The organism is Pseudomonas brassicacearum (assembly GCF_918698105.1).
GTDB lineage: Bacteria > Pseudomonadota > Gammaproteobacteria > Pseudomonadales > Pseudomonadaceae > Aquipseudomonas > Aquipseudomonas brassicacearum_F.
Window position 1 is genome coordinate 1 of sequence record NZ_CAKKMI010000043.1, and the last position, 55,561, is coordinate 55,561.

Genomic DNA, 55,561 nt, shown 5'->3' on the forward strand with positions numbered 1-55,561 from the left:
GATTTAAGTCGTGCGGGGGCGTCGGTGAAGTTTAAGTTTTCGGATACCGTTCTGTCCTATGGCGAGTTGATGCCAAGCTGGCCCGTACTTAACTATGACGATGGTCGTCTTTTACCCGAAAGCTATACTGGCACAATGCTCGTTTCCAAGGAAATTCAAGGATTGGAAGTGAATGCCGGGCATTTCACTGCACAAGCTCGCAAGAGCGCCGAGGGACGGGATAGTGGTGGGCTAAAACAAATTGATGTGCTAGGGGCAAACTACAGTTTTAGCGACAGTCTTAGCGGCTCCATTTACGTTTCCGATGTCGAGGATCGTCTGAAGAAGCAGTACCTCGGGGCGACTTATCTGATCCCGTTGGAGAGTAACCGGTCACTGAAACTTGACTTCAATGGTTACCATTCCCAACTTGATCGCGCCTATGCCGACGAGTTGGCCACTGGACGAGAAAACACCATTTGGAGCTTGGCGGCTACCTATGCTCTCGGACCACATTCGTTCACGATCGCGCACCAGCGCAGCAGCGGCGATACCGGCTACCAGTATGGGCGCAACCAGAATGCTGGCGGCGTGGGTGATGGGGGCGGCAGCATTTTTCTGAGCAACTCTTACTGGTCGGATTTCAACGCGGAAGACGAGCGATCCTGGCAGTTGGCTTATGGAGTGGATTTTGCAACTTATGGTATGCCGGGATTGACATATCGAATCGCTTACGTGAAAGGAGACAACATTCGCACCAACGATGGCGAGGGTAAAGAGCACGAGTTGTTCAATCAGGTGCAGTACGTTGTCCAAACCGGGCCAGCCAAGGATCTGAAGTTACGTCTGCGCGGGTCCTGGCTTCGAGTATCAGATAATGCCAGCGACTATAACGTCAGCGGCAACGAGGTTCGAGCGTTCATAGAGTATCCCATAAGCATCTTTTAAATACTGAAGTCGACGTTGGTGGGGCAGTGATTTGAATCCCACCACCGTCACATCATGCGGCGATTTTTTATTTGGCATTTAGGGGCCGACTTCGTATTGGAAGTCGCTTCCTGGATGTCGATGAGCAATGAGTAACGGCAGTATTTTGTTTTGCGCAACAAGCGCTTCGCATAGACAGGTTTATAGGTTCCGGCGGTATACCCCGTGCAACCTATGGCTTTTAAGCACCCGAAACTGAAGGATTACAGATGCACATCATTGTTGTAGGCGCTGGCATCAGTGGCACTGTGACTGCGCTGACGCTGATGCGTGATGGCCATAGTGTCGAAATTATTGAAGGGGCTCACGCGCCTGCCACAGGTGCAAGCTTTGCCAATGCCGGACTTATCTCCCCGGGTCACTGTTTCAGCTGGGCCGAGCCAGGCATTGTTGGTATTGCAGTTAAATCTATGTTGGGCTTGGGTGACGGCATCGGGATCCACGGTCCCTGGACACCAGCGCTGGCCCGGTGGGCCACTTTGTTTGCTCGGGAGGCAACGCGAGAACGGTGGCTGGCGAACTCAAAAGCTGCTTTAGCGCTCTCGTGCTACTCGCGTGATCTGCAGTTCGGTCATTGCGACATACCCAATGCCGACTATGGTGGGCGTCTTAGTGGGATCTTGTATCTGTATGAAGAGGGGCAGACGCCCGGTCCGTATGACGCAACGTTATTAAGAGAGGCGGGAGAGCCATTCGAAGAACTCGATTCAGCTTCCTTGCTGGAGCAAGAACCTCCATTGCTGGCGGCCCGAGTAAAGTTCGCGAAGGGTATCTACTGTTCTCAAGACGGCACCGGAGACGCCGCTCTTTACGCCAGCGCCGCAATGAACAGGGCCATTGAACTTGGTGCGACGGTGCGGTTCGACGAGCGAGTGCTCGGTTTTGATGTTCAGGACGGTGTCGCTAAAGGGCTGCACACCGACAAAAGTTATCGTCAGGGTGACGCTGTCGTAGTGGCAGCTGGGCTTGCATCGCGGCAACTTATGAGATCGATCGGGCACAACCTGCCGATCCATCCAGTCACAGGCTATTCGATTTCATACCCAGCTCCCCCAGGTCGAAGATCCAGTGTTGGTGCTGTGTCGATCCGGCATAAAGTGGCGTGGGCTTCGTTCGGTGAAACACTGCGATTCACGGGCTTTGCTGATGTGGGGATTCCCGATGGTCCGGTCATGCAGACGCAGTTTGCGGCACTAAAAAACTTTGCGGAAAAAGTCTGTCCTGACATTCAAGACGTCACTCCACTTCAATGGGTGGGACAACGTCCAATGACCCCGGACAACCTTCCGTTTCTAGGGGCGAGCCATATACCCAACATATTTCTCAACTGTGGTCACGGCGCGATGGGATGGACGATGGCCTGTGGTTCGGCCCGCATTGTGAGTGATCTGATTGCCGACCGTAGACCCGTGATTGATCTGGCACCCTACAAGTGGGACCGCTACGGTCTTATAGGGCGTCGCTCGGTCAAGCCCACAAGTTCTTGCTTTACATCTTAATTACGGGATCCTTGCCATGACTCAACATGCATTTTTTTATCCAGCGGCACCGCAGTTGCCTTTCTCATCCGCCGTCCGCGCAGGTGGTTTCTTGTTTCTTTCTGGCCAGATTCCTTTTGATTCGAACCTGAAGCCCCATACCGGTCCTATCGAAGAACAGAGTCATGCTGTTCTGAAAAGCATTGGTAGAGCGTTGGAAGATTTAGGAAGTTCTCTGGATTACATCGTGAAAGTTACGGTGTGGCTGAGCGACCTCAACGACTTTGCAGCCTTCAATGAAGTGTATCGCGGCTACTTCAACTCTCAACGCTTGCCTGTGCGTAGCCTTGTGCAGGCGCAGCTCGCGTTTGGTGTTGGCGTTGAGATTGAAGTTCAGGCAGTCGACGTTAACGCTTGAACGACGGCCCGTGATCAATCAGGCAGTTTTCCACGCTGATTCCTCATCGTTGGATTTGTTCAATTAGCTTAGTTCCGCACTGCGGTAATGATTTGGTTTTTGCACGCCGAACAAACGAGTGATGGTTAACTCGGCCCGTTAACGCTGTGCAAAGTTTAATGCTGTTTGGAGCATTCATGAGCGTCGATTTGCAATATCAATCAGGTTTTGGGAATGAGTTCAGCAGCGAGTCGCTCGCCGGCGCGTTGCCCAAGGGACAGAATTCACCGCAAAAATTGCCATATGGGTTATATGCCGAATTGTTTTCGGGGACAGCGTTCACCATGCCTCGAGCAGAGCTTCGTCGCACGTGGATGTACAGAATTCAGCCTTCAGCCAAACATCCGAAGTTCGCTCGGCTGACGCGTCAGTTGGCCGGGGGTGGGTTGGGAACTGCCACCCCAAATAGACTTCGCTGGAATCCGCTTCCGTCCCCTGAGCACCCAGTCGACTTTATCGACGGCCTGGTCTGCATGGTTGCCAATTCGACGCCTGAGAAACCGGTAGGCACTACCGTCTACAGTTATTTTGCCAACCGTTCGATGGAGCGTGTGTTCTTCAATGCCGATGGCGAACTGTTGGTGGTGCCGCAATCTGGACGACTGACGATTTCAACCGAGCTTGGGGCACTTCAGGTAGAACCTCAGGAAATTGTCGTTTTGCCGAGAGGGCTCAAGTTCCGTGTTGAGCTGTTGGACGGCTACGCGCGAGGCTATGTAGCAGAGAACCATGGCGCGCCTCTGCGCATTCCGGATCTCGGGCCTATTGGCAGTAATGGATTGGCGAATCCACGAGATTTCCTGACGCCAGTCGCTGCTTATGAGCAGGTGGGTCCTGTGTCGTTGGTGCAAAAGTTTTCGGGCGAGTTATGGGGATGCATTTTGGATCATTCGCCGCTCGATGTTGTGGCCTGGCATGGCAACAATGTGCCCTATAAATACGACCTGCGTCGGTTCAACACCCTGGGGACGGTGAGTTTTGACCACCCGGATCCCTCAATTTTTACTGTTCTGACCTCGCCTACCAGTGTCCATGGGATGGCCAACCTCGACTTTGTGATTTTTCCGCCCCGCTGGATGGTGGCGGAGAACACGTTCCGTCCCCCCTGGTTCCACCGAAACTTCATGAATGAATACATGGGGTTGATTACTGGCGAGTACGACGCCAAAGCCGATGGTTTCCTTGCCGGTGGCTCTTCGCTCCACAGTTGCATGAGTGCTCACGGTCCTGATGGTCCGACTTGCACTCAAGCCGTTGCTGCACAGCTTCAACCCGTCAAGATCACCGACACGATGGCATTCATGTTCGAAACCAGCCAAGTCCTTCGGCCGAGCCGCTACGCGCTTGAAACCTCTCAGTTGCAAGCCGATTACGACGGTTGCTGGGCCAGCATCCCTAAAACTTTTGACCCGGAGCTTCGCTAAGCAATGTCTGTTCAGCTCATCCAACGAAGCTGGGTCGAATCGGCGAACGGCCATTCCGATTTTCCGATCCAGAATCTCCCGCTTGGCATTTTTAGTCATGGGAATAGCCGCAAAAAGGCCGGTGTCGCCATAGGCGATTCAGTATTGGATCTCCAGGCGCTGAAATCTACCGGGTTGGTCCAAGGGGCCGCGTTACGGGCGATTGAAGCGACTGACACAGGTCGTCTGAACGAACTGTTTGAGTTGGGTAGCGGCCCGCGTATCGCTTTGCGGGGTGTGCTGTTGTCACTGCTTGACGAGCAGTCCAGGCACCAGGATCTGGTCGGGGCGTGCCTGTTGCCTGCCGCCGATTGTGTGATGGGCTTGCCTGCGCATATCAGTGATTACACCGACTTCTATGTCGGCATTGAGCATGCCAGGAATGTGGGCAAGCTGTTTCGGCCCGAAAATCCGCTGCTGGCGAACTACAAGTACGTCCCGATCGGATATCACGGTCGTGCTTCTACCATTCGCCCGTCAGGGACGGACGTTCGACGGCCCCATGGACAGACCCTGCCGGCAGGTGAAGTTCAGCCCATCCTTGGGCCGTGTACCCGTCTTGATTATGAGCTGGAAATTGGCGTCTGGGTTGGGAAGGGTAACCAGATGGGTGAGGCTGTACCGATTGCCGGTGCAGCAGATCACATCGCGGGTTTATGCCTGCTGAACGACTGGTCCGCACGTGATGTTCAGGCCTGGGAGTACCAGCCGCTTGGTCCGTTCCTGTCCAAGAGTTTTATAACCACCATCTCCCCATGGGTCGTCACCATGGAGGCTTTGGAGCCGTTTCGTCATGCGCAACCTGGGCGCCCTGACGGAGATCCTCGACCCCTGACTTACCTGCTGGACGAAGCAGACCAGGCTTGCGGGGCGTTTGCCATCGAACTGGAGGTGCTGATTCAGTCTGAACTGATGCGCCAGAAGGGGCTGGCTCCCCAACGCCTGACGTTGAGCAACACCCTGAATATGTATTGGACGGTTGCTCAGATGCTGACGCACCACACCGTCAACGGGTGTCAACTTCAGGCGGGCGACCTCTTTGGCTCAGGGACTCTTTCCGGTGCAGAACCAGGCCAGTTCGGCAGCCTTTTGGAAATCACGGAAGGTGGCAAACGATCAATCGCCCTGAGCTCAGGAGAGCAGCGATGTTTCCTTGAAGATGGCGATGAAATTTTCCTGCGCGCGCGGTGTGTGCGACCAGGTTTTGCATCAATCGGTTTCGGCGAATGCCGAGGCAAAATTATTAATGCGCGATGAGATAAGGGGCACGAGCATGGCAGATTTATTTGAAAATCCGATGGGGCTCATGGGCTTTGAGTTCATTGAACTAGCCTCCCCGCAATCCGGCATTGTCGAGCCTGTACTGGAAGGGATGGGATTCACCCACGTGGCAAACCATCGCTCCAAGAAGGTGGCTCTGTATCGCCAGGGTGAGATCAATGCGATCGTGAACAATGAGCAGACCGGCCAAGCCGCATTCTTTGCGGCCGAACACGGTCCGTCGGTGTGCGGCATGGCGTTTCGCGTCAAGGATTCGCAACTGGCCTACAAGCGCGCCCTGGAACTTGGTGCCCAGCCGATCCACATCGAAACCGGCCCGATGGAGCTGAACCTGCCGGCGATCAAGGGCATCGGCGGCGCGCCGTTGTACTTGATCGACCGTTTTGGCGAGGGCAACTCGATCTATGACATCGACTTCGTGTTCCTCGAAGGTGTAGACCGTAACCCGGTGGGCGCGGGCCTGAAGATCATCGACCACCTGACCCACAACGTCTACCGCGGACGCATGGCCTACTGGGCTAACTTCTACGAGAAGCTGTTCAACTTCCGTGAGATCCGCTACTTCGATATCAAGGGCGAATACACCGGCCTGACCTCCAAGGCCATGACCGCACCGGACGGCATGATCCGTATTCCACTCAACGAAGAGTCGTCCAAGGGCGCCGGGCAGATCGAAGAGTTCCTGATGCAGTTCAACGGCGAAGGCATCCAGCACGTGGCATTCCTCACTGACGATCTGCTGCGGACGTGGGATGCCCTCAAGGCCAGCGGTACCCAGTTCATGACCGCTCCACCGCAAACGTATTTTGAGATGTTGGAAGGCCGAATTCCAGGACACGGCGAGCCTACTGAGGAACTTCGCAAGCGCGGCATTCTTCTTGATGGCGTGTCGGAGGACGGTGAACGGCGCTTGTTGCTACAGATATTTTCAGAGACTGCCCTGGGCCCGGTGTTCTTCGAGTTCATTCAACGTAAGGGGGACAGTGGTTTCGGCGAGGGTAATTTTAAAGCGCTGTTCGAGTCCATCGAGCGTGATCAAGTTCGTCGGGGGGTTATTGAAACCGGCTGATTCAACGTGCGTAACGCCCTGAAGCATTCCTTCCTCGCTATATGCCGCTGGTCGTCCAGAGGACTACGTACTGAATGAACATAAAACAAAAACTGACGCTCGCTTTTGCCGCTATTGCCTCCCTCCCGGCAGTGCTCGTGGCCGTATTCATTATCTTCAACGTAAGGGGCGAAGCCCGTAGCAGTTTCATTGACAGCAGCACACGCGAAATCCGTCAGGTCGATAACGCCATGCAGCTGTTTTTCCAAGCCATCAGCCAGAACGTGGATTACCTTGCCGCCCATCCGCTGCTGAACGATGTTGATGGCTCGATCAAACAATACATGTCCAGCGATGCCCCGAAAATGCCATTGGGGGCCAAGGACCAGCGGTTGTTCGGTCTGTTCGAAGGTCTGGCTAAGAGCCATGCGGCATACGCCTCCATCGCCATGGGCACTATGGACGGTGGCGGTGTCTTTTGGCCGGGCGATGCCAACATGCACAGCTACGATCCGCGTATTCGTCCCTGGTACAAGGCTGCCCAGGCCCGGCCGGGCGAAACCATTCGCACCGAGGCCTACTACTGGGCGCCCGACGATGCCGTCCTGGTGTCTACCGTGCGTACATTTGCCAACCAGTTGGGCGCCAGCGGTGGTGTGGTGGGTATTGACGTGACGCTCAAGCAGCTCACCGAGTTGGTCAAACAGATCAAGCTGGGCGGTAGCGGCTATTTGATGCTGATGGAAGGCAACAACACCGTACTGGTCGATCCTAGCAAGCCGGAGCACAACTTCAAGCGCCTCGGGGATCTGGGAGACGGCTACGCGAAGCTCGCTCAGGCTGGAAAAGGTTTGGTCGAAGTCGAACTGGACGGCGAGCGCTACATGGCCAACGTCGCGCCATCCGATACGCTGGGCTGGAAACTCGTCGGCTTGATCAAGGAAAGCGAAGTGATGGCCGGTGTATCGCGCCTGACCTGGATCATCGCGTTGATAACAGCAGCCTGTGCTGTCCTGTTCGCTGTGCTGGGCGCGGCATTCGCCGGGCTGATCGTCAAGCCTATACGGGGTGTCGCCAGCGGTCTGGAAGGCATTGCCCAAGGCGAAAGTGACCTCACCGCTCGCCTGGATGTACGGGGTCAGGACGAAACGGCGCAGTTGGCCGGCTGGTTCAATCAGTTCCTGGAGGCGATACGGACTCTGATCAAGCGCATTGGCTTGGCTGCGGGGCAAATCCACGGCAGTTCCAGTAACTGCACCGAGGTGTCGCAGCAGATGTCGCAAGTCGCCAGTCGTCAGCGTGATGCGGTAGACATGGTTTCCACTGCGTTTCATGAGATGGTTTCTACGTCCAACGAAGTAGCGCGTTCCTGCAGTCAGGCCGCTGATTCAGCGGAAAACGGTCAGCGTCAGGCCCACACCGGGCAGAAGCAGATCGACGATGCGGTAAGCAATGTCGACCGCCTGAGCCAGGAAGTCGGCCAGGCGGCCGAGGCCATGGTGGAACTGGAGCAGGACAGCAACGATATCCAGTCGATCCTCGGTACCATTCGCTCTATTGCAGAGCAGACTAATCTGCTGGCATTGAATGCCGCCATCGAAGCAGCCAGGGCAGGAGAGCAAGGGCGCGGTTTCGCGGTGGTTGCCGACGAAGTACGGGCGCTGGCCAAGCGTACCGCGGATTCCACTGGGGAAATCGACGCATTGCTGGGTAACCTGGCACGCCGTACCCACCTGATGGGCAGGCGGATGCATGCGAGCCTGGAGGTGTCCCAGGAGGCGGTGGTTTCGATTAACGAGGCGCGTGTGAGTTTCGAGCAGATCCGCGAGTCGGTGGACGTGATTCGTGACATGAACACCCAGATCGCTACCGCAGCGGAAGAGCAGCATCAGGTGGCCGAGGATATCAACCGTCACATTAGCCAGATCCATGGCGACGCGCAGCAGGTGGCGTCTTTAGCCGAGGCGACCCGGGAGGACGCGCAGAATCTGGCGCAACTTTCCCAAACGCTGAACCATCTGGTCAGCCGCTTTAACACTTGACCCGGTCAGCGCCAGGCTTGAGTAGCTGTCAGGGAACCCAGGCATCGGTTTCTACTGGTCCTCCCTGATCATGTTGAGCGCTGCTTTCACCACGGCTGGTCGCCTGACCCAGGTTTTTGAAATACCGAGGCGACCAGCATCCCGCGCTTTTTTGTCGCCATGTCCGCAGGCAAGCCGTCAATCCGGCTTGCGAGACAAGGCCGTGACCCACTGCTTCGGACCTACTTGATGTGCAGCTCCCGCAGAGACAAACTCATCGCCTCCTGATTGCTGAGATAATCACGTCTGATCATCCTTTCCAGCAATTTAGTGCGGTCAAATACAAAGTCTCTGAGTTTGGCCAGGGGGTAAGGCAGATAGTGGAAGAGACTGCCCAGCTTGCGGGCGAATTCCACATGGTGATTGACGTAATCAACACGCTCTGCTTCGAATGCCGCAATGCCTTCAGCGAGGGCTTTTCCGTCGCTCAAATTCCGCTTGCCCAGTGTGCTGCCCAGGAAATACCCATCTTCAATGGCCATGCCCATGCCATAAGCGGCGTAAGGAGACACCGGATGCACGGCGTCGCCCAGGCATACGACCCGGCCACGACTCCACCGCTTGAGTGACGGGCGGTTGTAAATATCCCAGCAGAAAATCTGAGTATTGAAGTCGGTCGCGTCGGGGAAGCGGGGAAGGGGATCTGCCCAGTTTTCCAGTTTCTTCTGGATATAGGCTTTTACGTTTTCTGGCTGCGCCGCGTTCTCCTTCACAGGCTCGACAATCCACCATTCATAGCCCGGTTTGCCGTCGTGCAGCATTGGGAAGAAACTTGCCTGGTGATTGTTGGAATGGGTGATCGCCGCGGAGTTGGGGGGAATGCCGTCGATACCCGCCGCGTCACACCAGGCCAGCCAAACCCGCAGGCCGACATGAAACAGTTCCGGTTCGCCAAAGGCCTGCCGGGCCACCCCGGAGCGGATACCATCCGCCCCGACCAAAACATCGGCTTCTATACGGGTGCCGTTGGTGAATGAGAGTTCGATATCGTCCTCGCCCTCGCGGTATGACTGGAAGGTGTGATTGGCCATGAGGAGGCCTTCGGGCAGGCACTCCATCATGCGGGCGAAGGCATTGGAACGTAGCATGCCGTAGTGCCAGCCTTTTAGCCCAAAGGACTGTTCAACCAGCGGATTGGAAGGCACGAGGGTGCGCACACGACCTCGCTTGTTGCGAAATTCAGTGTGGGTGAAGGAGCCGAAGTTCTTCAGGTCAATACCATAATCGCGCAGTATCGCCAGCACCGGCACACTCAGCAAAACGCCTCCTCCGAGTGGTTTGGGCTCGGGGCTTTTCTCGTAGAGACGAACATCGTAGCCCTGGCGATGCAGCGCCAGCGCCGCAGAAACCCCACCTGGGCCCGCGCCGATAATGGCCACCCGCTTGCCCTTGCGCCAAGGTAATGTTGTGGTTGATCTCATAGCGCACCTTGTCAGTTTTGAGTAGTTCATCTCCTGACCCGGTTGGCTGTCTAGCCCACCGGGGAGAGGTAAATTGTTCCGCTGTCAGAAACTGGCGGCCACGCGAATGGACAAGTTGTACCCCTCGGGACGGTTGCGCGCATCGAACTCCTTGTAGGCGTGAATCCAGACCGGTGGAAGACCCGGGCTGAAGAATTTCAGCGCCGGCCCCAGGGCCATGACTCGAGCACGGTTGCCGTCTCCAGAGCCGGGTCCCCGATCATCGGTCAATTGGTCGTAATAGTAGCCGCCCACCCCGAGAGTCCAATCCCCGATATTCTGGCCAACGGCGAATTCGTTACGATATTCAATGCCGTTGCGATAGCCGGTGGCCTTGTTTTTCGTGCTCACGTCCAGTTGGGACGTGGACGAAATCTCAAATCCGGAGTCTGTGACATAAGTTGCGCCGACGATGGGGGAGAACGCCCAATGATTCAGCCCGGGGGTGACCAGCCGACCCTCGTCATAATCACCCGTAGGCACCAGCACCTGGAATTGCCCCATTACCGAAAGGTTTTTCGACGGTTGCCACTGCAGCATCAAAGGTTGAACCAGAATGTCAGCCGAGCGGAAAAGTTTTGTATGATCCTGGAATACCGGAAAATCGTCGGCAAAGATTTCGAGTTTGGCGTCCATGTCGAAGAACGGCGCGGCGATCCCGAATCCGTACTGGCCACCCAAGAGGGTTTTGTTCGTCATGTGGATGTAGGCCAGTGTTATAGCCTTCACGTTCAATGAAAAGTTCAGGTCCTCCTTATTCCCATGACTGTCCATGAGGCGGTTAGCGGTGTAGTCGGCGTACCGCACACCGACGGAGCCGTATTCGGTGGCCGGCGGCAGAATACCCGCGCCAAACCCATAGAGGCCCATCACAGTTGTTGGCGCGCCGCCCTCGGTGGCATTGGTCGGCAGGGAACTTCCCCACACGCCGAATAGAATCAGAACTCCCGGAACCACTTTTTTTATAGTCATTGCAATCCCAACCTATGTTGTTTTTTTTGTTTTGTGTTGTTTATTGCTTGTTATCGGGAGATCAAGGATCCCGAACCGGTCATAAATCAATCTCGACGATTTCAGCCAACAGGGTTGTTGACTTCCATACCATGCGCGGGCAGCTCAAATGGGTTGCGCCAAGGCAATGGTGGAGTTGCGCATGAGGTTGGCGTGTTCGACTTTATCGCCGCCTTGAATTTCGATTTCACCCAAGCGCGCCGAGTTATCAACCACCATGCGGCAACGTTCCCAGCGACGATTCTGGAAAGCCTCAAAAGCCGATTCCACCGTCTCGTGGCTGCCCAGGACCTCGGCCAGAACGATGGCATCTTCGATGCCGATGCAGGCCCCTGAAGCCAGGTGTGGGGTGGTGGCGTGCACGGTATCCCCGATCAGCACGACCCGGCCGCGATACCAGGGACGTGGCAGCAACAGGGAGTCCAGCGGACGGTACATCACGCGAGAGTCCTCTGTGATTTGCGCTGCTAGCTCCTGCACCATGGGAGCGGTGAAGTGATCCATTAACAAGCTTCTTAACCTGATGGCCTGCTCGCCTTCGTCGATGTGTTGGCGTTGCTCGCTGTGTTCGGTCAGAAACAGGTAGGCTTGATCCTTGGATACCGGATTCAGACCCGCCTTCAGGTGTGGTCCGACCCACATCTTTATGGTGCGCGCCTCGGCAGGGCGTGGTACCACGGCCCGCCACACGCCCTGGCCGGTATACGTTGGCTTTGGCGCGTCGGGGAACAGCCATTGCCGCACTTTGGAGTAGAGCCCATCGGCCCCGATCACCAGATCGAAACGGTCACGGCTGCCGTCGCTGAAGGTTACGGTGACACCGTCCGCATCGGGCTCGATGGAGTCGTAGGTCTGCCCCAGACGTACTCGTGTGCCACATTCCACTACCTTTTCGGATAGGATGCGGGCCAGCACCGGGCGCATAATGGCGCCGCTACCCGGGATGTCTGGCCCAGCGACGCGGGCGACGGGAATGGTTTCTATCAGGTGGCCGTTGGGCGCGGTAATTTCCAGCCCATCGTGAGCGCTGCCCCGTTCCAGAAATAGCTCCAGTATTCCCAACGTCCTGAACGCGCGTAGCGTAGCACCGCCAAGGGTGATACCCGCTCCGTCGGCCCCCCAGGAAGGGTCAATCTCCAGCAAATGGGTTTCGATATTTTGTTTGCGCAATTGGATACGCGCATCCGAACCCTGCTGGGCTCTTGCGTGTCGCTGGTGGCGTGGCATCCGACATTGCTGATCGGCGGCATGTGCCACTTCATGCTGCCGACCCGCCCCCAGCGGTCTTCGACTGGACTGGATGGACGTTATGGCGACGAAGCCATTGAACTGATGCTCCGCCAAACCCGTCTCCACGGGGTTTCGGCCGCGGAGTTTCGTATTCAACTGTTTGGTGGCGGTGACATGTTCCCGGCAATGGGCAAGCGAAAGACTCACTATGTGGGCAAGAAAAATGTCGATGCGGCCAGACAGCTGCTCCAGGCCCATGGCCTGGCCTGCCAAGGCGCCCACGTCGAGGGAAATGGCCATCGCAACCTGATCTTCGACATCTGGAACGGACAGGTTTCGATCAAGCACATTCCATCTGCCGTGGGCGTGGACCAGGGGCGTGTTGCATGAGGCCAATCAAAGTCATGATCGTCGACGACTCGGCGGTGGTTCGCCAGGTCCTGTCGGCCTCGCTCGCCGGGCATCCAGGGATCGAAGTGATCGGGGTTGCCGTCGACCCGCTGTTCGCCCTGGAAAAAATGCAGCGCCAGTGGCCGGACGTGTTGGTACTGGATGTGGAAATGCCGCGCATGGACGGCATCACCTTCTTGAAAAAGCTCATGGCTGAACGACCCACTCCGGTGGTGATTTGCTCCACGCTGACCGCAACCGGTGCCCAAACCACCCTGCAGGCGCTGGCGGAAGGGGCGGTTTGCGTCATTGGCAAGCCCAAACTGGGGCTCAAGCAGTTCCTCCATGATGCCTCCGACGAACTGGTCCAGGCGATCCAGAGCGCCGCGCGGGCCAACCTGCGCCGCCTGGTGCCTGCGAAGACCACCAAGCTGTCCGCAGACGTTATCCTGCCGGCCCCCAGCCAGGCCATGACGCTCACCACCGAGACATTGGTCGCTATCGGCACTTCCACCGGCGGCACTCAGGCGCTGGAGGCGATTCTGACGCGCCTGCCACGGATTTGCCCCGGCCTGCTGATTGTCCAGCACATGCCGGAGCGCTTTACCGCAGCCTTCGCCGCACGGCTGAATCAGTTAAGCCAGATCGAGGTGCTCGAAGCGCGCAACGGCGACCGGGTCATGCCTGGGCGGGCGCTCATTGCGCCGGGTGGGCGACATATGTTGCTTACGCGCAGTGGCGCCCAGTACCAGGTGGAAATTCGTGATGGCCCGCCGGTCAGCCGGCATCGTCCATCAGTCGATGTGTTATTCCGCTCTACCGCCCGGGTGGCCGGTGGCAATGCCTTGGGCATCATCATGACCGGCATGGGCGACGATGGTGCGCGGGGCCTGAAGGAAATGCGCGAGGCGGGTGCACGGACCCTGGCCCAGGACGAAGACAGCTGTGTGGTTTTCGGCATGCCCAAGGAAGCGCTCAAACTGGGTGGGGTGGAACGCGTATTACCTCTCTGTGAAATCCCTGCGGCGATCCTCGCCAGCACAACCGGAAGGGCTTGAGCCATGCCCCTTTCCGTATGCCTGTTATGCCCCCATGAGTCTTGGCGCCCCCATCAAGTGGCGCGCTGCGCAAAAAGGACGACACGCAATGACTCACTCACCGATTTGACAGGGTGACGAGTATGAATAAAAAAGCACCTCCTCAAGGCTTGCTAGACCAGACATCCTGCGCTGGGCGGGAGCCTCGGCATTGCGAAAACGGTTCCGACAGCCTGGCGTTTCGTACGCTGGCTGAGAACACGCCGGATACCATCGCCCGTTATGATCGCCAGGGCCAGCGTACCTACGCCAACCCGGCCTTTGCCCGCATGGTCGGTGTCCCCGCGCAATTGCTGCTCGGCAAAAGACCGAGCGACAGTTGCGCTGCCCCTCAGTTGCTTGCCTACGAGGCTGTATTACAGGAAGTGGTGCGCAGCGGTCAGCCTGACGAACACGAATTATCCTGGACGGGAGGCAATGGCGATCTGATCACCAGTCATATTCGTCTTGTCCCAGAACGAGGGAGCGATGGCGAGGTCATCAGCGTGCTGGCTGTGGGGCGCGATATTACTCAGCTGCGGCGCGCCGAGCAGGAGCTTCGGGTCAGGGAGCAAGAGTTTCGTACCCTCGTGGAAAACTCGCCGGATGTCATTATTCGCTATGACCGGGACGGTCGGCGCGCCTATATCAACCCCGCCTACGAGCGGCTCTATGGTATTGCGATCAGTGAGGTGATCGGCACCCCGATCACCTACAAAAGCCCTTTGCCGGCCGTGGTCGCGACGCGCTATCACCAGGGCATCCTGGACATTTTGCAAAATGGTCGGCCCGACGCGGCGGAAGCCACGTGGATCAAGTCCTCGGGTGAGCAAATTGTCCAGCATGTTCAGGCAGTACCGGAGTTCGACCAGCACGGAAAGGTCACCAGCGTGCTCACCATTGCCCGCGACATCTCGGCGCTCAAGGCAACAGAGCGGCGCCTGGAGCAGTCCGAGGCCATGGCTCGGCTCGGCCACTGGCAGTTGGATTATCGCCTTGGCACCTTACGACTGTCGGCGGAGCTGTGTCGCATGCTTGACCAACCACGCGGTTGGTCGCCGATCCTGAAGGAGGTGCTTGATCTTTTGGTGCCTGAGGATCGTGGGCAAGTTCTGGCAAGCATCCGCCAGGCCTTTTGCGAGCTCAGCACGTCCCTGACGCTGGAGTACTGCATCGCGGTAGGGCATCAGCGCCTGCATCTGCACTCGTGCCTGAATATCGAATACTGCCCCGACGGCAAGCCGGTGCAAATGCTGGGTACCGCCCAGGACATCAGTGAGCTCAAGGCCTATCAACAGCGGCTGCATACACTGGCTTTCTATGACGCCCTGACTGGACTGCCCAACCGCGAGTTGTTCAAGGAGCGTCTGCAGCACGCCTTGCATGAGAGCGAACGGGGCGGTCGACAGGTGGCCGTGGCGATATTGGACCTCGACAACTTCAAAGTGATTAACGACACGCTGGGCCATGGGGCGGGTGATGAACTATTACGCCAAGTCGCCCGCCGTTTACAGGATTTTGCGCGTGGCAAGGACACGGTAGCTCGCTTGGGTGGTGATGAGTTCGCCCTGTTCCTCAAGCGTCTTGCCCCACCCATTGACCTTGACAGCCTGGGTAGACAAATCCTGCAGAGCATAACGGGGATCTATCAGGTCGAGGGCAGGGAAGTCTTCGTCTCCGGAAATTTAGGTATTGCCCATGGCCCCATGGACGCCGATAACGTCTACCAGCTCTTGCAGTACGCCGATTCGGCCATGTATCACGCCAAATCCAAGGGGCGGAACAACGTGCAGCGCTACTCGCCGCACCTGATCCAGCAGGCCTCGGAGCGTTTGGCCTTGGCGACCAGCTTGCGTCATGCGCAACACAACGGCGAACTGGCGCTGCACTATCAACCGCAGATTGATCTGGTCAGCGGAAGCCTGATCGGCGCCGAGGCGTTGTTGCGCTGGAATCATCCGCAACACGGACAGGTGCCACCGGACAAATTCATCCCGATCGCCGAGGAAACCGGGCTGATCGTGGGCATCGGCGAATGGGTTCTGAAGCAGGCTTGTCGATTCGCCGCCGCCCGGAACCGTGGTAGGCGCGGTACGCCGCTGAAAATAGCGGTCAACCTGTCGCCGCGGCAATTCCAGATGAACGACCTGCTCGCGTCAATCAAAACCATCCTCCAGGACACCGGGTGCGAACCGGGTTGGCTGGAACTGGAAATCACCGAAGGGTTGCTGCTGGACAACAACACCGCCGTGCGCGAAACCCTTGAACACCTGAGCGACATGGGCCTTTCGATTGCCATTGACGATTTCGGCACCGGTTATTCGGCGCTTGGTTATCTGAGTCGCTTTCCCATCACAACCCTGAAGATAGACCGCTCCTTCATTCACAACATCGAACATGATCGCGACAGCGCCGAGCTGGTCAAGGCGATCATCGCCATGGGCAACAGCCTGCGTTTGACATTGGTGGCCGAAGGCGTCGAAGAGCCCTCTCAGCAAGCGTTTTTGCAGAGTTATGGCTGCCATAGCGCCCAGGGCTGGCTGTATGGCAGGGCCATGGCGCCGCAAGATTTCGAAAAGTTGCCGGACCAATGGCCCGTGACGTGTCGCAGTGGTGAAGCGTTATGCGGCGGATAACCTGGCCCCGTGCGCGGGCCTATGACATGACCACCTTCCACAAGAGTCGCCCCAAATGAAAAGCCTTCGCAATATGCCCGTCAGTCGCCGACTGTGGATTGTCCTGTTTCTTGCCATGACGATGTTCGTTGCCCTCGCCCTGTTTTTTTTGCGCCAGATCTATGTGGAGGAGTACCAGTCCAAGGCCAACGAGAGTCGCAGGGTTGTAGAAGTCGCCGAGGGCATCCTCAAGCATTACCACGCCTTGGAAACAACCGGCGCGCTGAGCCTTGAGGATGCTCAGAAGCAAGCGCTGGCCCTGGTCGGCGAGATTCGGTACGACGAGGACAATTATCTGTGGATCAACGATCTGGGGCCGAAGATGGTCATTCATCCGACCAACCCCAAGCTCAACGGCCAGGACCTTTCCGCTGTCAGGGATCCGGATGGCAGGGCCTTGTTTCTTGAAATGGTGGCCATTGCAAAGAACCAGGGCAGGGGTGTGGTGGGCTACCGTTGGCCCAAGCCGGGCGCCAGCGAACCGGTGGATAAAGTGTCTTTTGTCCAGCTCTATCAGCCCTGGGGCTGGATACTCGGTTCGGGTGTTTATATCGACGATCTGCAGGCGGCATTCCAGACGCAGTTATGGAGAGCCGCGGGCGTGCTCCTGGGCATCTGTGCGCTGATGTGTCTCTTGGTCATTTTCGTTGGCAGAAGTATTACTCAGCCGTTGAACGAAACGGTGAGAGCCATGGCCGATATAGCCAGTGGGGAAGGCGATCTCACTCGCAAGCTGGACGTTACGGGCCATGACGAAATGGCTGCGCTGGCGGGCCACTTCAATGGTTTTACCGAGAGGCTGCGAGGTGTGATCAGTCAATCGCTGCTGGCTGCCAGGGCGCTGGATCAGGCATCGGCTTCCCTTGCCGCCGTTGCCAACGAAGGCCAGGGATACAGTCAACAGCAGTCGCAGCAAATGGACCTGGTGGCGACAGCCATCAACGAGGTCACCTACGGCGTGCAAGATGTGGCCAGGAATGCCGAACAGGCCGCCAGCGAAGTGCATGATGCCGATACCCGGGCCCAGCAGGGACAAAGCAACATCGGCAGTTGTTCGCGGCAGGTCGAGCACCTGTCGGGCACCATCGAACAAGCGGTGGGCGTCATTCAGGCCCTGGCGCAGGAAAGCACACGCATCGGCAGTGTCATCGAAGTGATTCGCGCCATCGCCGAGCAGACCAACCTGCTAGCCCTCAATGCGGCCATTGAAGCGGCGCGGGCCGGAGAGCAGGGGCGCGGTTTTGCCGTGGTGGCGGATGAAGTGCGGATGTTGGCCCAGCGTACCCAACAGTCAACCACCGAAATCCAGGGCATGATCGAGACGCTGCAGCGCAACTCTGAAGCCGCCGTCAAGGTGATCGACGAAAGCAGCCAGGGCTCTCGGCTCACCATCGAACAGGCCAGGCTGGCCAGCGTGAGCCTGGATCAAATCAGCCAGTCGCTGCGCAACCTGACAAGCCTCAATGCCTCCATCGCCAGCGCTACCTTGCAACAAACCCATGTCGTGGAGGACATCAATCGAAACGTCACCCAGGCCGCCGGTCTCGCACAGGACAACACCCAGGCTTGTGAGCGAACCAGTGCAGCCAGTGAACATTTGCGCCAGTTGGCAGATCAGTTGAGTCGACTGTTAAGTCAATTCCGGGTTTAAGCTTTGGCGCTATCTTTCCCTTACCTTTGACAGCTTCATGTCGCTGATGCAGCAACTGACCTGATTCAAAGATCAAGTCGCTCCCGCGCTCATGAAGAAGCCGCACGCCTGGTCTCATAAACGGAGGACTTTGGGCGTGCGTCTTTTCTTTCGTCAGGCCAGATGCATTCAGAACCGCTTGCTCGGTTTTCCTCTGTCGATGCCATCGTCGCTGTAGGCATCCCCCTACATCGCAGCGAAACCCCTTACTCGAATATAAGCCGGTGCTGATGGTGTTGCGCCTAGAGTGGTGGCATTTTGAAATCGTTCTTTCCGAAGCAACCACTTTCTCAGTGGCGGGGCTTGTAGGGAGAAAATGCACCCAATCAAAACAAAAAAAAGCAGGGTCAACTCACATCGAGCTCTCAAAAACAGATCGATTCATGTGCAGTGGCAATGCCGAGAGGGTTATACGCAGATCATGTCATGCTCCCCCATCGTGCCGCCGCCACGATACACCCTGAACATCTGTCGGTGCCTCTTCGCGTCGGGTTTGTGGTTGCTATCACGCGCGGTAGCCGCCCAGGATCTGACCAGCCTTCCTTTCGAACAGTTACTCAAAACCGAGGTTGTCGGCGCGTCTCAGATTTCTCAGCAACTCACCGATGCGCCGTCCGCGGTTTCAGTGGTCACTGCCGAGCAGATTCGTCGCTTCGGCTACAGGACCCTCGCCGAGATCCTCAATAGCATGCGAGGCCTGAACATCGGCTTTGACAGCGCCTATTACTTCCCTGGGGGGCGTGGTTACGGTTTGCCCGGCGACTACGCGGGGCGAATCATGCTGCGTATTGACGGTCAGCCGGTCGCTGATAACGTCTTCAACCAGATATACCTCGGTGAAGAGGGGCTGCTCGACACCGAATTGATCGAGCGTGTCGAGTATGCACCCGGCCCGGGAACCGCGTTGTACGGCAACAATGCCTTCCTCGGCGTGATCAACGTCGTCACCCTCCGGGGCCGCGATTTGAACGGTGGCCAGGTTGCCATGACCACCGGCTCGCACCAGGACCGCAAGGCGCGCGTCAGTTGGGGAACGCGCCTGGACAATGGTGCTGAATGGCTGGTCTCGGCTTCGGCATCCCAGGCTGATCTCCCCGACGTGCAGGTTTCCGATGACGTCATGCACGATAACTTTGATTCAAAGCGATTTTTCTTCAAGGGTTCGCAGGGCGCCTGGAGCGTTGAGGGGGCTTTTGCCGAGCGTAATCAACAAGAGTTGACGATTCCCCTCGGCGCCAGATGGGACTTCTCCGATCAAAACACCTTTCTGAAGCTCGGCAACGATATCGACCACGGTGACTACCGCACCTCCGTCCGGCTATCCCATGGCAGCTATTTGTATCGCGACCGCTATTACGAACCGATCGATGATTTCATCGAAAACACCAGCGCCGACGGACGATGGTGGGATCTGGAGGGGACGATCAGCAGCGTGGCTTTTACAGGCCACCGTCTGGTGTTGGGCAGTGAGTACCGTAACGACTACCTGCAGGACTTGCAGACGAAAACGTACTTCCCTCAGACCGACGAACACGAACAGACTCACGGCTGGGACTCGGCCCAGACGCTCAGCGTTTTTGCTCAGGACGAGATCGCGCTTCCCCATGACCTGCACTTGAACCTGGGGCTGCGGTTCGATCGACGCAGCAGCACTGACACGGCGCTGCGTAGCGCCCCCCGTGCGGCCTTGATCTATACAGGCCTGACCGACACCACTCTGTCTCTGTCCCACGGCGCCGCGAACCGTTTCACAAGCCTTGACGAGACGACCTCCTTCAAGCGTCCTTCCACCGAATCGGAACGTGTCAATACCACGGAGTTCGTCACCGATTATCGCCGAGGCGATTTTCGCCTACTGGGTAGCCTCTATCGCTACCGCATCACAGACCCGCTCCAGCGTTCCGCGAGTACTTCACTGGAGTGGATCGACACCCAAGGCGCGGAACTTGAAGCGCAATGGCAATGGCATGGGATTGAGCTACAAGGCAGCCATACCTGGCAGAGTTCGCAGAACAACCTGCACCAGAATCTGGTCAACTCACCGCGCAACCTGAGTAAGCTACGTGCCTCCGTGCCCCTGGCGGGCGAACGTTTGCGGGCGAGTCTCGCCGTTCGCTATGTGGGCGATCGTTTGATCGCACCTGGAGAGAACGCCCCCGGCTACGCTATCGCCGACCTGACCCTCACCAGCGAAGAAGTTCTGCCTGGGGTGAGCGTCACCGCGGCGGTGCGCAATCTTTTCGACCGCCACTACAAGGACGCGGCGCTCTTTAACCCCGATAGCGTGCGCGGAGAGCGTAGCCTGTGGCTGACCCTGGGGTACGCATTCGAATGAAGGCCATCGTCCTCCACTTGTGCATCCTCGCGACCCTGTACTTGCCCTGCCAGAGGGCGGCTGCCGACGCGGCGGTCGACGAACGTGCCATGAAAGCTGCTTATCTTTACAACTTCACGCTCTTTGCCCAGTGGCCGTCGTTACCCGACACCGACTTTCAATTCTGTGTGCTTGGCAGCACGTCCCTGGACGAGGAACTGACTCGGCTGGAGGGCAAGCGTGCCCAGAACGGGAAACCGATCACCATACGGCGGATCGCCCCCAACGGCTCGCTCACGGGTTGCCTGGTGGTCTATATCGACGAACACAGCCATCGCACATTCGACGCCTTGCTCCAGCAACTTGCCGCGACACCCGTCTTGACCATCACGGACTCCACCGGCCTGGCCGACCGGGGCATCATGATTGAAATGCGTCGACAAGGCCCTCGCATTGTTTTCGACGTCAATCTGGCTGCCGCGAGAAAGGCCAATATCGATTTCAGCGCACGCTTGCTCAAACTCGCCAGTTTTGTGGCCTACAGGTCTTGAACCCATGCAAACCGTGCCCTTCAAGGATCGGCCACTGCGCGACAAACTCACCCATACCGGGTTTTTATTGACCGCTGCGGTCATGGCAATCCTGCTTATCGCGCTGCTGGTCTATCAATTGATCGTGCAGCGCAACGCATTGGCTGAAGGTGTAAGGGCTCATGCGATGGTGATTGGTAGCAATGGTGCTGCGGCGATCATGTTTCGTGACATCCATGAGGCCCAGGAAACGCTTGCATCCCTGAAACACATCCCGGACATCACTTGGGCCGCGTTCCTGCTGCCCGATGGCCAGGAACTGGCCAATTACCAACGCGAGGGCAGTGACGCCATGGAGGCTCGGGCAGTGGCCGAAGGTATCGGTTGGAGCGTGTTGCTCGTCCGCCAACCGGTCGTGCTCCATGGCGAGCGCATCGGCAGTGTTGTGGTGCAGGCAAGCCTCGCGTCCGTGTATTACCGCCTGGCGTGGCAGAGCGCATTCGGATTGCACGCCGCGGCCCTGGCATTGTTCTTTTCCCTGGTGCTCGCCCGTCGAATGGCGTCTAGCATCGTGCAACCATTGATGAGCCTGGTAGACCTTACCGAGCAGGTCCGCGCCAAGCAGGATTTCAGCCTGAGGGCAACTCTGTATGGGTCCGACGAAGTCGGGCGCCTTGCCAGGAGTTTCAATGACCTGATGGCACAGCTTGAATGGCACGACGCGCGCACCTGCGCCGAATTGCAACAGCGGCGGTTGGCTGAGCAGCAGCTCAACAAACTGGCCTACTACGATCCTGTGACCGGTCTGCACAATCGGCACTACTTCAAGGAAAAACTCGAGACCGCGGTGTCAGAGGTGATGCGCTACGGGACATCCTGCGCGGTTCTTTTCATCGATCTGGACGACTTCAAGATCGTCAATGACACCCTCGGTCACGAGGCCGGGGATAAGCTGCTGATCCTTGTCGCCGAACGATTGCGCGATACATTGCGCAGCAATGACGTGATTTGCAGAATCGGCGGTGATGAATTTGCAGTCATTCTGGAACATGGTGTCTACGCCGATCAGGCCGCCCGTGTCGCTTCCAACATTGTCCGCGCGTTGTCCTGCTCTTTTTGCGTCGATGATCATCAGGTAAACATCGGCGCAAGCCTGGGTATCAGCTTGTGTCCCGACCATGCAACAGACACTGTAAGCCTTGTGCGCAACGCTGATATGGCCATGTATCAGGCCAAGGGCAGCGGTAAGAACAACTATTATCTTTACGTGCCGGAAATGGATTGCGACCTGGCCAGCGAGGGCACGATCCATATACCTACCTGAAGGATGCGTTGACGCGCCAGCCTACGCAGCGGGTGAGTGAGATCGATCAGTTGCTGGCGCATAAATGGCATCCGGTTTGATTATGCTGGCATGATGGCCGGACGCATACGATTTGTTGAAACACGTAAATCAGGAAAGTTCATAAATAAGGAGCGAGCATGACTACAAGTGAAATCACTAGAGTTCGCGGCGCTTATCAAGGCAGGAACCGATCTAGTGCATACAAAGATTTGGTCTGGACTGTAGCCACCGCCACGGACGTCTCGCAAAATATTGCTGACCAGACTCGTCAGACGCTCGAAATCATCGAAAAAAATCTCAAGGAACTCGGGTCAGACAAGCAAAGCATTGTCAGTGCGCAAGTTTACATCGCAAGAATGGCAGATAAGCCCGTGATGGACGAAGTATGGTGTGACTGGTTCGGTGCTAACCCGCAAAACTGGCCTCAGCGTGCTTGCTTGGGTGTAGATTTGGAGGGGCGTGTTCTGATTGAGATCACAGTAACTGCTATACGAAAGCAGTGAGGCAATTCTGCCCCCTGCCACCGCGCACTGGATCATGATTACACCGTGCCAATCCTTTGATTCACACCGTTGAGCGTCCGACTCGGTAATGCCCGGACGCTTAGTGCGCCAGTTAAAGCTGGCGGAGGATAGTCGATGAAAGTTCGATACCGGTAAGACGTGCCCAATCCATCGATCACTTGCGGTTGGTGTGGCCGGAACTGAGCACGCTGTTCATTCCAGGCTGGTTCGCTTTCTCACTGTTTTGTGTCGCCATAGCGGCGCAGTTCTGAGTCCCAGGCGGCAGAGCATGTTGGCAGTAGCTTGCGGTGCGATGAGTTAGCGGTTCATTTATGAAGCGTCTTTTGCTGACCAGCGATTGTTTCTACGCTCGGCTCGGAAATATTCGTTTCTTTAAGTGGGACTTCACCTACCGAAAGCGCACGCTCGATGAGTAACTCGTTGCCCTTGTCTTTCAATTGAATCGGTGGAGGAAATGGGGTTGGATCTGGCCGAGCACAATGAGCGTGCCTACAACCATTAAGATCTGGCGCAGAGAGCAAAACGCCGGCATGAGCCGGCGTTTTGCTTATCTGGGGTTTATCGCAAAGCCTGACGGGCGAACTCAGCGAAACGCCGGCACCACCTGCTTGATGAACAGCTCCAGGGATTTTTTCTTCTCCGCGTGGGCCAGGCTGTTATCGCACCAGAAGCTGAATTCGTCGACACCCAGTTCCTGGTAGTACTTGATGCGCGGGATGATTTCCTCCGCGGTGCCGATCATCGCGGTCTTGTGCAGGCTCTCCAGTTCAAACTCCGGGCGAGCGGCGAATTTTTCTTCCGGGCTCGGCGCCAGGAAGCCGTTGACCGGCACTTCCTTGTTGCCAAACCAGGCATCGAAGGTGCGGTAGAACTTCGAGATCGCCTTCGCCCCGACTTTCCAGCCCTCGGGGTCATCGGCCGCATGCACGTGGGTGTGACGCAGCACCATCAGTTGCGGGCGCGGTACGTCCGGGTTGTTGTCGAGGGCGGTCTGAAACTTGTTCTTCAGGTCGAGGACTTCTTCGTCGCCCTTCATCAGCGGAGTGACCATGACATTGCAGCCGTTTGCCACAGCGAAGTTATGCGAATCCGGGTCGCGAGCGGCGATCCACATCGGCGGATTGGGCTTCTGGATCGGCTTGGGTACGCTGGTGGATGTCGGGAATTTCCAGATATCGCCATCGTGAGCGTAGTCGCCTTGCCACAGGGCGCGCACCACCGGAACCATCTCGCGCAGCGCTTGACCGCCAGAGGAGGCGGGCATGCCGCCGGCCATGCGGTCGAACTCCACCTGATAGGCGCCACGGGCCAGACCGACTTCCATTCGACCGTTACTGATCACGTCCAGCAGTGCGCATTCGCCGGCGACCCGCAACGGGTGCCAGAACGGCGCGATGATGGTACCGGCGCCGAGATGAATGGTGGTGGTCTTGGCGGCCAGGTAGGCCAGCAGCGGCATGGGGCTTGGCGAGATGGTGTATTCCATGGCGTGGTGTTCGCCGATCCAGACGGTGCTGAAACCGCCGGCTTCGGCCATCAGGGTCAGTTCGGTCAAGTCTTCGAACAGCTGACGGTGGCTGACGCTTTCGTCCCAACGCTCCATGTGCACGAACAGGGAAAACTTCATGACGCTTACCTCGGATCTTTTGTTGTTGGCTGGTCGATCGGGAGCCGACTGGCTGATTATTGGAGTGTCGACATTCGCAATGTGCGCAATCTATCTCTGAGTATTGTCGAATCAGGCGAACACGGGCAGGGCGCCCATCTTGCCGTGGCAATACACCAGTGGCCCGGCGTTCTGCTGGGGCACAATCAGGTTCTTCACCGCACCGACCATGATCGCGTGGTCGCCCCCTTCGTATTCGCGCCATAGCTCGCATTCGATCACCGCCGTGGCGTTAGCCAGAATCGGGTTGCCCAGCTCGCTCAAGGTCCATCCGATGCCTTGCGCCTTGTCTTTGCCTTTGCGCGCGAAGGCATAGGCTTCGCTCTGCTGGCCACCGGACAGGACGTGAATGGCAAAGCGTTTGTTCTTGATCAGTACCGGATAGGAATCGGAGCTGTAGTTGGGGCAGAACAGCACTAGAGCCGGGTCCATGGACAGCGAGCTGAAGGCGCTGGCGGTCAGGCCGACGATTTGGCTGTCGTCATCCAGCGTGGTGATCACAGTCACCCCGGAAGGAAACGAACCCACCACTTGTTTGTAGATGGCTGCATCGATCATGGGAAGGTCCTCTGGCGGTGTAATGCGGGTTTTTATGTGCTTGTAGGTCTGATGGTATACCGTAATACATAGTTTGCAAGGACTTTTTTTGGCCCGATAAACTTACGTGTTCGGCATTTGAGTCAACATTTACAGGGGGTTTAGCTCATCTTTGCGAGCGCTGAGGCACCAGGACTACGGGTCAGATGGACGCTAAAAGGCCAGATCAGTCTTGTTTGTAAGATGGAATACCATAACATGGTAGGCACCTGAGGGTTGCCAAAGAGCTCCCCCGGTTTGGCTTCATACAACTATAAGATCAGACAAACTAGAGTTCACTGCACATGTCCCAGATGTCCCGGCAAGACCCCCTGATCGAGAATCATACGGTCGATTACGTCCCACTCGCGGAACGCCACGGGAAGGCCCGCGACCTTTTCACTTTATGGTTCAGTACCAACATCGCGCCGTTGCCCATCGTGACCGGCGCCATGGTGGTCCAAGTGTTCCACCTCGACCTGTTTTGGGGGCTGCTGGCGATTGCGCTCGGGCACATGGTTGGCGGTCTGGTGATTGCCCTCGCGTCGGCCCAGGGCCCGCGCATGGGGATTCCGCAGATGGTGCAGAGCCGCGGCCAGTTCGGCCGTTACGGTGCGCTGCTGATCGTGTTCTTTGCGGCGATCATCTACATCGGCTTTTTCATCTCCAACATCGTCCTGGCCGGAAAGTCGATCGTCGGAATTGTGCCTTCGGTTCCGGTGCCGGCGAGCATCCTCATCGGCGCCCTGAGCGCCACCGCGATCGGGGTGATCGGCTACCGCTTCATTCACACTCTCAATCGCATTGGCACCTGGGTCATGGGCAGTGCCTTGCTCGCCGGTTTCCTTTACATCTTCGTCCACGACCTGCCGGCAGACTTCTTCACGCGCGGTGGTTTCAACCTGTCGGGCTGGCTGGCTACGGTGTCGCTGGGGATCATCTGGCAGATCAGCTTCTCGCCTTATGTGTCGGATTACTCGCGTTACCTGCCGGCGGATATCGGGATTGCCCGTCCGTTTTTCGCCACGTATCTGGGCGCGACCCTGGGCACCATTCTCTCGTTCTCCTTCGGCGCGGTGGCGGTGCTGGCGACTCCGGAAGGCACCGAGGCGATGGCATCGGTGAAGCAATCCACTGGCTGGCTGGGGCCGATTCTGATGGTGCTGTTTTTGCTCAACATCATCAGCCACAACGCCTTGAATCTGTATGGCGCGGTGCTGTCGATCATCACCTCGATCCAGACCTTCGCCAGCCAATGGACGCCGAGCTTCAAGGTGCGCGTGGTGTTGTCGAGTGGGGTGCTGGCGGGGTGCTGCTTCGTCGCATTGGGCGCTTCTGCAGACTTCATCTCGCAGTTCATTGGCCTGATTTTGGCGCTGTTACTGGTGCTGGTGCCTTGGGTGTCGATCAACCTGATTGATTTCTATCTGATCAAGCGTGGCAGCTATGACATTGCCTCGATTTTCCGTGCGGATGGCGGGATTTACGGGTGTTTCAATCTGCATGCGATCGTTGCGTATTTCATCGGGATTATTGTGCAGCTGCCGTTTGCCAATACGTCGTTGTATGTCGGGCCGTATGCCAATTTGGTGGAAGGGGCTGATCTGTCTTGGCTGGTGGGGTTGGTGGTGACTTGCCCGTTGTATTATTGCCTGGCTACCCGCAGTCAAGCGCAAGAGCGCAAGGCTTCCAGACTCGGTTATGCCGATTAATCAAACCCGTCTTCTGTTCGTCTGAAATGCCCGGCCTGTGCCGGGCATTTCCGTTTGGATGGCGAACAGAGGGGGAGCTGAAGGCGCACATTTGATCGGTACCAAGCTCGGATGCTGTGCCCACTCAAGATTCACTGTGTGAGCTTGCTGGAGAAAGCGGTTGGTCAGGGGCGACGACGGTGTTGGCTGGGTGGTGGTACTCGCCAGCAGGCCCCCACATTTTATCGGGGCGGGGCACGGATGCTGTGTTCGTGGCGATCCCGGGGCCTTTGCTCGTGAAAACGATGAGTCAGGCAGAGGGGATGGTGAGATCAAAAAAGGCCGCCGCAACCCGACGTTGCAGCGACCCGAGGGTGACAGATAACGTGCGGCCCACTGGCATGGGTCGCTTGAGGATCAATGAGCGCCAGCAGCCTTATTCAGATCGCTCTCAGCCCATTCGGTATAAACGCATGCATCCGCAGTCGCCCAGCGCACTCGCACCGGATCGCCAGCCTTGAGCGGCATGCCGGCGGCAGAGAGGGCCTTGACGGTCATCGACGTGCCGCCCGAGGTCACCACACTGCAAGTCTGGCTTTCACCAAGAAACAGCACTTCCACGACCTTGGCCGAAACTTCATTCCAGCCCGCCGACAACGGTTCCAGGGCGGCCTGCTCGACACTCAAGGCCAACGCTTTCTCCGGTCGCACCATCAGCAAAACATCCTGATCGGTCTGCAACCCTGCGGTCAGGCGAATTGACAGAGGCTGACCTTCAAACGAAGCCACCGCATTACCCTGGGCCTTGAGCTTGAGGAAGTTGGAGTTGCCAAGAAACGAAGCAACGAAAGCATTCGGCGGATTCTGATACAGGTCAAAACCGCTGCCCAATCCAACGATTTTGCCGTGACTGAAAATAGCGATGCGCTGAGACAGGCGCATGGCTTCTTCCTGGTCGTGGGTCACGTAAATGATGGTGATACCCAGACGCCGATGCAGCTGACGCAGTTCATCCTGCAAGTCTTCACGCAGCTTCTTGTCCAGGGCGCCGAGAGGCTCGTCCATCAGCAGAATGCGTGGTTCATAAACCAGCGCCCGAGCGATCGCCACCCGTTGCTGCTGACCACCGGAAAGTTGTGAAGGGCGGCGATGGGCGAATTGTTCCAGCTGCACCAGTTTGAGCATGGCGTCCACCCGGCGCTCACGCTCGCTGGCGGCCAGCTTGCGGATGGCCAGTGGAAACGCGATGTTGTCGCGCACCGACAGGTGCGGAAACAGCGAATAACGCTGGAACACCATGCCAATGTCACGCTTGTGCGGCGGTACGTTAACCAACGACTGGCCATTGACCTGGATCTCGCCGCTGCTCGGGGTTTCGAAGCCGGCAAGCATCGACAGGGTGGTGCTTTTGCCGGAGCCACTGGAGCCAAGAAAAGTCAGGAATTCACCGTCCTTGATGTCCAGCGAGATGTCGTCCACGGCGGCAAAGTCGCCGTAGTACTTGTTCAGGTTGCGCAGGCTGACGAGCGGTTTGTCGTTCTGCTGGGCTTTGATGACGGCACTCATGTCGTACTCCTGTGCGCTCAGGCGCTGATTTGATTGCGCCGGCGAACGGCGGCGGCGATGACCATGACCAATACCGAGAGGCTGATCAGCAGCGTCGAAGCGACGGCGATCACGGGTGTCAGGTCCTGGCGCAGGGTGGTCCACATTTTCACGGGAAGGGTTTGCAGGGTAGGGCTGGCCATCATCACGCTCAGCACCACTTCATCCCACGACACCAGGAACGCGAACAGCGCACCGGCGACCATACCCGGGCGGATTGCCGGAAAAGTCACCTTGAACACTGCCTGCAGTCGCGAGGCGCCGCAGATGACTGCAGCATCCTCGATGGACTGATCGAACAGCTTCAGCGAGTTGATGATCGAGATGATGGTGAACGGCAGCGCCACGATGACGTGGCTGACCACGAAAGCGAACATCGTTCCGGTGTAGCCGAGTTTGAGAAACAGCGCGTACACCGCCACGGCGATGATCACCAGCGGTACGATCATCGGCAGGGTGAATAGGCCGTAGAGCATTTCCCGTGCTGGAAAGCGCCCGCGTACCAGGGCAAAAGCGGTCGGCAAACCCAGGGCTACAGCGCAGATCGTGGTCAGCACGGCGACCTTGAGGCTGGCCATGGCTGCGTTCATCCAATCGGGATTAGAGAAAAACTGGCCGTACCATTTCAGCGTCCAGCCCGGCGGCGGAAACACCAGCCACTGGGAGGAGCCGAAGGACAGCAGCACGATGAACACGATCGGCAACAGCAGGAACAGCGAGATCAAACCGGTCGTGAAATACAGGCCGAAACGCATGCGCCGGCTCATGGCATTTGGGGTCAGGAGCATGACGGCTTACCTCGAGTTGCTGGCGCCAACCGGGGATTCCGGCTGGAGCTTCAGGTAGAAGTAGAACAACACCAGCGTGATCACGATCAGCAAGGCTGCACCGGCGCTGGCCAGTCCCCAATTGAGGAACGACTGCACCTGCTGAATGATGAACTCCGGCAGCATCATGTTCTGCGCGCCGCCCAGCAGTGCCGGGGTCACGTAGTAACCGAGGGACATCACAAACACCATCAGGCCGCCGGAGAACAGCCCCGGCCGGCACAGCGGCAGGAACACCCGGAAGAAGTTGGTCCAGGGGCTGGCGCCGCAAATCGAACCGGCCTGCAGAATCATCGGGTCGATGGCCTGCATGGTTGCTTGCAACGGCAGCACGATGAACGGGATCATGATGTAACTCATGCCGATCACCACGCCGGTCAGGTTGTGCACCATTTCCAGTGGCTGATCGATGATGCCCATTGCCATCAGCGCTTTGTTGATGACACCGGACGCCTGCAACAGCACCAGCCAGGAATAGGTCCGCGCCAACAGGCTGGTCCACATCGACAGCAGCACAATGTTGAGGACCCAGCGGCCCCAGCCACGAGGCACCAGCGTGATCGCCCACGCTAGAGGAAAGCCCAGCAGCAGGCTGAACAGGGTCACCAGCCCGGCCACCGAGAAGGTATTGAGCAAGACCCGGGCGTAAGCCGAGTTGGCGAACAGTTGTTCGTAGTTACCCAGGCCCGGCACTGGTTCCAGTATGCCCCGCAGCAGCAGACCAATCAGCGGCGCCAGAAAGAACAGGCCGAGAAACAGCAGGGCGGGGATCAGGTTGCTTGAACCGCGCCAGCGCTGTGCCAGGGAAGGGGATTGGTTCATCACAGCAGCCTTGCCGGAAACCGCCCCGGCAGCGCCAGCGGCGCTCCCGGTCTGCGTAGGTTGACGGGACGCTGTTGCCGTCATTTTCATTTGACCAGCCATTCGTTCCACCGTGTCGCGATGGCCGGACCGTTCTTGGCCCAGTACGCGAAATCAAGAGTGATCTGATCCTTGGCGTAGGCAGTCGGCAGGTTAGGGGCGAGCACCGAATCCAGGCGCGCCACGCTGTCGACGTTGACCGGCGCATAGGCGGTCAGGTTGGAGAAGTCAGCTTGTCCTTTGGCGCTGCTGGCGTTGGCCAAAAACTTCATGGCGGCGGCCTTGTTTTTCGAGCCTTTAGGGATGACCAGAATGTCGGCCATGACCAGGTTCTGTTTCCAACTCACGCCCACCGGTGCGCCATCCTGTTGCAGGGCGTAGATGCGGCCGTTCCAGAACTGCCCGAGGCTCGCTTCGCCCGAGGCCAGCAACTGTTGCGACTGCGCGCCGCCGCCCCACCAGACGATGTCTTTCTTGATGGTGTCGAGTTTCTTGAAGGCGCGATCCAGGTCCAGCGGGTAGAGCTTGTCGGCGGGTACACCGTCGGCCAGCAGAGCCAGTTCGAGCACGCCGGGGCTTGGCCATTTGTAGAGGGCGCGTTTGCCAGGGTAGGTCTTGGTGTCGAACAGCGCGGACCAATCTTGAGGTTTGCCGGCACCGAGCTTGCCTTCGTTGTAACCGAGGACGAAGGAGAAGTAGAACGAGCCGACGCCATGGTCAGAGACGAAGCGCGGGTCGATTTTGTCGCGCTGGATCACCGAGAAATCGAGGGGTTCGAGCAAGCCTTCAGCCGCCGCGCGCAAGGCGAAGTCCGCCTCGACGTCGACCACGTCCCATTGCACGTTGCCGCTTTCGACCATGGCTTTGAGTTTGCCATAGTCGGTAGGACCATCCTGGACCACGGTGATGCCGCTGGCCTTGCTGAACGGATCGGCCCAGGCCTGCTTCTGTGCATCCTGGGTGCTGCCGCCCCAGCTGACGAAGTTGACGCTTTCAGCCGCCATCAGCGCCTGGCTGGTCATGCTCAACAAACCCGCAAAAAGCATTGCGGTTACACCTTTGTTCAACACCATTTTTACGCCCTCATTTGTTGTGTTTGTGAGCGGGCTGTTGATGCCCGCCTATCGGGAGCAGTAGGTCCATCTGGCCTGTAAAGGCGACCGTGCCAAGGGCTGTTATTGGTGCTTTCCTGTCGGGAGCCCTTAGTTGGAATGTCCGGCCTATGGAATATCATATTATGGTATTCCAAACTTTGTGCAAGCACTTTGCCTTACCGGCTATCAGCCAAAAGCGGTTTTTTGCCGCCAGGTCACCCAATAGTGGCCTGCGCGGGTAAAGGGGCCATCCCCGAACTCACTCGGTGAACGGGATGCTCTCGACCACTTCCAGGTCGTAGCCGGTCAAGCCTGCGTATTTCAGCGGAGGGCCGAGGTGGCGCAACTTGCCCACGCCCAAATCCTGAAGAATCTGCGCACCGGTCCCTACTTCAGAATAGATGCGCGATTGCGAACGGCTGAACTGCCGTGGTGGCTGAGTGAGTTGAGGCACGCGTTCCAGCAGCGCTTGCGACGACTCATGATTGGCCAGCACGACCACCACGCCGCAACCTTCTTCGGCCACCCGTTGCAGGGCGGCCCACAACGTCCAGTTGGACGGGCCGCTGTATTCTGCGCCGACCAGATCGCGCAGCGGATCGATCACGTGCACCCGCACCAGAGTGGGTTCTTTCCGACGAATGTCACCCATGACCATCGCCATGTGCACGCCACCTTCGATGCGGTCTTCAAAGGTGATCAGCCGGAACGTGCCATGCACCGTCGGCAATTCGCGTTCGCCGATGCGCACCACGGTGTGCTCGGTGCTGAGCCGATAATGGATCAGGTCGGCGATGGTGCCGATCTTGATTCCATGTTTGCGTGCGAAGACTTCCAGGTCAGGGCGGCGGGCCATGGTGCCGTCGTCGTTCATCACTTCGACAATTACCGAGGCTGGGGTGAAGCCGGCCAGGCGGGCGAGGTCGCAACCGGCTTCGGTGTGGCCGGCGCGGGTCAGCACACCGCCTTCCTTGGCGCGTAGCGGGAAGATATGCCCGGGCTGCACAACGTCCGTAGGACCGGCATTGGCGGCTACGGCGGCGGCAACGGTACACGCCCGATCGGCGGCGGAAATACCGGTGGTTACGCCCACAGCGGCCTCGATGGATACCGTGAACGCGGTACTGAACACGCTACCGTTGCTCGGGACCATCTGCTCCAGACCCAGGCGCTGGCAGTGCTCGTCGGTCAGGGTCAGGCAAATCAATCCGCGCGCTTCACGAGCCATGAAGCTGATGGCCTCGGCGGTGCAGCGGTCGGCGGCGATCAGCAGGTCGCCTTCGTTTTCCCGGTCCTCGTCATCGACCAGCAGCACCATCTTGCCATGCCGGTAATCTTCGATGATTTCTTCGATGCTGTTGAAGGCCATGCTGGAACTCTCAGTGTATGGTGAGTATATTTATTGGTATACCATAATACATAACAAACCAAGAGGTCACTATGAAGGCGTACTGGATTGCTCACGTGGATGTCACCGACCCCGATCAATACAGCCAATACACCCAACGCGCCCCGGCGGCGTTCGCTTTATATGGCGGGCGGATGCTGGCCCGGGGCGGGCGCAGCGAAGCGATGGAAGGTCGGCCGACACCGCAACGCAGCGTGGTCATCGAATTCGATTCTTACGAGCAGGCGTTGGCCTGCTATCACAGCGAGCAATATCAGGAGGCGAAACGGCACCGCGAGGGCGTGGCCCGGGCCGAGGTGATCATTGTCGAGGGTGTGGCACCCTAGGAGATGTCAGCGGATGAAGTGGATCTTGCCGGTATCGTCGTTGCCGATGTAGATGCCATAGACCCCGGCCTGGCGTTCCTCGATATAGCGTTCGAGGATCTGCCGGATTGCCGGGTAATAGATGCTGTCCCAAGGAATGTCCTCGGGTGCGAAGAATTTGTAGTCCAGGGTTTCCGGGCCGTACTGGCCGGTGATCTCCAGCGCGATGGCGCGGAAGATGATGTACACCTCGCTGATCTTCGGCACGCTGAAGATCGAGTAGGGCGAGAGAATTTCCGCGCGCACGCCGCTCTCTTCCCAGACTTCGCGCAGCGCTGCCTGCTCGGTGGTCTCACCGCCTTCCATGAAGCCCGCCGGCAGCGTCCAGGTGCCCGGACGCGGCGGAATCGCGCGTTGGCACAACAGGTACTGACCGTCCTGCTCGATGATGCAGCCGGCAATGATTTTTGGATTGACGTAATGGATGTAGCCGCAGCCACGGCACATCAGGCGCTCGTGCGTATCGCCCGGTGGCAGCTGATGACCGAGGTCACCGCCGCCGCACTTTGGGCAAAAGCTCGGGCTGAACATGGTTAGCGACCTATGCGAGGTTCTTTGAGCGCGATGGGCAGGGTGATCTCGGGGATTTTTCCGGTCTCTTCCTGTTTGCGCTTGAGGTAATCGAGTGCGACGGTTGCGGCAGCGCGCACGTGGTCGACACAAGCCTGGTGGGCGGCCAGAGGATCGCCGCTCTTGATCGCTTCGACCATGCGTTCCATTTCCTGGTTGCTCACGCCACGGCGATTCTCCTGGGACACCGAAGTCGCCCGCAAGTAACTGATCCGTGCCTGCAACTGACGCAGTTGAGTGGCCGCGACATGGTTGCCGGAGCCTTCGAGCAGGACGTCGTAGAAACCTTGAACCGAATCGATCACCTGTTGCAGTTCGCCCTCCTTGAGGGCCTTGCGGTTTTCCTCGAGGGCTTTTTCCAGGGCCTTGATGTCCTTGGCCTTGGCACGCAGGGTGAACAGCTGGACGATCAGGCCTTCGAGCACACAACGCAGCTCATAGATATCCACGGCATCGGCCAGGGTGATGATCGCGACCCGTGGGCCCTTGGCGTCGGCGAATTCCACCAGGCCTTCGGATTCCAGATGGCGCAAGGCTTCGCGTACGGATGTGCGGCTGACGCCCAGGCGATCGCACAGATCGCGTTCGACCAGACGATCTCCCGGCAAGAGCTGGAAGTTCATGATGGCGCTTCGCAGCTTATCCAGCACGATTTCGCGCAGGGTTACGGGGTTGCGATTGACCTTGAAGCTGTCGTCGAGTGGCAGGCGTTTCATGGGGTCCGCTCTGAGTGTGGCTGTCCATGCAAAAAGAGCACTTAGATCCAGGATCATCGTGCTCAGGTCATCAAAACAGCCAAGGGTTAACTGGAGGCCTCGGCATCGGCTTCGGCGAAGGCTTCACGGGCGAGCCGGAAACTGTCTACGGCCGCGGGGACACCGCAATAAATACCGACCTGAAGCAGAATTTCGCGTATTTGTTCACGACTCAGCCCGTTACGCAAGGCGCCGCGTACATGTAGCTTGAGTTCGTGCGGCCGATTGAGGGCCGAAATCATCGCCAAGTTTATCATGCTGCGCTCTTTAAGCGACAAACCCTCACGGCCCCAGACGTGGCCCCAGCAGTACTCGGTGACCATCTCCTGCAATGGCCGGGTGAAGTCGTCGGCGTTTTCGATGGACCGGTTTACGTAGGCTTCGCCCAACACCTGGGTGCGGATTTTCAGGCCTTTTTCATATTTTTCATTGCTCATCGCTGTGTGCTCCCAAAATCGTCGAGCCCGCCCATCAAGGTGTATTTGAGTTCCAGGTAATCTTCGATGCCGTACTTGGACCCTTCGCGGCCAAGTCCCGAGGATTTGATCCCGCCAAAGGGCGCGACTTCGGTGGAAATCAGCCCTTCGTTGATCCCGACCATGCCGTATTCCAGCGCTTCGCTCATGCGCCAGGCCCGGCCCAGGTCGCGGGTGTAGCAGTAAGCTGCGAGGCCGAATTCGGTGTCGTTGGCCAAGTGCACAGCCTCGGCTTCGGTGTCGAAGCGGAACACTGCGGCCAACGGGCCGAAGGTTTCTTCTTGAGCGACTTTCATGTCACCGGTCATGTCGGCCAGCACGGTTGGCTGGAAGAATCCGTGTCCAAGTGCATGGCGTTCGCCGCCGCAAAGCAATCGGGCGCCTTGGGCGAGGGCGTCCTGAACATGGTCTTCGACTTTGGCCACGGCGCGTTCGTTGATCAGCGGGCCTTGGGTGACGCCTGCCTCGAAACCACTGCCAACATTCAGTTGAGCCACTCGCTCGGCCAGCCGCGCAACAAAGGCTTCATGGATGCCGCTCTGTACCAGGAAGCGATTGGCACAGACACAGGTTTGCCCGGCATTGCGGAACTTGGCGATCAGCGCACCTTCTACGGCACGCTCCAGATCAGCATCGTCGAACACGATGAAGGGCGCATTGCCCCCGAGCTCCAGCGAGACTTTTTTCAACGTTGGCGCGCATTGCGCCATGAGCAACTTTCCAATGGCGGTGGAGCCGGTGAACGACAGTTTGCGCACCAGAAGGCTGGCGGTCAGCTCACCGCCGATGGCCACGGCGTCGCCGGTGATCACGTTGAAAATTCCCGGTGGAATCCCTGCCTGTTCCGCCAGCGCGGCCATGGCCAGCGCGGAGAACGGCGTCTCCGGTGCCGGTTTGACGATGCATGGGCAACCGGCCGCGAGCGCCGGGCCGGCCTTGCGGGTGATCATCGCCGCCGGAAAGTTCCATGGGGTGATGGCTGCGACCACGCCGATCGGTTCCTTACTGACCACGATGCGCGCATCGCCTTTGTGGCTGGGAATGGTGTCTCCGTAGATGCGCTTGGCTTCTTCGGCGAACCACTCGATGAAACTCGCGGCGTAAAGGATTTCACCCTTGGCCTCGGCCAGTGGCTTGCCTTGTTCCAGAGTGAGGATTTCTGCCAGGGCGTCGGCGTGCTCTAACATCAGCGCGTGCCAGCGTTTGAGCGTCTGGCTGCGCTCTTTGGCGGTCAGTGCGCGCCAGGCCGGCCAGGCTTTGTTGGCGGCGGCGATGACCTGACGAGCTTCTGCGGCGCCAAGATTCGGCACCTGGCCGATCAGTTCGCCGGTGGCCGGGTTGAAAATGTCCTGGCAGACGCCATCGGGCGCATCCAGCCACTGGCCGTCGATGTAGGCCTGCTGGCGGAACAGTTGCAAGGCTGCTGGGCTCATGCCGGCTCCCATAGTAGAAGTAAAAAAGGGCCGCACCGGGGGGTGGTTAGACGCAGCCCAAATGTAGATGTCAGGCCAGGGTGGGCAGCGGGCCCAGCTTGCCTTTGTGATAGATCATTGGTGTGACCGATTGCTCGGGCAGAATCAGATTCTTCACCGCACCGACGATGATCGCGTGATCGCCGCCGTCGTATTCACGCCACAGTTCGCACTCGATGATCGCCGTGGCTTTGCGCAGCAACGGGTTGCCCAACTCACTGAGGTGCCAGTCGATGCCTTTGGCCTTTTCCTTGCCTTTCCCTGCAAACGCATAGGCTTCGGCAGTCTGGTCGGCGGACAGCAGATGAATCGCGAATTGCTTGCTGTCACGCAGAATCGGATACGTGTCCGAGGCATAGTTGGGGCAGAACAGCACCAGTGCCGGATCAATCGACAGCGCACTGAAGGCGCTGGCGGTGATGCCGACGATGCCACCGTCCGGGTCCAGGGTGGTGACCACCGTGACCCCGGATGGGAACGAGCTCATGACGTCTTTGTAAATGCCGGGTTCGATCATGTCGGCGGTCTCCTAGCGCATCACGAAGGGATCAGGCATGGGTGCCTGAGAGAGGTTGATCCACACCGTTTTCAGCTCGGTGTAGGCCAGCACCGAATCGATGCCGCTCTCGCGTCCATAGCCGCTGTTCTTGAAGCCGCCGATCGGCGCTATGGCCGAGACAGCACGGTAGGTGTTGACCCAGATAATCCCCGAGCGAACGTCCCGGGCCAGGCGATGGGCTCGCCCCAGGTCGCGTGTCCAGATGCCGGCGGCGAGGCCGAACTGCGAGTCGTTGGCAATCGCCAGCGCTTCGGCTTCATCTTTGAAACGGATGACCGAGGCCACCGGACCGAACACCTCTTCCTGCATGATCTTCATCGAGTTGCGGTCGCATTCGAACAGGGTTGGCTCATAGAACCAGCCATCCCCCAGATTCTCTGGACGCTTGCCGCCCAGGCGCAGACGCGCACCCTCGGCCACCGCATCGGCTACCAAGCCTTCGACCACGGCCAGTTGTTGCGCTGTGGCCATCGGGCCCATTTCGCTACTGTCGTCCTGCGGGTTGCCGATACGGATGCGCTTGGCGCGTTCGACCAGACGATCGACGAACTCATCGTAGATTTCGTCCTGCACCAACAACCGCGAGCCGGAAACGCAGCTCTGGCCTGATGCCGCATAGATCCCGGCAATCGCACCATTGATAGCGCTGTCGAGGTCAGCGTCGGCAAAGATAATGTTCGGTGATTTGCCGCCCAGTTCCAGCGACAGCTTGGCGAAGTTCTCGGCGCTGCTGCGCACCACATGCCGGGCCGTGGCAGCGCCGCCGGTGAAGGCGATTTTGCGCACCAGCGGATGGCGGGTGAGGGCGGCGCCGGTGCTTGGGCCGTAACCGGTGACCACGTTGACCACACCCGGCGGGATGCCGGCTTCCAGCGCCAGGCGAGCCAGCTCAAGAATGGTTGCCGAGGCGTGCTCGGACGGTTTGATCACAATGGTGTTGCCTGCCGCGAGGGCCGGCGCCAGTTTGATCGCCGTCAGGTACAGCGGGCTGTTCCAGGGAATTATCGCCGCGACCACGCCCATGGCTTCATGCACCGTGTAGGCAAACAGGTCCGGCTTGTCGAGGGGCAGGGTGCCGCCTTCGAGCTTGTCGGCCAGGCCCGCGGTGTAGTGGAAGAACTCCGGCAGGTAGCCGACCTGACCGCGGGTTTCGCGAATCAGCTTGCCGTTGTCACGGCTTTCCAGCTGCGCCAGTTGTTCCTTGTTTTCAGCGATCAGGTCGCCCAGCCGCCGCAGCAGTTTGCCCCGAGCGGTGGCGGTCAGGCCGCGCCAGGCCGGGCTGTCGAAAGCCGTCTGCGCAGACTGCACGGCGCGCTCGACATCGGCTTCGTCGGCATCGGGTAATTCAGCCCAGGCTTGAGCCAGGGCCGGGTTCAGGCTTTCAAAAGTCTTGCCGGAGAGGGCATCGACCCATTCACCGCCGATGCACATCTGGAAGCGTGCGAGTGTCATGCAACGATCCCCTTTATTTGGTTTTGTCGGGCGTTTGCCGTGTCGAGAAACCCCAGCAACAACTGGTTGACCAGACGCGGCGATTCTACGGGCATCATATGCCGCTGCTCGGCGAGCACGGCAACTGTTGCGCCGGGAATGCGTGCGGCCAATTGCTCGGCCATTTCCGGCGTTGAGCCCGGGTCCAGTTCTCCGGTGGCGATCAGTGTTGGCACCTGAATGCTGCCCAAGTCGTCAGCGCGGTACATGTCCTGAGTCGCGAACAGCTCATAAGTGGTCAGGTAACCCTGCGGATCGTTACCCGCCAAGGTCTGGCGTAGCGCGGCGATCTGTGCCGGGTTGGCCGCCTGGTATTCGCGGCTGAACCAGCGCGACAGCGCCGCTTCGGCGTTGGCGTCAGGGCCATGTTCGGCCGCCTGAGCGGTGCGGGCGATGACGCCGGCGCGTTGCTCGGGGCTGCGGTTGAAGACGCTGTTGAGCACCACCAAGCCGTGCAAGCGTTGCGGGTAATGCAAGGCAAACGCCCGCGCCACCAGCCCGCCCATGGAAAAGCCGATCACTGTTGCCTGAGGCAGTTGCAGGTGGTCGAGCAGTTCCAGCAACTGGTCGGCATAGCGCAGCAGAGGTGTGCCGCTTTCCGGGCGCGGGCTGGCGCCGTGGCCGAGCATGTCGTAGGCAATCACACGGTACTTCGTGGCCAAGCCAACGACCTGGCCGCCCCACATTTCTTTGTTCAGGCCCACGCCGTGGATCAAAACCACGGGCTGGCCTTGGCCGGTCGCCAGGTAACTGGTGCCAGCCGGGGTGCGTTCAGCGGTGAGCCGAATCATGGAGCGCTCCTGCATGCCTTTTTGTTGTTCTTACCGACCTTGATTACTGGGCGTTTTCAGCGGCCAGCTCTTCGAGATCGATGTAACGGTTGCCGATGCGTGGGTGCAGGCGGCCGCCATCGGCGCAACCCAGAACCACCACGATTTCGTCGGCACGCGGTGCATCTTCGATCTGCATTTCCAGGGTGATGTAATGCGAACGCAGGCCTTCGTCGTCCTTGTGCATCATCGGGATCTGGATCGAGGTGCCTGGGCCGCCGCGCTTGTTGGTGAAGCTGAGGTAGCTCTTGGCTTTCACCGCTTCGCGGTAATGGTTGCCGAAGCGCAGGGTATGGATGACGGCGGAGGCGTGTTCGATTTCACCGTCGGCGCCCACTACGGCGGCCTTGCCATAAGCCTCGATCTTCTCGGCGCCGCCGATGATGCCCACCAGACGCTCGACCATCAGCGCACCGAGGTCGGAGCAGTTGGCGCGAATTTCCGGCTTCAGGTCTTCGACAAAGCCGCGACCCAGCCAAGGGTTTTTCATCACGACGGCCAGCCCGACCATGGTCACGGGCTTGTCGGCAGCCTTGCCGCCTTCGATAAAGGTTTCTTCGACGTAGCTGACGATCTTGCGGATTTCGAAACTCATGAGCTGCTCCGTGTAGGGTAAGAGTGTCTGCGCGTCTGATGGTATACCATAATACCAAAAGTACAAGTCCCTGAAACGGGTTTCTGGTCGGAAGGCGATTAAAGGGGGGGGGATGGCTACTGCGATGGTTGCTCGGAGTCCATCGCTTGCAGCAGGATTGGTTCTATTCGCGGCAAGGTAGGCGTTGATCACGCTGGACGCACCACTCTGACCTTCGTATGGGGTGGGTTGTCGGGCGCAACTGGAGGAGGGGAATCTAGCTACGTCGAGCTTGCCGCATAGCGGCTATTTAGATTACAGGTCGAAGAACTTGCGAGCCATGCAACCAATCTCGATGACGCCGAGTGCAAAGCTGGCTTTGTAGCCGCCAAAATCGTCAATTGTCTATAGGTAGAGTCCAGTAGCGTTGCTTGGAATTACTCCATTTTTTACACTCTGAAAACAAGTCCAGAATCAAGTCCGTTTCTACTTCAGGAATAAACGAAACCCATTAGATTTCAATGGGTAGGACGCCAGATGCGATTCTCGTTTCCCGCTCTAATTATTTTTCTATAGACTTCCATTGAAGTATGTAGAAACCAAAGAAAGAGGCTTCGGCCTCTTTTTTAGTTCCAGTAAAGTTTATTCTGGTACATCAATATCCACGAATTTTTAGTACATTTTTTAGTACATCAATTCGACGCTTGGTAAATCAGTTTTTAGAGCTGCTTGGCACTCCGAAAACGGTACAACCCTCCTTCATCCATATAAGTGGAGTTAGTACAATGGTCCTTACCAATACAGCGGTCCGACACGCCAGGCCTCGCGCCAAAAACTACACCCTTCCTGACTTTGATGGCCTTGCGCTTTTCGTGAATACGAAAGGCACCAAGAGCTGGCACTTCCGTTTTTCTTGGGCGGGCAAACAGCCTCGTATTTCGCTCGGTACTTATCCTGAAATAGGTCTACGCGATGCTCGCGCTCTCACTACAGTTTTTTTGAGGGCTGCCGATAATAAATTTACTAGCCACGTTTTCAGGAATGGCTGATAACAGGGTGGACATTATCTTGGTCGGTTCAATTAATTCAAATGCGTTTTCTGGTTCGCAGGTTTCCAATGTGGCGGCGAGCCAAAATGAATCGCTGACGAAAACTCAGGTGGCACCTGAAAGCGCTGGTATTGGTGGTCATAAGGATACCAGTCGCCTTTCTTCACTCTCTCTACAGTTGAGTGAGAGTGCCGCCCGTGCGGCGGCTAGAGATTCGAGTTTGAGCAGGAAAGAGCTTGGCGCGAAAGCGAACGAGCTTTTGAGCAAGATTTCCGGTGATGGTTATTTTATCAACAAAAAAGCCAATGATGCTGAAGTGCCTGACACTCAGGACCCTGTGTTATTGGCTCGAGCGGCCAATGCAACGCAGTTTGTCAATGGCAGTGGTAAAAATCCATTTGCGGGTATGTCGAGCGATCAGCTCTCATTGATTATCTATGATGACAGTGGAAGTTTTATGACTAATGAACGCCGCGCGGCGTGGAAAGAGTCATTCGATCAGGAATCTGCTTGGCGGCAGAAGGTTGTTGCCAATGCGATGGCGGAATATAACGGAACCGGGAAACTGACGAAATTCTTTACTGCAGCCCTTGAACATTACAAGGATTTGCCCGTTATTGAGCAGGCACAATATCCTAATAGTTATGAGGCGAAGCTGCAGGGTTGGATAGCACTCGATTTCAACTACAAGACCCATACGGTTGAGGGAAAGGGTAGTCCTCAGGACGTAATGGACAAGGTCTTGAATCTCGACAAGCAACTGTTTGATGACGCTGGGGCAGATACGGCTTGAGTGCGGCACTCACCCAAGATTGGACCTGTCCAAACAAAATGCGCCGCATCGTCGTAATGCTGGTCACTTAAGCGGAGCAGTCTTATGATCCGCCGGAAACCGGGTCTTTGAAATCTTCACCGTCCTTGGCCCCTAAGGCCTTGGACGGTGATCCAAAAATACTCCTCCAATCCCAGCTCTTAACTCCGCCCAACGTCTGCCTGTTGCTGATGTCGAGTTCGCCGCTGCCATGACGATTAACTGAGCGGCGATGTGCCTTGAAACCCTCAAAAAACAAGTCCAGAATCAAGTCTTTTCCTGCCCCTGCAAGAAAAGAAACCCCTTAGATTTCAATGAGTCGGACACCAGATACGAGTCTCGTTTCCCGCTCCAATTATTTTTCTATAGACTTCCATTGAAGTATGTAGAAACCAAAAAAAGAGGCTTCGGCCTCTTTTTTTATTCCAGTAAAGTCCATTCTGATACATCAATAGCCACGACTTTTTAGTACATTATTTAGTACATCAATTCGATGCTTGGTAAATCATTTTTTAGAGCTGCTTGACCCTCTGAAAGCCCTACAACACTCCTTCATTCATATGAGTAGAGTTAGTACGATGGTTCTTACCAGTACGGCGATCCGGCACGCCAAACCTCGCGCCAAAAACTACACCCTTCCTGATTTTGACGGCCTTGCTCTTTTCGTGAATACGAAAGGCACCAAGAGCTGGCACTTCCGCTTTTCTTGGGCGGGCAAGCAGCCTCGTATTTCGCTCGGTACTTATCCTGAAATAGGTCTACGCGATGCTCGCGTTCTGCGTGATATCGCCAGGGCGCTGATCGCGAAGGGTATCGATCCCCGCGATCAGCGACGCCTTGAGCGCAATGCCAAGCTGTTGACCTGCAAAGCGCCTCCTGAGCATCGTTTTAGCGTTGATGTGCTGCAAATCCTCGGTCCTTGAGGGAGGGGCGCGGCATCATTCGAAGGCGTGCCTCTTAACCCTATTTATGCCTCGGGATGAGTGAAGGGTCGGACAGGTGCATTCTGCCGTCCAGGTTAGCCAGCCACTACACCTGGTTGATTTGTCCAGCGTGCCCCTGCGTAGGTTGGGCGTCACCAGCAAGCAATTGATCAACACTGAGAAAGATCAATGCCCCGCGTCGCGCAAATGGGCAGAGGCGACCCTCCGTCACTACCCTGATGTGCAATGGCTGTCGTGGGTGTCGGGACAGATGACCCGGCACGTGCGGTGGTGTTTTTCGGTGACCGGATTTCTGAGGGTGCGTTCCATCCGCAGGGGGGCGTCACGCAGCTTGACTGAGGATTCGGCTGTGTTCGACACGGTGCTAGATTTGGCGGACCTGATCGGTCGTCATCATCGCGGGAAAAACTGAGCCAAAATGACCGAGCAGCGCCCCTTGAATTCGCTCTCTAAAGCCGAACTTGGCGCCAATCGCAGCATCGCGCAGCCGATTTTTATCGGGCGTAAGAATTTCTCGCCCGCGGTTCACCGGCAGGCAGGTAAGAAGAGGTACGGGCGCGCGAGTACCGTGCAGTGAGATTATAGCTCAATAAAAAGTTCGATTTCCTTACTTTCCAAATAAAATAAGGAGTAAAAGATACAAATAATCCCCAAGGCCACGACAGATGTATTTAAAACAACGAAGGCGAGTGTTTTGGGAGTGGTCCGATAGCGAGCTTCACAATCGTTGTCACGATGGCTTGCTCTCAGACGGTGGGCAGATTGATGTGCAGGTGCGGACTTCCCGCACCGGGGCGGTTCAATTGTTTGTTGGTGCATACGACGGAGAAGGTTCGATGCTTTTTGAGGAGTACTACAAGGAGCGGCCGGGGGAGTCTATGAGTACAGCGCTAGCGTTCGGTGTAGGGAGGGCAATGACTCTCACCTCGACGAAGCTGTTACCCCTTCCATCTACGGCTCGACTGGGTATTTATCGCAAGGCTTGATGCCTACAATTCCGCAATGTAGCCCTGTAGATTACTTAGGCCACGTGGAGCGGCGGGTCCCGAGCTGGAAGGCGCCTGGAACTGGAGCAGCGTCTGTCGGCCAACGAACAGACCCATTAAGGAACTGAGCGATGCACAACGAATCAGGCTCGTCTACGTGACCGCCTTGCCACTTCTGGCCGGCAGTTGTCAGTCCTCCTCGAGAATTCAGTCGATGGCTGCTCAGTGCTTACCGCCACCGACGCCGTGATTCATGGAGGAGCAGAGCCCAACTCGCCCCGGCGCATGCTCAACGAATCGATATCACCGACGACGGTGACCGGACTGTAATTAAATCGAGATCGTGGTCTGCTGACAGCGCCACTGTGCTACGCGACTTCTTGCGGTTTTCAACGCATGTCTTGAACAAGTCCGCTCGCAGCACCTGAATGCCAAGATCGTGTCCTTAGGCTTCTCACCCCAACGCCATGCGCTGAGCGACGGCACGGCGCGCTCCCTCAAACCTATCTATGCATCCAGATGAATGGAGGCTAGGCTAGGGCTGGGGTTATCAAAGATATGCTAGGATTGGATAGCGCAGATAACTGATGAGGAGATTTCCATGAGCGTTACAGAGCAGTCGGGCGTCTCCACCTTGGTCGGTACGCCTAAGGAGATTCGGGCTAGCTTAAGCCGCTCGCATGCGGACCGAGTGCTGGTCGTGTCTTTCGATCAGGTTAACCTCAGCGTATTTGAGGCGTTGGCGGAAAACTTCGCCAATGTGGCTTCTTCGATGTATGAGGTGCTGCAGGAGCGTCAGGACCCGAAGTCGCTGGAGCGACTGGCCGAGGTGTTTGTGACGCGTAAGCCGCCTTCGCCTCGCTTGCTCAAGGAAGCGGCAATGCTGGTACAGGCCCGCAAAGCGGTGTTGGAAAGCGGTGATTGGCTGACCGCCGCAGACATCGCCCAGGTGGCCCAGTTGAGTACTAGAAACCCGAGCGCCCAGCCCAACAAATGGAAAAAGCAGGGGCAGATCTTTGCCATCAGTCACGGTGGGGTCGATTATTTCCCAGGCTACGGCTTGGACCCGGACGCGGGCTATCGGCCGTTCAAGGCACTGGCCAAAATCATTGAGGCTTTCGCTGGCCACAAGGACGGCTGGGGGATGGCTTACTGGTTTCGCTCCGATAATAGTTTTCTGGGCGGCAAAAGACCTCAGGACCTGTTGGCATCGGCGCCTGATCGGGTGATTGCTGCAGCACTGGATGAAGTCCAAGGCATCGTCCATGGCTAAGCAGCGTACCGAGTCCAGTGAGGGTAGGGCGACGCCTTCCACGGATTTGGCGGCGTCCGTTACCCCAGTGCCTGCGGCTACGTTGCACGTCACTTTCACCGTGATCGCCAAAGGCGATGTGCTTCACCGTGTGCATCAGGATAAGTATCAGCCTGATCAATTCAATCCTGGTGTGCACGGCAACGCACGCTTCAGCCCGATCCAGGATGATCAGGGGCGGGCGATTCCCACCTTGTATGGAGGCACGACAGTCGATTGCGCCTTGATGGAGACCGTCTTCCACGACGTTCCCCATACGGCTGGGTTTAAGAGCTTCGACAAAGGCAAGCTGACTGGACAGGTGCATTCTGCCGTCCAGGTTAACCAACCGCTGCACCTGGTTGATCTGTCCAGCGTGCCACTGCGGAAACTGGGCATCACGCGCAAACAATTGATCGACACTGAGAAAGATCAATACCCCGCAACACGCAAATGGGCAGAGGCGATTCACCGTCAATGCCCCGATGTGCAAGGGCTGTCTTGGGTGTCGCGGCAAGATGATTCGGCACGTGCGGTGGTGCTCTTCGGCGACCGGATTCCAGACGGTGCGCTCCACCCACGGGGGGCGTCACGCAGCTTGACCGGCGACTCGACCGTGTTTGACACGGTGCTCAATCTGGCAGAGCGGATTGGAGTCGTTATCATCGCGGGAAAAAGCTGAGTCAAAATGACCGAACAGTGGCCCCTGGAATCCGCTCTCGAGGCTGGAATTGCCACCAGTCGTTAGATCTTGCTGAAGATGGCGGGCTTGATGGGGGCATTAATGATAATTTCCGTACAAATTTTATGGTGTCGACGGCCAGACACGTCTCGCGTACATCCCAAGGAAGGGCGGTGCTTGCCACAGAGCGCAGCAATAACAATGCCGGTTCCGTGCTGGCCTAGAATGCGGAGCTCGTTATGAAGGTCAACCAGATGTTAAGTGATGAACTGGTGAGCCGGCTGGAAGAGAAGATTCCAACCATGGCGAAAGGCGCGATTAATGCGGCCTATATCGATGCGCTGGCGGCCGGATTCAGTGTGATGGAAGTCCGTGATGGCATGCTCGTTGAGACAGTAGGCGATGGTCAGCACAAGGTTATTCGAGTGGCCAAGCCCAAGCATAAGGTAGCTTCGGGCAGGATTATCAAGGTGCGCCACCTTTCATAGTGAGAGGTTGAGCGCCTATATCTTAACAACGTCGCCGCGCAGCGCGCGGGAAATCTGACTCTTCGGCCAGCTCATTCTTTGTACTGTGTAGGGAAGAAGCCATCAAGCTCGCCGGCGCATTGGGTCGTTTAAATCAGTGACCGTTGGCTCTCAGCTTAGCCAAGCCTTGTTTGATGTGTCCGGCGTTCTCTCCGATGGTCTGAAGTGCACCTCGGACGTTGGCGCCAATCTCTGTTGCACCTTGGTCTTCTACCTTCAAGGTCAGCTCCATCACCGCGGCCTCCAAGGCGAGCTGATTGTGGTACAGCCGCTCAAGAACATCAGAAAGTGAATATTCGCTGGGCATTGTTTTCGACTCCAATCGAGAACTCAAGAGCGTAGCAGCGGAAGGGGTGGAAACAAAAGGGCGGTTGAATAAGCGAGCGCTACGCGATGCTCGCGCTCTGCGTGATATCGCCAGGGCGCTAGTCGCGAAGGGTATCGATCCCCGCGATCAGCGGCGCCTGGAGCGCAATGCCAAGCTGTTGAACCTGCAAAACACCTCCTGAGCGTCGTTTTAGCGTTGATGTGCTGCAAATCCTCGGCTTTTGGGAGAGGGGCGCGGCACCACCCGAAGATGTTGCCGTCGTGCGCTGGGGTTCAAGCAATGCTGAATCGGGTTATGCCAACACCGTCGGTCTACCGTTGCCGGGCTTGAGAGCGATCGCGCTCAATACATCTGAATGCTAACTTTGTGCCCATAGACTCACGCCTCTACGCCATTGCACTGACCGACGGCACGGCGTGCTCCCTTAAGCCTATCTATGCATCGGGATGAGTGGAGGGCCGGCGAGGGAATTCTGCCGTCCAGGTTAGCCAGCCACTACATAACGCCCCGACTGGCTAATCGAAAGGTTCGCTGGACGTTCCGTACTCCGTACACGCAAGTTTGCCCTTCGCTGGCTGAGGCGTTATCGCCCTCTATTTCCGTCGACCCTATCAGACGAAGTAGGTTTCGAAATCATTTTGCTTGTTGCTCCGGAGAGCGTGCGCCATCGACTATGTTGCCCATCGGTCGGGCTGGGCGACAAAGGCTTGGTGTGCATTCGAATTCGGAGAAACCTAACCCGTTTTTCCTAAAATCAATTTAGACAAAGGGGGTAGAGAAGTGAAGCGTAGCTGCTGGATCTGCTGGGGCGATGTATATCGAAAAGGAGACAGCCGCCCAGCTTCTACCGACAGCTGGAGACAACAGCGATTGCTTTCGCTCGGGATCTAGTTTTGCTTCCCTTTGTGGCGTCAGCCCCGTCCAGACACCTTCAGGACAGTTCAGTCGCCATCGCATAAATCGAGGCGGTGACCGTGCTGCCAATAGCACCTTGCACTGATATCGATGGAGGGGATTCATTCTCACAAAAGACTATTGGCTCCCGACCACTTTGATTACCAACCTTTCACCCCACTCATGTCAGGCAGCTTATGAGCAATGCCCTTGTGGCAATCGATGCAGGTTGCCTCGCCATTGGCCAGTGAGGTCGAGTGCATGCTCGAGGCGCGCTTGCTTTGCCGGGTGAAGTCCATGAATTCGAAGTTGTGACAATTGCGGCATTCTCGCGAGTCGTTGGCCTTGAGTCGGGCCCATTCGTGCTCGGCCAGTTCACGTCGCAGGGCGAGGAATTTGTCGCGGGTGTCGATGGTACCGAAAATCTTGCCCCAGACCTCCTTGGAGGCCTGCATCTTGCGCGCGATCTTATGGGTCCACTCGTGTGGCACGTGACAGTCCGGACAACTGGCGCGTACGCCGGAGCGGTTGGTGTAGTGGATCGTGTCCTTGAGCTCGACATACACGTTGTCACGCATTTCATGGCAGGACACGCAGAACGTCTCGGTATTGGTCGCCTCTAGGGCAGTGTTGAAGCCGCCCCAGAAAACGATACCGGCGATAAAGCCCCCAAGCGTTAGGAAACCCAGGCTGTAATACAGGCTCGGACGACGCAGGACGCCCCAGTAGTCCTTGAGCAAGGCGAACAGTGCTTTCATGTTGCCTCCTCAAGGTTTCTTCGTGGCGTTGGCGTTTTCTTGCAGCAGTTTGTCGATTGTCTCGAAATTGTTTCCCACCAAAGGCTTCACGTCCGCCTGCGGCACATGGCACTGGTTGCAGAAGTACCGACGTGGTGAGACGGCCGCCAGCGCTTGGCCATCGCGGTCCATGTAGTGGGTGATGCTGATCATCGTTGCCTGGGTCCGTGCGCTGTTGGCACGGCTGTGACAGGACAGGCACTTGTTGCCGTTCGCGTCGACCTGATAGCCACGGATGGTGTGGGGAATGGTCGGCGGCTGATCCGGGTAATTACGCTCGCGTTTGAGGTCTTTGTTTTCTTCATCGGTAATGGGCGGGGCGGGCATGTTCTGGGACAGAGTGCCGCCGGTGCGACGCCCATCCGGAGCTGGCGCGTCGAGCGGGTAGTTGATTTCAGCCGCGATCACCACGCCAATCGCGGCAAGCAGAAACAAGGGCAGCATTCGAAAAAGCATCAGGGTTCTCCTCAGGCCACGCTGACCAACTCGATGCGTATCGCGCACTTTTTGTAGTCGGTTTGCTTGGAGATCGGGTCGGTGGCATCGAGCGTGACCTTGTTGATCAGCTTGTTGGCGTCGAAAAACGGCACGAATACCAATCCTTGAGGCGGCTTGTTGCGCCCGCGGGTTTCGATGCGCGCACGGATCTCACCGCGTCGGCTGATCAGCTTCACTTCACTGCCGCGCCGTGCTTTCAAGGCCTTGGCATCCTCGGGATGCATGTACACCAGCGCATCCGGCACGGCTTTGTAGAGTTCTTCGACTCGCTGGGTCATGCTGCCCGTGTGCCAGTGTTCAAGAACGCGCCCGGTGCTCAGCCAGAACGGGTAGTCCGCATCCGGTGCCTCGGCCGGCGGTTCGTAGGGGAGGGCGAAAATGATCGCCTTCTTGTCCGGATAGCCATAGAACTGCACCTCGCTGCCTTTCTCCACATAGGGGTCCAGCCCCTCGCGATAACGCCAGCGGGTTTCCTTGCCGTCCACCACCGGCCAGCGCAGGCCCCGTTCACTGTGGTAACGGTCAAATGCGGCAAGGTCATGTCCATGGCCGCGACCGAATTGGGCGTACTCCTCGAACAGCCCCTTCTGCGGGTAAAACCCAAAGGCCTTGGCTTCATCGTTTTTGTAGCCGGCTTCCAACTGCTCGACAGGGAACTGGTCCACCTGACCATTTTTGAACAGCACGTCGAAGAGGGTCTTGCCCTTGAGCTCAGGTGCCTTGGCGAGTAATTCGGCGGGCCAGGTTTCATCGGTGGTGAAGCGCTTGGAAAATTCCATCAACTGCCACAGGTCCGACCGGGCGTCTCCCGGTGCCGTCACCAACTGATGCCAGAATTGCGTGCGTCGTTCAGCGTTACCAAAGGCGCCTTCCTTCTCCACCCACATGGCGCTGGGCAGAATCAAGTCGGCGGCCTGGGCGGAAACGGTAGGGTAGACGTCGGAGACAATCATGAAATTGTCCGGGTTGCGCCAACCCGGTAGGACTTCCTGCATGATGTTCGGCCCGGCTTGCATGTTGTTGCTGGCCTGGGTCCAGCACACGTTGAGCACGCCGTCCTTGAGCATGCGACTCTGTTCCACCGCGTGGAAACCGGGTTTTTCCTGGATGGTGCCGGCGGGCAGTTTCCAGATTTTCTCGGCGGTGGCGCGGTGCTTGGGATTGGTGACCACTAGGTCGGCCGGCAGTCGGTGGGAAAAAGTCCCCACTTCACGTGCCGTGCCACAGGCCGACGGTTGACCGGTCAACGAGAAGGGGCTGTTGCCCGGCTCACTGATCTTGCCGGTAAGCAGGTGGATGTTGTAGATCAGGTTGTTGGCCCAGACGCCACGCGTGTGCTGGTTGAACCCCATGGTCCAGAACGACACGACTTTACGCTTGGGGTCGGCATACAACTGGGCCAGGCTTTTCAGTCGCTCAGGCGCAACCCCCGTCTCCCTGGCGGTTCGCTCCAGCGTATAAGGCTTGACGAAGGCGGCATACGCCTCGAAGTCAATATCCGTCCATGTGTTGGCCTTGCCGGCATTCTTCGCGCTGGTTTCCCGTGGGTCGTCAGGACGCAGGCCGTATCCGATGTCGTCGGCACCCCGGGCAAAGCGGGTGTGCTTGCTGATGAAATCCTGGTTCACCGCGCCGCTTTCAATGATGTGGTTGGCGATGTAGTTAAGAATCAGCAGGTCGGTTTGCGGCTTGAACACCATGGGGATGTCGGCCAACTCGAAACTGCGATGTTCGAAGGTGGACAGCACCGCCACTTTCACATGGGGCTGGCTCAGGCGGCGATCGGTCACCCGGCTCCAGAGCACCGGGTGCATCTCGGCCATGTTCGAGCCCCAGAGCACGAAGGCATCGGTGGCTTCGATGTCGTCATAACAACCCATGGGTTCATCGGCGCCAAAGGTGCGCATGAAACCCATCACCGCCGAGGCCATGCAATGGCGGGCGTTGGGGTCGATGTTGTTGGTACGAAAGCCGGCCTTCATCAGTTTGTTGGCGGCGTAGCCTTCCCAAACCGTCCACTGTCCGGAGCCGAACATACCGACCGATTCCGGCCCCTTGCTTTTCAGGGCCTGCTTGAACTTCAGCTCCATGATGTCGAAGGCTTGCTCCCAACTGACCGGCTGGAATTCACCCTGCTTGTCGTACAGACCGTTCTTCATGCGCAACAACGGCTGGGTCAGGCGATCGACGCCATACATGATCTTTGAAAGAAAATAGCCTTTCACGCAGTTGAGCCCACGATTGACTTCGGCCTTCACGTCGCCATGGGTGGCGACCACCCGGTTATCCCGGGTCGCGACCATCACGCTGCACCCGGTGCCACAGAACCGGCAAGGCGCCTTGTTCCAGTCCAGGGTGACCATGTCCGCTTCGGTCACCAGGTTGCTGGCAGAGGTTACGATCGGCAGACCCGCAGCGGCGGCTGCAATGGCGGCGGCCTGGGTCTTGACGAATGCACGGCGGGTCATGCTCATTCAATGTCTCCTTCGGGCTCGAGGAGTTCGTGATAGATCAACGCCGCGTTGAGTACGCCGGGCAGGTTGTTGATCTGGTCGATGCGTTGCAGGATCTGGTTTTCATGCACGGCTTCAAGCACTACCACCAGTTTTCCGGCGGCACTTTCCTGATGCAGTTCCAGGCCATCGAGCAGGCGCAGGTTGGCCTTGACCGCGTCGAACATCTCCGGTCGGGCAAGTACAACAAGACTGGCGATATGCAGGGTTTCGTCCATGAACGGCTCCAATAGCCTCAAGAAAAAGCCACCAGTCAGTGGGGTGGGCCAGGAGGGCCATACAGCATCTGGAAAAACCAGACGAGGAAACCGTAGCCGCCGACGATGGCGACCGACAGCAGCGGAAAGAGGAACACGACAAGGAAGAGGAACAGCCGGGTTTCCTTGCGGCGATCAGATTTGCGTTCTTCAGCCAACGACATTGGGGCTTCTCCAGCCGAACCTGAATTTATACTAGGACAGAAAAATCAAACTGGCCTATTTGTCCAGTTTTTATGACGAGCGGCTATGTCCCATATGAGTCCAACAGCGGCAAGTCCTGTTCTTCATCTACTATTTATTTTCTAGGGAGAGGGAGCTTGCTCCCGGTTCCGCAGCGACGTCCTATCGCTGCGCTTGAGTTAGAAAATAGTAAAGATCAGTATTCACCAACGAGCTGGGTACATAAGAATATCAAGTCATTTTGAAACGACTCACCATGACTTGTTGGTGTTCTGCCAACCTCGCTAGCTCCCGGCTAGTCGCTGCTGTTTGATCAGCTCCGGCGCTGACCTGAATGGCGACATCGTTGATTTCCATAACATTTCGGTTGATATCTTCCGCAACGGCACTTTGCTCCTCGGCAGCGGTGGCGATCTGCATGTTGCGGTCGCTGATGCTCGAAACGCCCACGGCAATCTCCGCCAGTAGTTCCCCCGCGCACTCGATATTGGAGGCACCAGTGCGCGTCTTGCTCAAGGTTTCCTGCATCGAACTGGTGGCGCGATCCGAGCCAGCCTGCAGTTTGGTGATCATGTCTTGGATGTTTCCAGTGGACTCTTGGGTTCTTTGAGCAAGCGTACGCACTTCAGTCGCGACCACCGCGAAACCACGTCCATGGTCGCCGGCCCGCGCAGCTTCGATGGCTGCGTTCAGAGCCAGCAGGTTAGTCTGTTCGGCGATGCCACGGATAACGTCTAGCACAGTGGAAATCGAATCACTTTCATTTTTCAGCTCGCCAATGATGGCGGCGGTTTGATCCGCTTGCTCGGACAGGTCTTGGATGACACGGACGGTCGCCTCGATTTCTTTTCTGCCTTTTTCGGTGCTTTGGCTCACCTGTTGTGATAGGGCTGCCGCATCGCCGGTGCTCTGCGCAACATCACGAACCGTAGCGCTCATCTCATTGATGGCCGTGACCACCAGTTCCGTTCCCTGGCGTTGGCGTTCAAGGCTCTGGCTGGTCTGAAATGTGACAGCCGAAGACTCTTCTGCTGCAGTGGCCACTTGCGCGGTCGCGGTTCCAATTTCTTGAATAATTTGACTGAGCTCGGTGGCCGTGCGATTTAGGTTGTTGGCAATTGTGCCGAACTCATCCCGCCCCTCATAAGTGGCGCGGCTGGTGAGGTCTCTTTCGGAAAGAGCGATCAGCACGTTATTGACTTCGCCTACTGCTGCCCTAATGTTACGGATGATGCAGTACGACAGCAGGGTCACTGCCGCCACTGCACCGCCAACCGAGCCTAGGACAACCCATAACACGAAATATGCGTGGTCGTGCGCCTGATTGGCCAACTTGCGTATGTGCAGGCTGAGCGCATTTTCGACGTCACTCATCTGGTCTATTCTGGCTGTCGATAGCTTAAACCAAGACTCGGCTGGGACGTCGAGCGAGTGGCCCATGGGCGTTTCGAAAATCAGTCGCTGAAGCCTAGCCACTTCCATAGCGTCGGCTGCCGCCATCTTATCGTCCAGTTGACGGACGTAGGCCTCATCGGCACTGCCGCGAAAGCCCTCAGCATAAGCTGAAAATTCGCCGAGGTTTCGGCTGAAGGTTGAGAGCAGTTCTGAATCTACACGGTTCTGGTTGAACACCACCCCCAATGTCGCGCGCTCCCGGCCGGCTCGCTCTTTCATCTCGATGAACTGGTTGAGTGAGGAAAGGCTTCGCGCCAACTCTGGCTTTTCCACACTGCGTTGAAGTGCATGAGTGTAGGCGATCAAGGACTTAATGATTTTTGTGAACCGAGCGCCCGATTCTCGGTTGCTAACCGCCAGCGCATCAATCTGACCGCGAGTGGCCTGCAAAGAATCCAGCGCCGCAATGGCTTGGCGGACTTGATCATTGTCCAGCGTAGGTAGACGGTGAGTTGCATTAATGGCTTCGTCTGTCTGCTGTCTCAACGCATGTAACGCGTCGCGCATAGACGTTCCCTTACTGGCCAGGAAAACGCCACTCGCACCGCGCTCACGCTGCAAAACCGTGATCAACTGGCTAAACGTCTGTGCAGCGGTACTAGCCTCCTGCGTCTGCTCCATTTCTCGAAGCGTGTGATAGCTCTCGATGACTTGCAGAGTTGCGAGCCAAAGGAATCCGATCAATGGGAATACCAAAATCAGGATCAACTTAAAGCTCAATGAAATGTTTCTGAGCACGATTAATTTCCTTCTCATTCGCATCAGTGTGTTGCGAGGTTGGGGAGAAACTCTGCAGTCATGCTTATAGGGGATGCATGTGAACAGGAGAGACGGCGATGAGGCTGCCGCACGCAGGTATGCTGATTTGCTGCTCTGTTTATCGGTCAGATTCTTATCGCCTTGAGTCGTTTCAGTGGGAAGAACCTGTCCAATCGATCAAATCTGACAAGTGGCTTTCGTCAGCTACGAACACTCGGTGCTTCAGGGATCCAGTAACAGTGCCCCAGCACAGTCCCAACATTAGCAGCGACTCGTGGTGATGCGGGCGGCTTGCCTAACTATGCGACAAGCCCCATGTCGGTTCTGTCTCCTGACGTTTTTCCGGATATACAAAACGTCGTCATCCCATCATAAGCACCGTCTAGCTGTCCGGAGTGGACACTTCCCTACTGTTTGTCCACGGGTGGAGGGAACTGATGCGGCGTGGATTTGGGTCTTCTTGATGCTTGATTGCGGCGATCCGGCACGCCATATATCGCGCCCAAAACTACTCCTTTCCTGACGTAGATGGTCTCGCGCTTTTCGTGAATACGAAGGCTACTAAGACTTGCACTCCGCTTTTTCGGGCGGACAAGCAGCCTCGTATTTCGCTTAGTACCTATCCTGAAATTGGTCTTGGGATGCACCCGTTCTGTGTGATGTTGCCAGGGTGCTGATCGTTAGGCTCCTGGTCATGAAAAATGCCTAAAAAGCGGTTGCTCAGCATTGAAAGTGGTATGCAAGTTGAGCATATTGTTTCTGGTTGCGGGCCTCAAACATCCGGTCGGACCCAGAACCTCCCGCTTCAATTGACTGCCCCGTCGACTGACAGCTAGGCGCTCAGGTTCAGATGTAGAGGGGGCTGACTTTCGCTGTTCATGGCCAGTTAACCCCTTGAGCCAGGTCCGTGTTCAGTCGTTGGTCAGGTGCAGTTGCACTTCTAGGGCGTCATGCAGGAGTCGGACGACTTCGATCACGTCGTCGTTTGCCACACGATAGAACTCGTTATGGCGTGGGCACTTGACCGTCCCACACCATTTACCTGATGTTGATGATTCTGTTCAGATCGTCGGCAGGCGCTCCCCGGCGGAACTCACTACCAGCGCCTCAAGCATTCGCGGCTGGCAACGATGTCGGACTGCGCATTGCCGCACTCGAACCGGAACGCTACACCGGGGCAGGGTTCGCCATAAGCCACGCCAGCACCTTACGATGCGCGAAGTGAGCAGTCATAGTCTGCTATTGTTGATTTCCGATGGCAAACCTAATGATATCGATCAGCATAAGGGTCGTTATGGTGTAGAAGACATGAGCCAGGCCGTAACCGAAGCCAAGCTCCAAGGCATCTATTCCTTCTGTTTTGACTATCGATCGACAGGCGGGCAGCAAGCTATCTCCTAGCGGTATTCGGCGCGCGTCAGTACGCCTTTGCCCAGACCCCAGTTGTTGCTCGGCGTGTTGCTGAAAATGGTTCAAAAAGCTGGTGATGGCTTTAACTTCCACAATTCACCTTCTCTTTGGAGAACCCTTCTATGCCTAAAAACAAGACCCCATCGTCGGTTGTTGCACAACAATTTCAGATGACGCTTTCGAGATGGGACACTGAAGACACATCAAAAGCTTTTCCCACCCAAGGCACTCATGAGCTTCCCGAATTATCAAATACCGAGTTGGTTCACCTTCGTGTTCGTGTGATTGCTCTGGAAAATCTGGTTATCGCGTTGCTCGCCCAAGGGACGGATCAACAG

General features: G+C 57.4%; 50 protein-coding genes and 6 pseudogenes. 27 read left to right on the forward strand and 29 right to left on the reverse strand.

Translation table 11 applies throughout. The annotated features are described in order from the left end of the window. The 7 genes from LQ215_RS17500 to LQ215_RS17530 form a co-directional block, all read left to right on the forward strand. Nucleotides 1-927 (forward strand): OprD family outer membrane porin (locus LQ215_RS17500; RefSeq protein WP_230151685.1); only part of this gene is annotated, 927 nt, incomplete at its 5' end. Between the two features lie 248 nt (nt 928-1,175). After that, entirely contained in the window at nt 1,176-2,465 is a 1,290-nt protein-coding gene (locus tag LQ215_RS17505; protein ID WP_068934483.1) for an FAD-dependent oxidoreductase, read from the forward strand. Between the two features lie 16 nt (nt 2,466-2,481). Then, nucleotides 2,482-2,862 carry a RidA family protein gene (locus tag LQ215_RS17510; protein ID WP_068934485.1) on the forward strand — a complete coding sequence of 127 codons (381 nt, stop codon included), beginning with the start codon at nt 2,482-2,484 and terminating at the stop codon, nt 2,860-2,862. 176 nt (nt 2,863-3,038) lie between these two features. Beyond that, nucleotides 3,039-4,325: a homogentisate 1,2-dioxygenase gene (gene hmgA, locus LQ215_RS17515; RefSeq protein WP_068934488.1), complete on the forward strand. Its 1,287-nt coding sequence runs from the start codon at nt 3,039-3,041 to the stop codon at nt 4,323-4,325. A 3-nt stretch (nt 4,326-4,328) separates the two neighbouring features. After that, a complete protein-coding gene (gene fahA / locus LQ215_RS17520; RefSeq protein ID WP_230151687.1) occupies nt 4,329-5,621 on the forward strand; it encodes a fumarylacetoacetase in 1,293 nt (430 codons plus the stop codon). A 16-nt stretch (nt 5,622-5,637) separates the two neighbouring features. Next, entirely contained in the window at nt 5,638-6,714 is a 1,077-nt protein-coding gene (gene hppD, locus LQ215_RS17525) for a 4-hydroxyphenylpyruvate dioxygenase (RefSeq protein ID WP_068934492.1), read from the forward strand. 74 nt (nt 6,715-6,788) lie between these two features. After that, nucleotides 6,789-8,735 carry a methyl-accepting chemotaxis protein gene (locus LQ215_RS17530; RefSeq protein WP_068934494.1) on the forward strand — a complete coding sequence of 649 codons (1,947 nt, stop codon included), beginning with the start codon at nt 6,789-6,791 and terminating at the stop codon, nt 8,733-8,735. 221 nt (nt 8,736-8,956) lie between these two features. Here LQ215_RS17530 and LQ215_RS17535 read toward each other — a convergent pair whose 3' ends face one another. The 3 genes from LQ215_RS17535 to LQ215_RS17545 all read right to left on the reverse strand — a co-directional run bounded on the left by LQ215_RS17535 (nt 8,957) and on the right by LQ215_RS17545 (nt 12,415). Continuing rightward, complete coding sequence (locus LQ215_RS17535; protein ID WP_068934495.1) at nt 8,957-10,195, reverse strand: FAD-dependent oxidoreductase; 1,239 nt, start codon at nt 10,193-10,195, stop codon at nt 8,957-8,959. An 84-nt stretch (nt 10,196-10,279) separates the two neighbouring features. After that, nucleotides 10,280-11,206, reverse strand: a complete 927-nt coding sequence (locus LQ215_RS17540; protein WP_230151689.1) for a SphA family protein — start codon at nt 11,204-11,206, stop codon at nt 10,280-10,282. 144 nt (nt 11,207-11,350) lie between these two features. Next, nucleotides 11,351-12,415, reverse strand: coding sequence for an FAD-dependent oxidoreductase (locus LQ215_RS17545; RefSeq protein WP_230151691.1), 1,065 nt, complete (start codon nt 12,413-12,415; stop codon nt 11,351-11,353). Between LQ215_RS17545 and LQ215_RS17550 the strand changes: the two genes are divergently transcribed. From LQ215_RS17550 to LQ215_RS17590, 8 genes are all read left to right on the forward strand, one after another. After that, complete coding sequence (locus LQ215_RS17550) at nt 12,389-12,865, forward strand: chemotaxis protein CheD (protein WP_230151693.1); 477 nt, start codon at nt 12,389-12,391, stop codon at nt 12,863-12,865. The genes LQ215_RS17545 and LQ215_RS17550 overlap by 27 nt on opposite strands. Continuing rightward, complete coding sequence (locus LQ215_RS17555) at nt 12,862-13,923, forward strand: protein-glutamate methylesterase/protein-glutamine glutaminase (protein ID WP_230151696.1); 1,062 nt, start codon at nt 12,862-12,864, stop codon at nt 13,921-13,923. The genes LQ215_RS17550 and LQ215_RS17555 overlap by 4 nt, the downstream gene beginning before the upstream one ends. Before the next feature lie 122 nt (nt 13,924-14,045). Beyond that, on the forward strand, nt 14,046-16,577 hold the full coding sequence (locus LQ215_RS17560; protein WP_230151698.1) for a sensor domain-containing protein: 2,532 nt from the start codon (nt 14,046-14,048) through the stop codon (nt 16,575-16,577). Between the two features lie 55 nt (nt 16,578-16,632). Further along, the gene (locus tag LQ215_RS17565; protein WP_230151701.1) at nt 16,633-18,267 is read left to right on the forward strand and encodes a methyl-accepting chemotaxis protein; all 1,635 of its coding nucleotides are present in this window, start codon (nt 16,633-16,635) and stop codon (nt 18,265-18,267) included. A 355-nt stretch (nt 18,268-18,622) separates the two neighbouring features. Further along, nucleotides 18,623-20,641: a TonB-dependent receptor plug domain-containing protein gene (locus LQ215_RS17570; RefSeq protein ID WP_230151704.1), complete on the forward strand. Its 2,019-nt coding sequence runs from the start codon at nt 18,623-18,625 to the stop codon at nt 20,639-20,641. Then, nucleotides 20,638-21,171 (forward strand): YfiR family protein, encoded by a 534-nt coding sequence (locus LQ215_RS17575; protein ID WP_230151706.1) that lies wholly within the window; start codon nt 20,638-20,640, stop codon nt 21,169-21,171. Before LQ215_RS17570 ends, LQ215_RS17575 begins: the two co-directional genes overlap by 4 nt. 4 nt (nt 21,172-21,175) lie before the next feature. Then, a complete protein-coding gene (locus tag LQ215_RS17580; protein WP_436839585.1) occupies nt 21,176-22,474 on the forward strand; it encodes a diguanylate cyclase domain-containing protein in 1,299 nt (432 codons plus the stop codon). 158 nt (nt 22,475-22,632) lie between these two features. Continuing rightward, complete coding sequence (locus LQ215_RS17590) at nt 22,633-22,998, forward strand: RidA family protein (protein ID WP_230151708.1); 366 nt, start codon at nt 22,633-22,635, stop codon at nt 22,996-22,998. A 604-nt stretch (nt 22,999-23,602) separates the two neighbouring features. Here the strand turns inward: LQ215_RS17590 and LQ215_RS17595 are convergent. Next, a complete protein-coding gene (locus LQ215_RS17595) occupies nt 23,603-24,646 on the reverse strand; it encodes an LLM class flavin-dependent oxidoreductase (RefSeq protein ID WP_230151710.1) in 1,044 nt (347 codons plus the stop codon). 111 nt (nt 24,647-24,757) lie between these two features. After that, the gene (locus LQ215_RS17600; protein ID WP_230151712.1) at nt 24,758-25,243 is read right to left on the reverse strand and encodes a flavin reductase family protein; all 486 of its coding nucleotides are present in this window, start codon (nt 25,241-25,243) and stop codon (nt 24,758-24,760) included. A gap of 323 nt (nt 25,244-25,566) precedes the next feature. On the opposite strand from LQ215_RS17600, the gene LQ215_RS17605 reads away from it, so the two are divergent. Further along, nucleotides 25,567-26,973, forward strand: coding sequence for a purine-cytosine permease family protein (locus LQ215_RS17605; protein WP_230151713.1), 1,407 nt, complete (start codon nt 25,567-25,569; stop codon nt 26,971-26,973). Nucleotides 26,974-27,369: 396 nt separating this feature from the next. Here the strand turns inward: LQ215_RS17605 and LQ215_RS17610 are convergent, their stop codons facing one another. The 5 genes from LQ215_RS17610 to ribBA form a co-directional block, all read right to left on the reverse strand. Further along, entirely contained in the window at nt 27,370-28,518 is a 1,149-nt protein-coding gene (locus LQ215_RS17610) for an ABC transporter ATP-binding protein (protein ID WP_230151715.1), read from the reverse strand. Between the two features lie 17 nt (nt 28,519-28,535). After that, nucleotides 28,536-29,345 carry an ABC transporter permease gene (locus LQ215_RS17615; protein WP_230151717.1) on the reverse strand — a complete coding sequence of 270 codons (810 nt, stop codon included), beginning with the start codon at nt 29,343-29,345 and terminating at the stop codon, nt 28,536-28,538. A gap of 6 nt (nt 29,346-29,351) precedes the next feature. Further along, nucleotides 29,352-30,296, reverse strand: a complete 945-nt coding sequence (locus LQ215_RS17620; protein WP_230151744.1) for an ABC transporter permease — start codon at nt 30,294-30,296, stop codon at nt 29,352-29,354. Continuing rightward, nucleotides 30,293-31,318, reverse strand: coding sequence for an ABC transporter substrate-binding protein (locus LQ215_RS17625; protein WP_123722589.1), 1,026 nt, complete (start codon nt 31,316-31,318; stop codon nt 30,293-30,295). Before LQ215_RS17625 ends, LQ215_RS17620 begins: the two co-directional genes overlap by 4 nt. A gap of 280 nt (nt 31,319-31,598) precedes the next feature. Beyond that, entirely contained in the window at nt 31,599-32,708 is a 1,110-nt protein-coding gene (ribBA, locus tag LQ215_RS17630) for a bifunctional 3,4-dihydroxy-2-butanone-4-phosphate synthase/GTP cyclohydrolase II (protein ID WP_230151719.1), read from the reverse strand. 71 nt (nt 32,709-32,779) lie between these two features. Here ribBA and LQ215_RS17635 point away from each other — a divergent pair, with 71 nt between their 5' ends. Further along, nucleotides 32,780-33,073, forward strand: coding sequence for a DUF1330 domain-containing protein (locus tag LQ215_RS17635; protein ID WP_230151721.1), 294 nt, complete (start codon nt 32,780-32,782; stop codon nt 33,071-33,073). A 6-nt stretch (nt 33,074-33,079) separates the two neighbouring features. On the opposite strand, the gene LQ215_RS17640 is transcribed toward LQ215_RS17635, so the two are convergent. The 8 genes from LQ215_RS17640 to LQ215_RS17675 form a co-directional block, all read right to left on the reverse strand. Then, nucleotides 33,080-33,643, reverse strand: coding sequence for an NUDIX hydrolase (locus LQ215_RS17640; protein WP_230151725.1), 564 nt, complete (start codon nt 33,641-33,643; stop codon nt 33,080-33,082). Between the two features lie 2 nt (nt 33,644-33,645). Next, a complete protein-coding gene (locus LQ215_RS17645) occupies nt 33,646-34,398 on the reverse strand; it encodes a GntR family transcriptional regulator (RefSeq protein WP_095129270.1) in 753 nt (250 codons plus the stop codon). 86 nt (nt 34,399-34,484) lie between these two features. Next, nucleotides 34,485-34,874: a carboxymuconolactone decarboxylase family protein gene (locus LQ215_RS17650; RefSeq protein WP_008059553.1), complete on the reverse strand. Its 390-nt coding sequence runs from the start codon at nt 34,872-34,874 to the stop codon at nt 34,485-34,487. After that, nucleotides 34,871-36,346 carry an NAD-dependent succinate-semialdehyde dehydrogenase gene (locus LQ215_RS17655; protein WP_230151728.1) on the reverse strand — a complete coding sequence of 492 codons (1,476 nt, stop codon included), beginning with the start codon at nt 36,344-36,346 and terminating at the stop codon, nt 34,871-34,873. Before LQ215_RS17655 ends, LQ215_RS17650 begins: the two co-directional genes overlap by 4 nt. A gap of 70 nt (nt 36,347-36,416) precedes the next feature. Then, nucleotides 36,417-36,902, reverse strand: coding sequence for a flavin reductase family protein (locus LQ215_RS17660; protein WP_230151730.1), 486 nt, complete (start codon nt 36,900-36,902; stop codon nt 36,417-36,419). Nucleotides 36,903-36,914: 12 nt separating this feature from the next. Next, nucleotides 36,915-38,396 (reverse strand): aldehyde dehydrogenase, encoded by a 1,482-nt coding sequence (locus LQ215_RS17665; protein ID WP_230151731.1) that lies wholly within the window; start codon nt 38,394-38,396, stop codon nt 36,915-36,917. Further along, nucleotides 38,393-39,226 (reverse strand): alpha/beta fold hydrolase, encoded by an 834-nt coding sequence (locus LQ215_RS17670; RefSeq protein WP_230151733.1) that lies wholly within the window; start codon nt 39,224-39,226, stop codon nt 38,393-38,395. Before LQ215_RS17670 ends, LQ215_RS17665 begins: the two co-directional genes overlap by 4 nt. A 43-nt stretch (nt 39,227-39,269) precedes the next feature. Next, nucleotides 39,270-39,860, reverse strand: coding sequence for an amino acid synthesis family protein (locus LQ215_RS17675; protein WP_018927718.1), 591 nt, complete (start codon nt 39,858-39,860; stop codon nt 39,270-39,272). A 764-nt stretch (nt 39,861-40,624) separates the two neighbouring features. Between LQ215_RS17675 and LQ215_RS17685 the strand changes: the two genes are divergently transcribed. Together LQ215_RS17685 and LQ215_RS17690 are read left to right on the forward strand one after the other, a co-directional pair. Beyond that, entirely contained in the window at nt 40,625-40,888 is a 264-nt protein-coding gene (locus LQ215_RS17685; protein WP_290369137.1) for an Arm DNA-binding domain-containing protein, read from the forward strand. Further along, nucleotides 40,881-41,681: a hypothetical protein gene (locus tag LQ215_RS17690; protein ID WP_230151735.1), complete on the forward strand. Its 801-nt coding sequence runs from the start codon at nt 40,881-40,883 to the stop codon at nt 41,679-41,681. The genes LQ215_RS17685 and LQ215_RS17690 overlap by 8 nt, the downstream gene beginning before the upstream one ends. Before the next feature lie 63 nt (nt 41,682-41,744). On the opposite strand, the pseudogene LQ215_RS17695 reads toward LQ215_RS17690, so the two are convergent. After that, nucleotides 41,745-41,933, reverse strand: a pseudogene (locus LQ215_RS17695) (IS4 family transposase); the annotation flags it as partial. 344 nt (nt 41,934-42,277) lie between these two features. Between LQ215_RS17695 and LQ215_RS17700 the strand changes: the two are divergent. From LQ215_RS17700 to LQ215_RS17725, 6 genes and pseudogenes are all read left to right on the forward strand, one after another. Beyond that, a pseudogene (locus tag LQ215_RS17700) lies at nt 42,278-42,544 on the forward strand (Arm DNA-binding domain-containing protein); the annotation flags it as partial. Nucleotides 42,545-43,061: 517 nt separating this feature from the next. Further along, on the forward strand, nt 43,062-43,220 hold the full coding sequence (locus LQ215_RS17705) for a hypothetical protein (protein ID WP_177329712.1): 159 nt from the start codon (nt 43,062-43,064) through the stop codon (nt 43,218-43,220). A gap of 88 nt (nt 43,221-43,308) precedes the next feature. Continuing rightward, entirely contained in the window at nt 43,309-43,629 is a 321-nt protein-coding gene (locus LQ215_RS17710; protein ID WP_013692855.1) for a hypothetical protein, read from the forward strand. Nucleotides 43,630-44,329: 700 nt separating this feature from the next. Continuing rightward, nucleotides 44,330-44,902 (forward strand): hypothetical protein, encoded by a 573-nt coding sequence (locus LQ215_RS17715; protein WP_230151737.1) that lies wholly within the window; start codon nt 44,330-44,332, stop codon nt 44,900-44,902. After that, nucleotides 44,895-45,602: an RES family NAD+ phosphorylase gene (locus LQ215_RS17720; RefSeq protein ID WP_230151739.1), complete on the forward strand. Its 708-nt coding sequence runs from the start codon at nt 44,895-44,897 to the stop codon at nt 45,600-45,602. Before LQ215_RS17715 ends, LQ215_RS17720 begins: the two co-directional genes overlap by 8 nt. Before the next feature lie 239 nt (nt 45,603-45,841). After that, nucleotides 45,842-46,090 carry a hypothetical protein gene (locus tag LQ215_RS17725; protein ID WP_230151740.1) on the forward strand — a complete coding sequence of 83 codons (249 nt, stop codon included), beginning with the start codon at nt 45,842-45,844 and terminating at the stop codon, nt 46,088-46,090. A gap of 133 nt (nt 46,091-46,223) precedes the next feature. Here LQ215_RS17725 and LQ215_RS17730 read toward each other — a convergent pair whose 3' ends face one another. Then, the gene (locus LQ215_RS17730; protein WP_230151741.1) at nt 46,224-46,436 is read right to left on the reverse strand and encodes a hypothetical protein; all 213 of its coding nucleotides are present in this window, start codon (nt 46,434-46,436) and stop codon (nt 46,224-46,226) included. Nucleotides 46,437-47,283: 847 nt separating this feature from the next. On the opposite strand from LQ215_RS17730, the pseudogene LQ215_RS17735 reads away from it, so the two are divergent. Beyond that, a pseudogene (locus LQ215_RS17735) lies at nt 47,284-47,454 on the forward strand (transposase); the annotation flags it as partial. 58 nt (nt 47,455-47,512) lie between these two features. Here LQ215_RS17735 and LQ215_RS17740 read toward each other — a convergent pair. From LQ215_RS17740 to LQ215_RS17770, 9 genes and pseudogenes are all read right to left on the reverse strand, one after another. Further along, nucleotides 47,513-48,109: a cytochrome c3 family protein gene (locus LQ215_RS17740; RefSeq protein WP_057447869.1), complete on the reverse strand. Its 597-nt coding sequence runs from the start codon at nt 48,107-48,109 to the stop codon at nt 47,513-47,515. A 9-nt stretch (nt 48,110-48,118) separates the two neighbouring features. After that, nucleotides 48,119-48,604, reverse strand: a complete 486-nt coding sequence (locus tag LQ215_RS17745) for a nitrate reductase cytochrome c-type subunit (RefSeq protein ID WP_057447870.1) — start codon at nt 48,602-48,604, stop codon at nt 48,119-48,121. Nucleotides 48,605-48,615: 11 nt separating this feature from the next. Continuing rightward, the gene (gene napA / locus LQ215_RS17750) at nt 48,616-51,120 is read right to left on the reverse strand and encodes a nitrate reductase catalytic subunit NapA (protein WP_057447871.1); all 2,505 of its coding nucleotides are present in this window, start codon (nt 51,118-51,120) and stop codon (nt 48,616-48,618) included. Further along, nucleotides 51,117-51,377, reverse strand: coding sequence for a chaperone NapD (locus tag LQ215_RS17755; protein WP_013692864.1), 261 nt, complete (start codon nt 51,375-51,377; stop codon nt 51,117-51,119). Before LQ215_RS17755 ends, napA begins: the two co-directional genes overlap by 4 nt. A gap of 35 nt (nt 51,378-51,412) precedes the next feature. Continuing rightward, complete coding sequence (gene napE / locus LQ215_RS17760) at nt 51,413-51,580, reverse strand: periplasmic nitrate reductase, NapE protein (RefSeq protein ID WP_013692865.1); 168 nt, start codon at nt 51,578-51,580, stop codon at nt 51,413-51,415. 250 nt (nt 51,581-51,830) lie between these two features. Further along, a complete protein-coding gene (locus tag LQ215_RS29795; protein ID WP_420893660.1) occupies nt 51,831-52,538 on the reverse strand; it encodes a methyl-accepting chemotaxis protein in 708 nt (235 codons plus the stop codon). Nucleotides 52,539-52,691: 153 nt separating this feature from the next. Continuing rightward, nucleotides 52,692-53,816 (reverse strand): annotated as a pseudogene (locus LQ215_RS29800) (nitrate- and nitrite sensing domain-containing protein); the annotation flags it as partial. A gap of 908 nt (nt 53,817-54,724) precedes the next feature. Beyond that, nucleotides 54,725-54,844 (reverse strand): annotated as a pseudogene (locus LQ215_RS29610) (type II toxin-antitoxin system RelE/ParE family toxin); the annotation flags it as partial. Nucleotides 54,845-55,052: 208 nt separating this feature from the next. After that, entirely contained in the window at nt 55,053-55,316 is a 264-nt protein-coding gene (locus LQ215_RS17770; protein ID WP_041931148.1) for a hypothetical protein, read from the reverse strand. A 29-nt stretch (nt 55,317-55,345) separates the two neighbouring features. Between LQ215_RS17770 and LQ215_RS17775 the strand changes: the two are divergent. Beyond that, nucleotides 55,346-55,561: pseudogene (locus LQ215_RS17775) on the forward strand (hypothetical protein); the annotation flags it as partial.

Bases quoted from the DNA above. Each gene is read 5' to 3' on its own strand.
- LQ215_RS17505 (WP_068934483.1), top strand. From the start codon at position 1,176: ATGCACATCATTGTTGTAGGCGCTGGCATCAGTGGCACTGTGACTGCG.
- LQ215_RS17510 (WP_068934485.1), top strand. From the start codon at position 2,482: ATGACTCAACATGCATTTTTTTATCCAGCGGCACCGCAGTTGCCTTTC.
- hmgA (WP_068934488.1), top strand. From the start codon at position 3,039: ATGAGCGTCGATTTGCAATATCAATCAGGTTTTGGGAATGAGTTCAGC.
- fahA (WP_230151687.1), top strand. From the start codon at position 4,329: ATGTCTGTTCAGCTCATCCAACGAAGCTGGGTCGAATCGGCGAACGGC.
- hppD (WP_068934492.1), top strand. From the start codon at position 5,638: ATGGCAGATTTATTTGAAAATCCGATGGGGCTCATGGGCTTTGAGTTC.
- LQ215_RS17530 (WP_068934494.1), top strand. From the start codon at position 6,789: ATGAACATAAAACAAAAACTGACGCTCGCTTTTGCCGCTATTGCCTCC.
- LQ215_RS17535 (WP_068934495.1), bottom strand. From the start codon at position 10,195: ATGAGATCAACCACAACATTACCTTGGCGCAAGGGCAAGCGGGTGGCC.
- LQ215_RS17540 (WP_230151689.1), bottom strand. From the start codon at position 11,206: ATGACTATAAAAAAAGTGGTTCCGGGAGTTCTGATTCTATTCGGCGTG.
- LQ215_RS17550 (WP_230151693.1), top strand. From the start codon at position 12,389: ATGGGTTTCGATATTTTGTTTGCGCAATTGGATACGCGCATCCGAACC.
- LQ215_RS17555 (WP_230151696.1), top strand. From the start codon at position 12,862: ATGAGGCCAATCAAAGTCATGATCGTCGACGACTCGGCGGTGGTTCGC.
- LQ215_RS17560 (WP_230151698.1), top strand. From the start codon at position 14,046: ATGAATAAAAAAGCACCTCCTCAAGGCTTGCTAGACCAGACATCCTGC.
- LQ215_RS17565 (WP_230151701.1), top strand. From the start codon at position 16,633: ATGAAAAGCCTTCGCAATATGCCCGTCAGTCGCCGACTGTGGATTGTC.
- LQ215_RS17570 (WP_230151704.1), top strand. From the start codon at position 18,623: ATGCACCCAATCAAAACAAAAAAAAGCAGGGTCAACTCACATCGAGCT.
- LQ215_RS17575 (WP_230151706.1), top strand. From the start codon at position 20,638: ATGAAGGCCATCGTCCTCCACTTGTGCATCCTCGCGACCCTGTACTTG.
- LQ215_RS17580 (WP_436839585.1), top strand. From the start codon at position 21,176: ATGCAAACCGTGCCCTTCAAGGATCGGCCACTGCGCGACAAACTCACC.
- LQ215_RS17590 (WP_230151708.1), top strand. From the start codon at position 22,633: ATGACTACAAGTGAAATCACTAGAGTTCGCGGCGCTTATCAAGGCAGG.
- LQ215_RS17595 (WP_230151710.1), bottom strand. From the start codon at position 24,646: ATGAAGTTTTCCCTGTTCGTGCACATGGAGCGTTGGGACGAAAGCGTC.
- LQ215_RS17600 (WP_230151712.1), bottom strand. From the start codon at position 25,243: ATGATCGATGCAGCCATCTACAAACAAGTGGTGGGTTCGTTTCCTTCC.
- LQ215_RS17605 (WP_230151713.1), top strand. From the start codon at position 25,567: ATGTCCCAGATGTCCCGGCAAGACCCCCTGATCGAGAATCATACGGTC.
- LQ215_RS17610 (WP_230151715.1), bottom strand. From the start codon at position 28,518: ATGAGTGCCGTCATCAAAGCCCAGCAGAACGACAAACCGCTCGTCAGC.
- LQ215_RS17615 (WP_230151717.1), bottom strand. From the start codon at position 29,345: ATGCTCCTGACCCCAAATGCCATGAGCCGGCGCATGCGTTTCGGCCTG.
- LQ215_RS17620 (WP_230151744.1), bottom strand. From the start codon at position 30,296: ATGAAAATGACGGCAACAGCGTCCCGTCAACCTACGCAGACCGGGAGC.
- LQ215_RS17625 (WP_123722589.1), bottom strand. From the start codon at position 31,318: ATGGTGTTGAACAAAGGTGTAACCGCAATGCTTTTTGCGGGTTTGTTG.
- ribBA (WP_230151719.1), bottom strand. From the start codon at position 32,708: ATGGCCTTCAACAGCATCGAAGAAATCATCGAAGATTACCGGCATGGC.
- LQ215_RS17635 (WP_230151721.1), top strand. From the start codon at position 32,780: ATGAAGGCGTACTGGATTGCTCACGTGGATGTCACCGACCCCGATCAA.
- LQ215_RS17640 (WP_230151725.1), bottom strand. From the start codon at position 33,643: ATGTTCAGCCCGAGCTTTTGCCCAAAGTGCGGCGGCGGTGACCTCGGT.
- LQ215_RS17645 (WP_095129270.1), bottom strand. From the start codon at position 34,398: ATGAAACGCCTGCCACTCGACGACAGCTTCAAGGTCAATCGCAACCCC.
- LQ215_RS17650 (WP_008059553.1), bottom strand. From the start codon at position 34,874: ATGAGCAATGAAAAATATGAAAAAGGCCTGAAAATCCGCACCCAGGTG.
- LQ215_RS17655 (WP_230151728.1), bottom strand. From the start codon at position 36,346: ATGAGCCCAGCAGCCTTGCAACTGTTCCGCCAGCAGGCCTACATCGAC.
- LQ215_RS17660 (WP_230151730.1), bottom strand. From the start codon at position 36,902: ATGATCGAACCCGGCATTTACAAAGACGTCATGAGCTCGTTCCCATCC.
- LQ215_RS17665 (WP_230151731.1), bottom strand. From the start codon at position 38,396: ATGACACTCGCACGCTTCCAGATGTGCATCGGCGGTGAATGGGTCGAT.
- LQ215_RS17670 (WP_230151733.1), bottom strand. From the start codon at position 39,226: ATGATTCGGCTCACCGCTGAACGCACCCCGGCTGGCACCAGTTACCTG.
- LQ215_RS17675 (WP_018927718.1), bottom strand. From the start codon at position 39,860: ATGAGTTTCGAAATCCGCAAGATCGTCAGCTACGTCGAAGAAACCTTT.
- LQ215_RS17685 (WP_290369137.1), top strand. From the start codon at position 40,625: ATGGTCCTTACCAATACAGCGGTCCGACACGCCAGGCCTCGCGCCAAA.
- LQ215_RS17690 (WP_230151735.1), top strand. From the start codon at position 40,881: ATGGCTGATAACAGGGTGGACATTATCTTGGTCGGTTCAATTAATTCA.
- LQ215_RS17705 (WP_177329712.1), top strand. From the start codon at position 43,062: ATGACCGAGCAGCGCCCCTTGAATTCGCTCTCTAAAGCCGAACTTGGC.
- LQ215_RS17710 (WP_013692855.1), top strand. From the start codon at position 43,309: ATGTATTTAAAACAACGAAGGCGAGTGTTTTGGGAGTGGTCCGATAGC.
- LQ215_RS17720 (WP_230151739.1), top strand. From the start codon at position 44,895: ATGGCTAAGCAGCGTACCGAGTCCAGTGAGGGTAGGGCGACGCCTTCC.
- LQ215_RS17725 (WP_230151740.1), top strand. From the start codon at position 45,842: ATGAAGGTCAACCAGATGTTAAGTGATGAACTGGTGAGCCGGCTGGAA.
- LQ215_RS17730 (WP_230151741.1), bottom strand. From the start codon at position 46,436: ATGCCCAGCGAATATTCACTTTCTGATGTTCTTGAGCGGCTGTACCAC.
- LQ215_RS17740 (WP_057447869.1), bottom strand. From the start codon at position 48,109: ATGAAAGCACTGTTCGCCTTGCTCAAGGACTACTGGGGCGTCCTGCGT.
- LQ215_RS17745 (WP_057447870.1), bottom strand. From the start codon at position 48,604: ATGCTTTTTCGAATGCTGCCCTTGTTTCTGCTTGCCGCGATTGGCGTG.
- napA (WP_057447871.1), bottom strand. From the start codon at position 51,120: ATGAGCATGACCCGCCGTGCATTCGTCAAGACCCAGGCCGCCGCCATT.
- LQ215_RS17755 (WP_013692864.1), bottom strand. From the start codon at position 51,377: ATGGACGAAACCCTGCATATCGCCAGTCTTGTTGTACTTGCCCGACCG.
- napE (WP_013692865.1), bottom strand. From the start codon at position 51,580: ATGTCGTTGGCTGAAGAACGCAAATCTGATCGCCGCAAGGAAACCCGG.
- LQ215_RS29795 (WP_420893660.1), bottom strand. From the start codon at position 52,538: ATGAGCGCTACGGTTCGTGATGTTGCGCAGAGCACCGGCGATGCGGCA.